Below are 42165 nucleotides of genomic sequence, written 5' to 3'. Positions count from 1 at the left end.
GCTCGCTGCTGTCGTTCACGGACGACGGAGACGCGCTCGCCCGGGCCGCGCGGGCCCTCGTGGCGCACGAGAAGCGCTCCCTCAGGCGCGCCGGAGCCGAAGGCGCCCGCAAGAAGGTGGTCGTGGAAACGCTCAACGGCCGATCGATCCTGGATTCCCCGCTTGCCGAAGTCCTGCAAGATGCGGGGTTGGTGCGCCTTCCCGACGGCATGCGCCTCTACGTCTCGCCGTTCTGACGGTTCCGACGGCTCCGGCGGCCTACGGACTGCGCCAACCTGTGCGCCTTACATGCCCCGAACAAGAAAAGGAGCCGCCCGAGGGCGGCTCCTTCCGAACGATCGCAAGCCGGGCGTGCAGTCTAGCCCAGCAGCTTCTCCACGTAGGCCAGCTTCACGCAGACGGTGAACACGTCCATAGCCTCGTCCAACTCCTCCAGCGGCGGCAGGGTGGGGGCGATGCGGATATTGCTGTCGTTCGGATCCTGCTTGTACGGGTACGTGGCGCCTGCGCCCGTCATCGTGACGCCTGCTTCCTTCGCCAGGGTCACGACGCGCTTGGCACAGCCTTGCGGTGCGTCGAACGACACGAAGTAGCCGCCGCGCGGGTTCGACCACGAGCAGCCGCCCACCTCGTCGAGTCCCTCCTGCAGCTTGGCGTTCACCAGCTCGAACTTCGGGCGCAGGATGGCGGCGTGCTTGGCCATGTGCGCCGCCAGGCCTTCGGCGTCGCGCAGGAAGCGCACGTGGCGCAGCTGGTTCAGCTTGTCGTGGCCGATGGTCTGCACGCCCACGCGTTTCTTGATCTCGGCGATGTTGGCCGGGCTCGCCGCCAAGGCGGAGATGCCCGCGCCGGGGAACGTCACCTTCGAGGTGGAGGCGAACTTGAAGCAGCGGTCCTCGGTTCCCGCTTCGCGACAGGCGGCGGCGATGTCGAGCAGCTGATCCTGCTCGGCCGCGTCGTCGAACAGATGGTGCACGCAGTACGCGTTGTCCCAGAAGATGCGGAAGTCGTCGGCGGCGCACTCCATGGCGGCCAGGCGGCGCACCGTCTCGTCGGAATACGTCGTGCCGCCGGGGTTCGAGTACTTCGGCACGCACCAGATGCCCTTCACGGAGGCGTCGGAGGCGGCGATGCGCTCGACCTCGTCCATGTCGGGCCCTTCGTCGGTCATCGGCACGGGGATCATCTCGATGCCGAACTCCTCGGTCACGCCGAAGTGGCGGTCGTAGCCGGGAGCGGGGCAGATCCACTTCACCGTGTCCAGCTTGCCCCACGGCTCAGAGCCCAGCGTGCCGAACATCCAGCAGCGCGCCACGGTGTCGTACATGATGTTGAGGCTGGCGTTGCCGAACACGATGACGTTGTCCGGCTCGTCGTCCAGCATGCAGGCCATGAACTCCTTGGCCTCGGGAAGGCCGAATCCCACGCCGTAGTTGCGGCAGTCGGTGCCGTCGGCGGCCACGCAGTCCTCCATCGTGGTCACGGTTTCCAGCAGCGGCATGCTGAGGTCGAGCTGCGCCTTGGCGGGCTTGCCGCGCGCCATGTTCAGCGCCAGACCGCGCGCCTTGATCTCGCCGTACTCGCGCTCCAGCTCCTCCTTGAGCGCTGCCAGCTGAACGTTATCCATCTCCGCGTACGTGGGCATCGTGCTTCCTTCCATTGTGAGTCGTGCGTACGATCCCCAGTATAAGGTTAAGGGGAAAGGCCGTCGATAGCGTTTTCGCCGAACGACGGTCCGGTGTCCCGCGTGCAACGGCTCCGCCGCCCTCCGCTGCGCCGGAAGCTCCGCGCGCTACGATGCGGGCATCCGACGAAAGGAGGCCCTCATGCCCATACCCGACCCGCGCGCCAACGAGAAGAAGGAAACCTACATCTCGCGCTGCATGGAGCACATCACCCGCTACGAGAAGGACAAGTTCCCCGATCAAGACCAGCGCGCCGCCATCTGCTACTCCACTTGGGATCGCTGGCAGAAGGACCACGGCCACCCCGAGAAAGCCGAAAAGTAGGCTTCGTTCCAAGTCCCTTCATCCTGCATGAGGCGGGGCGGCGGGGGCGATGACCTGCCTCCGCCGCAATTAGTCGCGCTTCGACCCGCGCCGTTGTCGTATAATTCCCTCATTTCGCATAGAGAAGAGGGGAGGAGACACCTGTGGTTTCCAACGATTTTTGGGTCGTATTCGCGATGCTCCTGTATTTCGTCGCGGTGCTCACCATCGGGTTCGTGTACGCGAAGCGCTCGAACTCGTCGACGGCCGAGTACTTCCTCGGCGGCCGCGGGGTGGGGCCGTGGCTCACGGCGCTGTCGGCGGAGGCGTCCGACATGTCGGGCTGGTTGCTCATGGGCCTGCCGGGCGTGGCCTACTTCACCGGTGCGTCCGACGCCATGTGGACCGCCATCGGCCTTGCCATCGGCACGTATCTCAACTGGAAGTTCGTGGCGAAGCGTTTGCGGAAGTATTCCGTGGTGGCGGGCGATTCCATCACGCTGCCGGAATTCTACAGCAAGCGCTTCCATGACCGTAAGAACATCGTGTCCACGGTGGCCGCGCTCATCATCATGGTGTTCTTCTGCGTGTACGTGGGCAGCTGTTTCGTCACGTGCGGAAAGCTGTTCGCCACGCTGTTCGGCCTCGACTACGCCACGATGATGGTGCTCGGCGCCATCATCGTGTTTTTGTACACGCTGGTCGGCGGCTACCTTTCGGTGGTCACCACCGACTTCGTGCAGGGCGTGCTCATGTTCTTCGCGCTGGCCACCGTGTTCGTGGGCTCGGTCGCCTGGGCGGGCGGCGTCGACAACACCGTCGCGTTCCTGCAGAACATCCCCGGCTTCCTCAGCGGCACCCAGATAGCGGTGCCCCTCGTGGACGACGCGGGCCGGCAGCTCGTGGAGAACGGGACGCCCCTGTTCGGCGACGCGGCCGAGTACCCGCTCATCACCATCGCCTCGATGCTGGCGTGGGGCCTCGGCTACTTCGGTATGCCGCAGGTGCTCGTGCGATTCATGGGCATCCGCTCGGCTGACGAGGTGAAGAAGTCGCGCGTGATCGCGGTCGTATGGTGCGTCGTGTCGCTGGCCTGCGGCATCTGCATCGGCTTGGTGGGCCGCGTCATCATTCCCGTCGACTTCGCCACGCAGGCTCAGGCCGAAAACGTGTTCATCGTGCTGTCCCAGATGATCTTGCCGCCGTTCATGTGCGGCGTAGTGGTGTCGGGCATCTTCGCGGCGTCGATGAGCTCCTCGTCCTCGTACCTGCTGATCGCCGGCTCCTCGGTGGCTGAGAACATCTTCCGCGGGGTCGTCAAGAAAGACGCCACCGACCGCCAGGTCATGATCGTGGCGCGCCTCACGCTCATCGCGGTGTTCATGTTCGGCATCATCGTGGCGTACGACGAGAACTCTTCTATCTTCGGGGTGGTGTCCTACGCTTGGGCGGGCCTCGGCGCCTCGTTCGGCCCGCTCACCCTGTGCGCCTTGTATTGGCGCCGCGCCAACATGCAGGGTGCGCTGGCCGGCATGATCACTGGTACGGTCACGGTGCTCGTCTGGCACAACTTCATCAAGCCTCTCGGCGGCGTGTTCGGCATCTACGAGCTGCTCCCCGCGTTCGTCCTGTCGTTCGCCGCCATCATCATCGTGTCGCTGCTCACGCCCGCCCCGTCGGAGGCGGTCGCGAACGAGTTCGACCATTACATGGACGAAGGGGGAGCCGCCGTCGAAAAGGTCGTGCAGTAGTCGGATCGTTCACGGTTGCACAACATCTAGAGGAGGCCACCACAACACTTGGTGGCCTCCTCTTTTTCCCGTCATGCCTGATGGAGGGCTTGTTTGTGGTTTCGTGACGTGAAGGATACGGCTGCGGCACTTCGACATCGCCCCATGTGGCGGCTTTGAACTGGGCTTATGAAACGCGTTCACAACCTTTTTTGACCATCGGCGCGAACGTGGTATCATGCGTTCAGCTTTTGCCCATACATACTACGTGCTCAATCTAGGAGGATTTCATACATGAGCGAGCATACAATCGGACTGAGCAGGCGAACATTCCTCACCGGCGCGGCCGCGCTCGGCGCCCTTTCCGTTCTGGCTCCGACGACCGCGTTCGCAGAGACGGCTGCTGAGAAGCAGGCCGAGGCCGATGCGGTGCGCAACCAGCTGATCGGCTTGCAGGCCGATCTCGAGGCTGCCGAAATCAGCTATTACTCCGCCCTCGACGAGCGCGATGCCGCGCAGAAGGCGATGGAGGATCAGCAGGCCAAAATCGACGACGCTAACAGCCAGATCAGCGATCTGCAGGACAAGCTGGGCACGCGTGCCCGCAACATGTACCGCAACGGATCCACGAGCTTCGTCGATTTCGTCCTGGGTGCCGCCTCGTTCGAAGAGTTCACCCAGAATTGGGATCTTCTCAACAAGATGAACGAGAACGACGCCGATATGGTCGACCAGACGAAGACCTTGCGCGAAGAGCTGCAGGCTGCCAAGGACGAATTCGCTCGCCAAGAGCAAATCGCCTCGGCCAAGGCTGCGGAAGCCAAACAGATCCAAAGCGATGTCCAGGCCAAGGTCGACCAGGCTACCGAGCTGGTCAGCTCCCTCGATGCCGAAGCGCAGGAGCTCCTTCAGCAGGAGCAGGCTGCGGCGGCGGCCGCTGCGGCGGCGGAGGCTGCGGCCGAGGCCGAGCGTCAGCGCCAGGCGGAGCAGGCGGTGAACTCCCGGCGGCGGCGGTGGCGGCGCTAGCGGCGGTTCAGGTTCCGGCTCCGGCGGCGGAAGCGGTTCGTCCGGCGGCGGCGGTGGTGGCGGTTCTGTAGTGTATCCGTCCCGTCCGGTCGGTTCCTACGACTCGGTCGTGGGCTACGCTATGAGCCGTATCGGCTGCCCCTACATCTGGGGTGCCGAAGGCCCCGACTCCTTTGACTGCTCCGGCTTGGTCACGTGGGCGTACCGCCAGGTGGGCATGTATCTGCCGCACCAGAGCGAGGCGCAGTACGCGGCAGCCGCGCGCGTCGTATCGGTTTCCGAGGCGCGTCCGGGCGACGTGCTGTGGCGTTACGGTCACGTCGGTATCGCGGTGAGTGCAGGCGGCTCGCACTACGTGCACGCTCCCACCTTCAACGCGTACGTGCGCGACACCGATCCGCTGTCGTGGGCGCAGTTCACGAACGCGCTGCAGTTCTAAGGCTTCATACGATCACTAAGGGAGGGCTTCGGCCCTCCCTTCTTCTATACCACGGTGCCAACCGTTGGTTCCGCGCGAAAGGAGATCGACCATGCGCATATTCGTCGAGCTCGACAACGGGCTGCTGCCCGATCGCTTCGGCAAGCACGCCCCCGAAGCGTACCAGCTGGACGGGCATCCCGTCCGCTCGTTTCCCATAGAAATCGCCGACGTGCCCGAAGGCGCGCGCTCGCTTGCGCTCACGTTTCTCGACTACGACGCCGTCCCCGTAGGCGGCTTCTGCTGGATCCATTGGCTTGCGTGCGACATCGCGCCGGACACGACGCTCGTTCCCGAGAACGCCAGCGCCTCGGGCGAGCTGGCTTGCGTACAGGGCTCGAACAGCGATTGGTCGCCTCTGGCAGGCAGCCATACCGACCCGCGCATCATCCATCGTTACGCGGGCCCGTACCCGCCTGACAAGACGCACGACTACACGCTGACCGTGTACGCGCTCGATTGCGAGCTCGGTTTGTCCGAGGGCTACTTCCTCAACGAGTTCAGGCGCGCCGTTCGCGGGCATGTGCTGGACGAGGCTTCGCTCGAGCTGCCCAGCCGCGCATAGGGGAGGGCTCGTGGAAGCCGTTCGCATCGAGCATCCGCTCGAACCTATATATGCAGTCGATTCGCGCGTGCTCGTGCTGGGAACCATGCCTTCTCCGAAATCGCGCGAGATCGGATTCTACTACGGGCATCCGCAAAACCGGTTCTGGAAGGTGATGGGCGCGCTGTTCGACGAGCCCGAGCCGCTCGGCATCGAGGGACGCACGGCGTTTCTCTATGCGCACGGCATCGCTCTTTGGGACGTTCTGTCGTCCTGCGCTATCGTCGGAGCTTCGGATGCGAGCATCGTCGACCCCGTTGCGAACAATCTTTCGCGCATTGCCGAGGCGGCGCCGCTCGAAGCCGTGTTCACCACGGGCTCGAAGGCGACGGCGCTCTATCGCCGCTTCGGCGCGCCGCAACTTCCCGGCCTTGCGCACACGGGACTTCCTTCCACCAGTCCTGCGAACGCGCGCATGCGCCTCGACGATCTTGTGAAAGCGTATTTGTCGATTCGCGAAACTTTGGAACGCCGGGACGGCGGCGGGCGATGAGCTTCTGCGAGGTCGTCGCTCGATTCGCTGGGCGGAGAGGTCGAGAAAAGGAGGAATCGTGGAGACACGCCCGGGGGCGTGTAGACAGTTGACACGCCGATGTTCCTAGCGTATTATTCTCCTGCTCGCGCGTTCGGGTTCACCGAAAAGCGCGGCAGGCAGCTTGATAAATACACATGAATTAAGCAGCGAATTATGGGCGTGTGCCCGAGTGGCTAAAGGGGACGGGCTGTAAACCCGTTGGCTATGCCTACCTAGGTTCGAATCCTAGCGCGCCCACCATTTTTCGCCTGTGTAGCTCAGTCGGTAGAGCACTTCCTTGGTAAGGAAGAGGTCGTCGGTTCAAGTCCGATCGCAGGCTCCATTTTTTGCTACCTGGCGGTGTAGCTCAGTTGGTTAGAGCACACGGTTCATACCCGTGGCGTCACTGGTTCAAATCCAGTCACCGCTACCATTGTATTATTTCGCGTCCGCTTTGTCGGACGCGTCGTTATTTTGTTTTCGTTTCGCGAAAATATCCTATAAGGAGGATGAAACATGGCTAAGGAGAAGTTCGAGCGTTCCAAGCCGCATGTTAACATCGGTACCATCGGCCACGTCGACCACGGTAAGACGACCCTGACGGCCGCCATTTCCAAGACGCTGTCCGAGAACGACGGCTCGCACGGCTCCGCTCGTGCCGACTTCACGGCGTTCGAGAACATCGACAAGGCTCCCGAGGAGCGCGAGCGCGGTATCACGATCTCCATCGCTCACATCGAGTACGAGACGGATTCCCGCCACTACGCTCACGTCGACTGCCCCGGTCACGCTGACTACGTCAAGAACATGATCACGGGTGCTGCTCAGATGGACGGCGCCATCCTCGTTATCGCCGCCACCGACGGCCCGATGGCCCAGACCCGCGAGCACATCCTGCTCGCCCGTCAGGTCGGCGTGCCCTACATCGTGGTCTTCCTGAACAAGTGCGACATGGTCGACGACGAGGAGCTCCTCGAGCTCGTCGAGATGGAAGTTCGCGAGCTGCTCGACTCTTACGAGTTCCCGGGCGACGACACCCCGATCATCCGTGGCTCCGCTCTGAAGGCTCTCGAGGGCGACAAAGAGTGGCAGGAGAAGGTCTGGGAGCTCATGGACGCCGTCGACTCCTACATCCCGACGCCGGAGCGCATGGTCGACAAGCCGTTCCTGATGGCCGTCGAGGACACGATGACCATCACCGGCCGTGGCACCGTTGCCACCGGTCGTGTGGAGCGCGGTACGCTGCATGTCAACGACCCGCTGGAGATCGTCGGTATCAAGGAGACCCAGAACACGGTCTGCACCGGTATCGAGATGTTCCGCAAGCTGCTCGACGAGGCTCAGGCCGGCGACAACATCGGCTGCCTGCTCCGCGGTGTCAAGCGCGAGGAGATCGTTCGCGGCCAGGTTCTCTGCAAGCCCGGTAGCGTGACCCCGCACACCGAGTTCGAGGGTCAGGTCTACATCCTGACGAAGGAAGAGGGCGGCCGCCACACGCCGTTCTTCGACGGCTACCGTCCGCAGTTCTACTTCCGCACGACGGACGTGACGGGTGTTGCCCACCTTCCCGAGGGCACCGAGATGGTCATGCCGGGCGACAACGTGGAGATCAAGGGCGAGCTCATTCACCCGATCGCCATGGAAGAGGGCCTGCGCTTCGCTATCCGCGAGGGTGGCCGCACGGTCGGCTCCGGTCGCGTTACGAAGATCATCAAGTAACACCGTTTTAGCGTGATTCGGCGGGGCCCGCTCCAAGCGGGCCCCGCTCATGAAAATTCATGTGTATGAGATCCAAGCTCGTTTCAGTTGAGGCATAAAGGAGAATTCATGCGTACGTTGGTCACTTTGGCGTGCACGGAGTGCAAGCGCCGTAACTACACGACCAAGAAGAACAAGCAGAACAATCCTGATCGTATCGAGTTGAAGAAGTACTGCAAGTGGTGCAAGTGCCACACGGTGCATAAAGAGACCCGATAGCGCGTCAGAGGTTTGCACGAGCATAGGCCAGTAGCTCCAATTGGTAGAGCGGCGGTCTCCAAAACCGCATGTTGGGGGTTCGAGTCCCTCCTGGCCTGCCAGCTCGAGTATATGAGCAGCTTGCATCAGGTTGCTTGGATGAGCAGCTTGTGATCAGGCTGCTTGTTTGGCGTTTACACGGATACGAATCCCCGGTTAAGGAATCAGATGGCGAAGAAATCAAAGACACAGCGAGCGAAGGCATCTGCCGCACGCGCAGCCCGCAAGGAGCAGGCGCTGAAGGAAGAGGCCGCTGCCAAGGCGAACAAGAACGCCGAGGCCGATGCTGCTGCGACCGAGGCGCCTAAGAAGCGGTTCTTCAAGAAGGCCGAGAAAAGCGACGCGGCCGTGGACGGCGGCAAGCAGGCGAAGGCCTCTGCGAAAGCCGTCGAGAAGAAGGTCGAGAAGGCTCCTGAGAAGAAGCCTGCGAAGAAGCGTCGTTTCGGGTTTCTCAAGGACGTTCGCTCGGAGCTCAAGCGCGTCACGTGGCCGACCAAGCAGGACGTCCTGCGCTGGAGCGTCGTCGTGGTAGTCGCGCTCGTGTTCTTCGGCGTGTACGTTGCCGTGCTCGACAACGTCGTCATCACGCCGCTGCTGATTGCAATTTCCGGTTTGGGGGTCTAAGCGCATGGCGAAGAAGTGGTACGTCCTGCACACGTATTCAGGATACGAGAACAAGGTCAAGAAGAACCTCGAGACGCGCATCGAAACGATGGGTCTCGAGAACAACGTCTTCGGTATCGAGATCCCGACAGAGATGGTCACCGAGATCAAAGAGGGCGGCCGTCGCGTCGAGAGCGAGAAGAAGGTGTTCCCGGGCTACGTGCTCGTCCGCATGGAGCTGGACGATCGCAGCTGGGCTGCGGTTCGCAACACCCCGGGCGTGACGGGGTTCGTGGGTGCCGACGGCAACCCTGCGCCGCTCACGCGCGACGAGTACAACAAGATCATGAAGCGCACGAGCCGCGAGGCTCCGAAGAAGACTTCGTCGAGCCTGGAAGTGGGGCAGTCGGTGAAGGTGGTCTCGGGTCCGCTCGCCGAGTTCGACGGCGTGGTGTCCGAGGTGTCGCCCGATGCCGGCAAGGTGAAGGTCATGGTCTCCATCTTCGGCCGCGAGACTCCGGTCGAGCTTTCGTTCGATCAGGTGGCCAAGATTTAAAGGTGCGAACACAAGCGGCGTCGCGTGCCCGCGTGGACCGGGGCTTCTCATTCGACCTATGCCGCTTTGTTGATAGATTTGTCTAGATGATTTTACTCAGCTGAAAGGAAGCTCTCATGGCTGAAAAGAAGCAAACCGGCTTTATCAAGCTGCAAATCCCCGCGGGCGCCGCCAACCCGGCTCCTCCGGTCGGCCCGGCCCTCGGCGCCCAGGGCGTCAACATCATGCAGTTCTGCCAGGCGTTCAACGCCCAGACGCAGGACCAGTCCGGCACCATCATCCCGGTCGAGATCACGGTGTACGAGGACAAGTCGTTCACCTTCGTGTGCAAGACCCCGCCGGCGGCCGTCCTCATCAAGGAGAAGCTGAACATCAACAGCGGTTCCGGCCTGCCGCACGTGCAGCCCGTCGGCACGCTCACGGAGGATCAGCTCCGCGAGATCGCCGAGATCAAGATGCCCGACCTCAACGCCAACACCATCGAGGCCGCCATGGAGATCATCGCCGGCACGGCTCGCAGCATGGGCGTGCGCATCGAGGGTCGCGAGATGAAGATCAAGTACGTGCCCTCCAAGAAGGTCGCGGCCATGCTTCAGGGCAAGACGCTGGAAGACTAGCCTCCAGCTGCCCGACGTAGGGAATGACCGGCCGCCGGAAAGGCGGCCGTTGTTCGATAGAACGCAGTGGAAGGGCGCCGAGGGCGCTCGCTACTCACCACGAAAGGAAGAACCATGACGAAGCTTTCCAAGAACTATCGCGCCGCTCTCGAGAAGGTCGGCGAGGAGACCCGCGCCCCCCTCGAGGCCATGGCCCTCGTGAAGGAGGTCTCGTTCGCGAAGTTCGACGAGACGGTGGAGGCGGACTTCCGCCTGGGCATCGACACCCGTCAGGCCGATCAGCAGCTCCGCGGCACCGTGAGCCTGCCGAACGGCTCGGGCAAGACCGTCCGCGTGGCCGTGTTCGCCGAGGGCGAAGCCGCTCGTGCCGCCGAAGAGGCCGGTGCCGACATCGTGGGCACCGACGAGCTGACGCAGCAGATCCAGGCCGGCGAGTTCAACTTCGATGCCGCCGTGGCCACGCCCGATCAGATGGGCAAGGTCGGTCGCCTGGGCAAGATCCTCGGTCCCCGCGGCCTCATGCCGAACCCGAAGCTGGGCACCGTCACCAACGACGTGGCGAAGGCCATCAACGAGCTCAAGGGCGGCCGCGTGGAGTACCGCGCCGACCGTTACGGCATCGCGCACGTCATCCTCGGCAAGGTGAGCTTCACCGCCGAGCAGCTGGCCGAGAACTACGGCGCCGTGTACGACGAGATCCTCCGTATGAAGCCGGCCGCCGCGAAGGGCAAGTACGTGAAGTCCATCACGGTGTCCTCCACGATGAGCCCCGGCGTGAAGGTCGATCCGTCCGTGAACCGCAACTACACGGAGCCCGCCGCTGAATAAGCGCACGAGCACGAACCATGAAAAGGAGCCGAGAGGCTCCTTTTCTTTTGCATCATGAACGAACAAATGTTTCATGTGAAACACTCTGAGACGCCTATGCTCGACGGGGAGGAAGGCGATGCGGAGCCCTTCGCCCCCACGCTTCCTATAACGATCTCAATGTGATATCATATTCGTATCACCTCGCTGAGGTGGCGGGCGAGCGCATGGGGCGCGGAGCCTGAGAGAGAAAGGGATCATCATGTCCGTCGAGAAGACCGTTCATGCAAGGAGCGGCTGGCCGATGCTGGCGCTTCTGCTCGCCGTCGTCGCGCTGTGCGTCGCGTTGATCGTGACGGGGGCGACCATGGCTCCGCCCGATGATGCGCCTATCACGACCGCGACGCAAACGCTCGGCATTGCGCTGCTGGTGGCGGGCATCGTCGCCGTATGCGTGGCGCCCGTCCTGCTGCTGATGGGCTTCTTCACCATCCAGCCGAACCAGGCGCGCGTGCTCATCCTGTTCGGCGACTACAAGGGCACCGTGCGCGACGAAGGTTTCCACTGGGCCAACCCGTTCTACTCCCGCAACGCCGGCTCCACGGTCGACGTGGCCACGGGCAAGCCCATCGCGAAGTCCACGAAGGTCTCGCTGCGCGCCCGCACGTACAACGGCGAGCACCTCAAGGTGAACGACAAGTGCGGCAACCCCATCGAGATCGCCGACGTCATCGTGTGGCGCGTCGAGAACACGGCGAAAGCGCTGTTCGACGTGGACGACTACAACACCTACGTGCATACGCAAAGCGAGACGGCGCTGCGTCATGTGGCCACCACGTACGCCTATGACCAGATGCCCGGCGAGCCCGAAGACGAGATCACGCTGCGCAGCAACATCGAGGAGGTGTCCGAGGCGCTCAAGGAAGAGTTGGCGGTGCGCCTGGAGAAGGCCGGCGTGGTCATCGACGACGCGCGCCTCACGCACCTGGCGTACGCGCCGGAGATCGCCCAGGCGATGCTGCGCCGCCAGCAGGCCGAAGCCGTCATCGCCGCCCGCGAGAAGATCGTGCAGGGCGCGGTGAGCATGGTGGACATGGCGCTGGCCGAGCTGTCGGCGAAGAACGTGGTAGACTTGGACGACGAGCGCAAGGCCGCCATGGTGTCGAACCTCATGGTGGTGCTCTGCGGCGAGTCCGACGCGCAGCCCGTGCTGAACACGGGAACGCTGTACCAGTAGGAAGGAACGCTGCGGCGCGGCGCCACGCGCCGTGCCGCAGCTTCGGTGGCAAGCTATGGCGAAGCGAAAACAGTATCCCCTGCGCATCGATTCGGAGGTGTGGGCCGGCATCGAACGGTGGGCCGCCGACGATTTGCGCAGCGTGAACGCCCAGGTGGAGTTCATCCTGCGCCGGGCGCTCAAGGACGCGGGGCGCCTCAAGGACGAAGGCGGCCGGCAGCCCGGGCATCCGGGACGCACGGGAGACGAAGAAGCGCCCGCGGAGTGATTCCGCGGGCGCTTCCGTTCGTTCGGGCAGGAAAGGGGAGGGCGGTTATGCCAGCACCTCTTCGCGCTCGACGACTTCTTCCAGCTTCTCGCGCGCCGGAGCGCGGGAGGAGTCGTGCTCGGAGCCCTGCACGCGGCCGAGCTTCGTGTTGTCCTCCTTGCGGTTGCGCAGCGCGCGCACCGGGCTGGGCTGGTCCTCGATGCGGTAGTCCTCGCCGTCCTTCTTCTGCGCCTCGCGGATGACGCGGTGGCTGGGCACGTTCTGAATGCGGCCGTTCACCTGGTCGTTCCAGCCGAAGAAGCGGTAGTCGCCGGGCAGCTCGTCCAGTTCGACGAACCCCTCTTCCTTCGCGGTGAGGGTCGCCTGCTCGTCCAGCACCTCGCGCACGTAGTCCTTCGTGGGGTGGAAGTCCAGAAGCTCGGGGAACTCGCCGTCGGGGATGAGCGACTGCCATTCCATGTTCTCGTGCTTGTACAGCAGGTCGGCGGCCTTGTGCAGGTGCCCGACTTCCTGCTCGAAGTGCTGCTCCCAGATCTTCTTCACGTACGGGTCGACCTCGGTCTCGTAGAACGAATAGTACAGGTACGTCTCCATGTACTCGCGCAGAAGCAGGTTCTGCAGCCAGGTGGCCGAAGGGTCGAGCAGCGCGCCGTAGTGCGTGACGTGCTCTTCCTCGACCATGCCGATTTCCAGGTAGAGGTCGCGCGCGACGCCTTCGGGCTGCGTGTTGCCCAGGTTCATGTAGAAGTTCATGGTCTGCTGCTCGCCGGCCGTCAGGATGAGCGCGCCGAGGATCGTGCGGATGTCGGCGGTCTTGGCGTTGCGCGGGGCGCGGACCGAGTCGAACGGATGGCGATGGTGCGCGACGGTGGGACGGCCCGGCGTGATCTCGATGGTGTCGAGCACGAGCTCGTGAGCGGGCAGGTCCTCGTCGACCTTGAGCAGGTTCGCGTAGCGGTACAGGTGGTCGAAGTCCTCGAGCAGGGCGAAGTCCATGCAGGATTTCGCGTACGCGTCGGGCTCGTGCATGGCGAGCCAGGCCGTGAGGTCGACGGCCAGCTGCTCGTAGCCGATGGTGGTCTCAAGCGGTGTCTCGTCGGAGGGCGACAGCCAGTTCACGTGCTTCTGCTGACCGGCCTCGATGCGGCGCATGAGGGCGAGGTCGCGGCGCAGGTCGTTGTCCTCGCAGTTGCGGTTGAAGTTGTGGCCGAACATCACGGCCTCCACCTCGATACCGTTCATGAGGATGATGCGCGCCTTGGTGTACGGATCGGTTTCCAGCTTCTTGTAAGGGCGGGGCGAAAGATCCTTCCAGTCCAGCATCATGTCCTCAAGGGATTTCGTCGGTTTCTGGTCAAACGGGTTCATAGAGCCTCCTGTTCGTTTGCTGACGGTTGCCCTTGCCATGCTAGAGGCGGCGCTCGCGCGCGTTGCCGCCCGCCGCGGAGGCGTTTCGGGGTCGTGGGAGGGATGTAACGGCCTCGGAAGCCGGGGCGGCAGTGCTATACTGGGCGACGGCAAACAACGGCGTACAAGGCAAGGTGCGAACGCGTATGATCATCAGGAAGTCCCCGGCCGAGATCGAGGCCATGAAGGAAGCGGGCCGCGTGTCGGCCAAGGTGCTGCGCGAAGTAGGCGCGCAGGTGCGGCCTGGCGTGTCCACGCTCGAGCTGGACGAGCTGGCCGAGGCGCTCATCCGGGCGGAAGGCGGCGTGCCCGCGTTCAAGGGCTACGGCGGGTTCCCCGGCTCCATCTGCGCATCGGTGAACGAGCAGATCGTGCACGGCATCCCTTCGCGCAGCGTGGTGCTCAAGGAGGGCGACATCATCTCCATCGACACGGGCGCCATCGTGGACGGCTGGGTGGGCGACAACGCGTGGACGTACGCGGTGGGGAAGATCTCGCCGGAGAAGAAGCGCCTGCTGGACGTGACCGAGCGGTGCATGTGGGCCGGGCTCGACGCCGCGCGACCGGGCAACCGGCTGGGCGACATCGGCCACGCCGTGCAGAGCGTGGCCGAGGAAGCGGGCTACGGCGTGGTGCGCGAGTACGTGGGGCACGGCATCGGGCGCGACATGCACGAGGATCCCAACGTGCCGAATTTCGGCCGCAAGCACACCGGCGTGAAGCTGGAGGCGGGCATGGTGCTGGCCATCGAGCCGATGATCAACCTGGGCACGTACAAGACGCGCCAGATGCCCGACGGGTGGCTCGTGTGCACGCGCGACGGCCTGCCGTCGGCGCACTTCGAGAAGACGGTGGCCATCACCGAGGACGGCCCCGTGATCCTGACCACCGAAGAGGGGCATAGGCGACCGGTGTAGGGCGCTAGCCTGCGAGGGCGCCGCGTCCGAACGAGAGCACCACCCCGATGGCGATGATGGTTTCGATCGAGCCGATCACCAGGAAGAGGATGCGTGCGCTGCGAGGGCTGTCGACGCCGTGGATGGTTCCCTTGGCGAAGAGTGCAGGCGCTTTCCAAGAGACGAGCATGAGAGCAAGGTTGGGAAGACCCAGGATGGCCGCTATGTGCAGCGTCTCGTACTTGGAGCCGTACCGGTCGATCACGCCGTGTACGCCGGCATGCAGCGCGATGGTGTCAGGCAGCGATCCGAGCGCTGCCGCCGCAGCGGCGAGCGGCGCGATGCAAAGCGCGATCCAAACCGCCCACTCCCAGGCTTTCATCTTCATCGGCGCGCCGCCTTTCCGCGTGATTCGTTACTTCAGCTGCTTGCCGTCGGTGTCCCAGTAGAAGCGCTTGAACTTGGGGATCTGGTTCACGTGCATCACCTTCGCCCAGACGTTGTGCATGAACGAGTCGGGCGCGTAGTGCAACGGGTAGGGCTCGGGGGTGCGGCGCAGCGTCTCGAGGGCCTGCTGCAGGCGCGCGCGGTTCTCCATGCTGCGATCCAGCACGTAGCGCGGCACGCAGCTGTAGACGAACGGATCGTACGCCTCCCGGTAGTCGATGGTCTCGCCCAGCAGGAACTCGCGCACGATGAGCTCGACGAAGTTCTGGCCGCCCAGGCTCATGTAGTACGTGTTGCGGCCGCAGCGCGTGTTCACCTCGAAGAAGCGGAACGAGCCGTCGCGCTCGTCCAGCTTGATGTCGAAGTTCGCGAAGCCGCGGTAGCCCGTGCGCTTGAGGAAGCGCTTGGCGCACGCGATGATCTCGGGCTCTCGCTCGCCCATGATGCACAGCGGGTTGCCGAGTGCTGTGGGGTCGTGGTCCTGCAGGCATACGACGCCGCCCGACACCACGCGCACCTCGCCCGAGGCGTCCGAGAATGTGGTGAGCGTGCGGATGGCGTCGTCGCCGCCGGGGATGAAGTCCTGCAGCACCAGCTCGTTGTCGTAATCGGAGGTGCGGATGTCGCGCCACACCTGAGCCAGCTCCTCGGCGCTTTCGATCTCGTAGATCTTGCGCTTGCGGGGGATGTCGGCGTCTTGGAACTGCGCCGAGTTCGACGGCTTCGCGATCAGCGGGTAGGGGAAGTCCTGCACCGGCAGCTCGGCTGGGCCGCTCTCGCCGCAGTCGAAGTACCAGGTGCGGGGGTAGGGGATGTCCAGTTCGTCGCACAGCTCGTAGAAGCGGCGCTTCTGCGTGATGTCGTCGAGCAGGTCGAAGTCGATGTAGGGAACCGTGTAGCCGGCCGCTTCCAAGCGCGGCTTTCCCGACGACAGCATGCGCGCGTGGCAGTCGTCGCAGCCCAGCACCAGCAGCACGCGGTCGGGGTCCTCGGCGCGCACTTGGGCGGCCACGCGCTCGAGCGCGTCGTAGAGGCCTTCCGGCTCGTGGATGAGCGGCTCCAGGCGGTAGTCGGTGAAGCGGCTCGACGACAGCATCTTGATGTCCTGCGTGGCCAGCACGATGGTGCGCTCGACGCCGTAGGCGCGGTGCAGCTCGCGGACGTAGCTGTAGGCCAGGATGTCGCCGCCTACGACGACGGGCTGCAATCGGCGCGCGACGTCGGCGGTAGATGCGATGCGGGGTGAAGCGGGCATGTCGGGTTCTCCTTATGTACGGTATACCGCAGCATTATCCCATAGCTCGCTTTCGGCGTGGCGCGGGAAGCGAATCTCCGTGAAGAGCCGAGAAACGCGGGGCGGCGATCCGTTGGCCGCGGGCTGGGGGCTGCGTCTGGATATGGGGTTTCCATCGCCGCCCTTGGGGATTGCGCGGCGGTGGCGTATCATACCGAAGGATATGAACGCACCCGCCGCGCGAGAAGCGCAGGCGCGCACGCAGGAGGAGCCGATCATATGTGCGGATTCGTGGGATTCACCGCGGTCGATTACGATACCGATACCAACAAGGCCGTTGTCAAGGACATGGCCGATCGCATCGCCCATCGCGGGCCCGACGACGAGGGCTTCTTCGTGGACGACGACATCGCCATGGGCTTCCGCCGCTTGAGCATCATCGACCTCGAGGGCTCGCGCCAGCCCATGCAGAACGCCGACGGCACGGTGACCGTCACGTTCAACGGCGAGATCTACAACTTCCAGGAGCTGCGCGCCGAGCTTGAGGCGCTGGGCTACGAGTTCGTCACGAACGGCGACACCGAGACCATCGTCCACGGCTACGAGGCGTGGGGCACCGACGTGTTCGAGAAGCTGCGCGGCATGTTCGCCATCGCCATCTGGGACGCGCCGAAGAAGCGCCTCGTGTGCGCGCGCGACCTGTTCGGCATCAAGCCGTTCTACTACCAGCACGACGGCAACCGTCTGATCTACGGCAGCGAGATCAAGGCGTTTCTGGCGCACCCGGCGTTCAAGAAGGAACTCAACCGCGAGATGCTGCCGCAGTACCTGTGCTTCGAGTACATGAACGACTCGCAGACCATGTTTAAGGACGTGCACAAGCTGTTGCCCGGCCACTTCATGGTGTTCGAGGGCGGCAAGCTGAACGTCGAGTGCTACTACCATATCACGTACAAGATCGACGAGTCGAAGGGTCTGGACGAGTGGGCCGACGAGATCAACCGCGTGTTCGACGAGTCGGTGGCGGCGCATGAGATCGCCGACGTGGAGATCGGCAGCTTCCTGTCGGGCGGCATCGACAGCTCGCTGGCCGCGTACTGCATGGGCCAGCACGCGCCCGACATCAAGACGTTCTCGGTGGGCTACGATATCGGCTGCGAGGACAAGCTGGCCGAGATCAACGCGCTGCCCGACTTCGACATCAAGCTGAACGAGCTGGACGACGCCACCGCCTTCGCCGAGTGGGCGAAGCTGCCGAACTGGCAGGTAAAGGTAGACGCGCAGGAGTTCCTTGACATCGTGCCCACCGAGCAGTACCACATGGACGAGCCGCTGGGCGCACCCAGCGCCATCCCGCTGTTCTTCGTCAGCAAGCTGGCGCGCGAACAGGTGAAGGTGGTGCAGTCGGGCGAGGGCGCCGACGAGCTGTTCGGCGGCTACTGGATCTACCACGACCAGTTCGAGTTCGACAAGTACTTCAAGGTGCCGCGCCCTTTGCGCGCCGCCGCGGGCGCGGTGGCCGAGAAGCTGCCGTCCTTCCACGGGCGCCGCTTCGCCATGCGCGGCTCGGGTGGGCCGGAGAAGAGCTACCAGCGCGCGAGCATGAACTACATGTGGGACGAGATCCCCAACGTGCTGAAAGACTACGACGGCCCCTGCAAGCCGTGGGAGTGGTGCAAGCCGCACTTCGACGAGGCCGCGAAGCAGAACCTGGACATCATCACGCAGACGCAGTACGTGGACATGGTCAGCTACATGCCGTTCGACATCTGCCTGAAGGCCGACAAGATGTCCATGTCGCAGTCGCTTGAGCTGCGCGTGCCGTTCTTGGACAAGAAGGTGCTCGACGTGGCGCTGCAGCTGCCCACGGCATGTCGCGTGGACGACGACCACGCGAAGTACGCGCTGCGCGTGGCCGCCAGCAAGCTGGGCTTCCAGAAGAAGGTGGCGAACATGCCAAAGCAGCCGTTCATCACGCCTTTGACCGTGTGGCTGCAGACCGACCTGTACTACGACCGCATCAAGCAAGCGTTCACGGGCGAGGCCGCGCACGAGTTCTTCAACGTGGACTACCTCGTGCAGATGCTCGACGACCACAAGTCGGCCGACTTCAGCACGGTCGAGGGTCGCGGCAAGCTCAAGATGATGCGCATCTGGAACATCTACTGCTTCCTGTGCTGGTACGAGGTGTTCTTCGGGAAATCGAGCGAGCAGCTGAAGCCGAAGACGCAGGTGGCGTAAAGCGACTGTGTTGGAGTGTGCGCGCCCGGCCGACCAGCCGGGCGCGTTGCGTTTCGGGGGAGGGCCGTCCGGCGCGCGCGAGGAAGATCGGTGTCCTGAGCGGGGTGCGTTCGAAATTTTGGCAAGATCACGTCCATATGCGAGCCTTTGCGCGCCTTCGGTCGGCCATGTCCGCCGGTGCGATTGTGAAACCGCAGGTCGGACGACTTCCGGACTGCTATATTCTTGAGTGAGGATAGCCATATCGGCCTGATCATACCAGGATTCCGCGGCGGCCATGTGCGCGCTGCTTGCCGTATCGGGCGGCTTGTCATCGGCCGAATTTGCACAAAAAGCGTCGACGTTCGATGTTGTGAACGCTCGCGCTTCTTCTTGCCCGCTTGTTCGTCGGCGTTTTCCCTGCACGTTGATTGCGGGGGAGGCTTTGGCTGGGGCGATGGTCGAGCAAAGCATCCAACGTCGGCGATTTTTGTTCAGGAGACGCCCTTTTCGTTGCAGTCATGATGACGGCAGGGCCTTCTTTGCGAAAAGCGGCGGCGGAGGATGCTGCAAATTCGACTGAGTGCGAATCAAAGGCGAACATGATCGATGCGGGAGGTTCGCACCCGATGCGGGATCGATTCGATCGTCGAGGTTGAGACAGTGCGGTTGGCTGCTTGCACGGAATGCAGGATATTGTGCTCGATTCCTTCTCTATGCCATGATCGTTGCGGTCGCATCCTCATGCAGGGCGCGGGGATTGAAATTCGATTGGCTCAAGGCGGCAGACCCGAAGCTTGAAGTCGCACCCCCATGCAGGGCGCGTGGATCGAAGTCTCTACGGGATCGAGCCGGTCAAGGCGTCCGGCGGTCGCACCCTCATGCAGGGCGCGTGGATTGAAATTGGTATCGAAGTCACTGCGCCACAGCCATGCCGACGGTCGCACCCTCATGAAAGGTGCGGGGATTGAAATCGGTTTCGGGCCACTCCGCTCCGCCCCTTCCGCTCTTCGTGTGCAGCAAAAACGAGGTTTTGGCAGTCTTGACCGCTTGGGACGACGTGTTTTCGAGGTCGGGTGCCGTGTTTCCGGGGCGCGGTCGAGTGTCATCTGGGGTTTTGCCGCGGTGCCGTCTCGGGTGCGAGGACTCCTCGTGCCAAAACCTCGTTTTTGCTGCACATCGCCTTGTGAAAACGTGCGGCGGGGCATTTTTCAGGCAGCTGTGGGGGCGGGTTGGGCGCGAAACGGCTCCCATGACAATCGCAAGGCGGCTTCGACCTGCTTTGACGCGCCTTATCGCCTCATGCGGTCGTATGATCCCAGGTGACGAAATCCACGTGCGACCGTCGATACCCGACTCGACCGCCGAAACTGTCATAGGAGCCGTTTCGCGTCCAACCCGCCAACCGCCCGCCAACCCGCCAACCCGTCGACGCAGCGCCTCCCCGCCATCCCTCGCGCAGCTGCGACAGCGCTCCCTTGCGACAACGAGAAGTTGCCGGGCCGTCAATGCATGCATGACGGGGGAGGCGACCGCCCCATGATACGCTTGCAGCGTTGAAACACGTGTTGAACGAAACATCGCCTCGAGGGACATCAGCGACGATGCCTGGGCCTTGCACGGCTTTGGCACCGCATACATTCGAGTGACCGGAGGGATCACGTGGATACGTCTGCAACAACCAATCATGGGGAATCGAACAACGCGAACGGCGGCTTCTCGCGCAGGACGTTCGTCAAGGGCGGCTTGGCCGCCGGCGTCGCTGCGCTGGGCGGAATGGCGCTGACGGGATGCGCCGCAGCACCGGCTTCATCGAAGCAGGCGGCTGCCGCCGACGCCGCCGCTCCGACCGACGAGATCACCGCGCGCCTGGTGGAGCGCGTGCACGACGCCAACCTGCCCGACGCGGCGCCCATCCTGCCGGTGGAGCCGCCGGCGTCGTGGGACGACGAGGCCGACGTGGTCATCGTCGGTGTGGGCGGCGGCGGTATCGTGGCCACGGCGTTTCTCGCCCAGCAGGGGCTCAAGGTCATCGGCATCGAGAAAGAGGGCCAGGTGGGCGGTGCGAGCCGCCATGCCTGCACGTTCGCCAACGTGTTCGGCGGCTCGAAGGACCAGAACGCGCTGGAGTTCAGCGTGCCCACGTTCCCGCCCGACGTGAAGGCGTTCACCCGCATGTACGAGGAGCAGAACGCCTACTCCATCGACGAGAAGTTCCTCATGAACCAGCTGCTCATGTCCGGTCCCGCGTGCGACTGGATCATGGAGCAAGACGGCATGAACATGGAATGCTTCGGGCCCATCTGGCACGACGCCGACGTCCACGCCGGCAAGCAGAGCGTGGTGCTGGGCATGAACAACCCCACGAACGCCATGGAAGCCGTTGCGCTGGCAGCGGGCGCCGACATCCGCCTGTCCACGAAGTGCGAGAAGCTCGTGGCTGACGGCGGTCGCGTGGTGGGCGTCGTGGCCAAGGGGCCGGATGGCAAGGAGCGCTACGTCAAGGCCGAGAAGGGCGTCATCCTGTGCGCGGGCGGCTTCGGCATGAACCGCGACCTGATCCGCGCCTACCTGCCGAGCGCCTACGAGGGCACCGTGCAAGGCGGTCCCATGCCGTCGCATACGGGCGAAGCCTTCCGCATGGGTCTGGGCATGGGCGCCGACTTCTCCGGCTTCGATTCGTGGAGCTGTTGGGAAGGCGCCATCGACGAGGAGACGGCCGGCGGCGACGGCCAGTTCTGGCACTATTTCTGGCACGGCGAGCGCCAGCTGTTCCACAACCCGTGGCTCATCATCGACAAGCGGGGCAACCGCCAGCCGTACTTCGCAGCCACGCAGGAGCTGTTCGCGAACCCGGGCGGGCAGATGGGCGACCTGAGCAACTGCGCGGCCTGGATGTCGGCGGTGGGCCACCATGTGTACTCCATATGCGACTCCGACTTCCCGACCACCGTGTTCGAGAAGAACGTGCTCACCGACGAGGGCACCGACCGCAACCGCATTCCCATCACCGACCCGAGCACGCTGATCGACACGAAGGGCCTCGTGTCGGCAGACTGGCTGGCCGAGGTCGACGAGGCGGTGGAGCGCGGCGCCGTGAAGAAGGCCGACACCATCGAGGAGCTGGCCGATATGCTGCTGCTCGACCGCGACGTGCTGGTGCGCGCGGTGAAAGAGTACAACGAGCTGTGCGAGAAGGGCGTGGATGACGAGATGTCCACGCCGTACGACCCCTCGTGGCTGCATCCCGTGGTGAAGCCGCCGTTCTACGGGGCCATCATCGGCAGCCAGATGGCGAAGACGATGTGCGGCCTGCGCACCGACGAGCATCTGCAGGTCATGCGCGAGGACGGCTCGCTCATCGAGGGTTTGTACGCCAACGCCACCACGGCAGGCGGCCTGTCGGGCGAGGCGAACTACGGTTGCTTCTGGAATTCGACGGTGTTCGGCGGCGTGGGCACCAGCTGGATCACCGGGTGGATCGCGGCGAAGTCGCTGTTGGACGCCCAGTAGGGTTGCGTCGGCGCGTCGGATCGGCTTCCGGCGCGCCGCGCTCAGCGCCGCATGCCGTTGCGGATGAAGCCGACCAGCTTGAGCGCCAGCGGCTTCGCAAGCGTCTCGCGATAGGCGAGGCACAGGGGCAGCTCGATCCGGTCGCTCGGATGGAACGGCAGGAAGACCGACTGCGGGTAGGCCTTCTCCATGCGCGGATCGAAAGGCTGCAGATGCACCCCGCCTCCGCTGCAGAACGCGTCGATGGCCTCGTCGTTCAACGGCACTTCGCGAAAGCTCGGATCGAAGCCGTGCTCGTGGCAGGCGGTAATGAAGGCGTTGGTGAACAGATCGAAGTCGAAGGGGCTTCTGATGGGAACCCCTTCGAGGTCGGCGATGCGGACGGACGCCCGCCTGCCGAAGGGGTTGGACCTCAGCGTGATCACGCGCGTCTCCACGGGGCCGAGCGGCACGAGCCTGATGCCGGGGCGCTTGTAGGTTCCGTGCACGAAGCCGAGGTCGATGGCTTCTTCCTCCAGGGCGTTCAGGATGGCGGTATCGGACATCTTGAACGTGGAGACGGAGCACCCAGGCGTGCGGTAGACGAACTCGTCGATGAGCGCCACCGCTTCGTGACCCTTGTTGAAAAACAGGTAATCGAGCGGGAACGACTTGAACGCGATGGCCAGCGATTCCGTCTGCCGCGCGCCCGCGCCCTGCGCTTGCACGTACAAGTCGATCTCGTCCAGCTCGCGCAGCACCGCTTCGGCGTGAACGAGGATCTCGCGGCCGTTTTCGGTGAGGCGCATCCCGTCGTCACGGTCGAACAGCTCGAACCCCATCTCGTGCTCGAACGAGCGGATGGCCTTGGAGACGGCCTGCTTGGAGACGTACAACTCCTCGGCGGCCTTCGCCGCGCTTCCGCAATGCGCCACGGCCGACAGGTATCTCAACTGATGAAGCTCCACGCAGCACCTCCCCTGTGCTCGCTTGCGCCCGCGCAGGCGCTATCCGCGTCCCAGCTTGCCCTTCACCTTGCCCACGATGGAGCCGACGAAGGCGGCTTCGGGCACGCGCAGCTTGATGGACAGGCCGAACGTCACCACAAGCGCCACGATGCCACCGGCCAGCACGTAGGCGAGGGCCTGCGGGATGGAACCGGACAGCGGCGCGACGAACATCTGCAGCGCGAACAGCACGCCGCTGCCCGCAGCGGCGCCCAGGCCGCCGAACAGAAGGCCGCGCGCGCACGCTTTCGCCACCGACCGCAGGCCGAACGGCCCGAGGCGGCGGCGCAGGTAGGCGAACAGGCACACGTCGGCAACCACGTAGAACAGCACCTCGGCCGCCGCGATGATCTCGATGGGGAAGCGCTCGACGTTGGCCGCGCCGAACATCGTGAGCGCGATCTGCGCCGCACCGGCCACGAAGTTGAACGCCGCGAACACGCCCATCTTCCGCAAGCTGGAGAAGATCTTCTGCAAATACGTGTTCACGCCGTACACGGGCAGGGCGAAGGCCAACACGGTCATGTACGTGGCGATGGAGTTGACGTTGTCCATGGTGAACGCGCCTGCATGGTACAGGGTGACCAGCGGCAGCGCGAACACCATGAGGTACAGCGCGAAGGGGATCATGAAGAACAGGATCTGGTTCGTGCCGCCGATGATGCCGCGCTTCACTCCTTCGGCGTCGCCTTCGGCCTGCATGTCGGCAAGTTCGGTGAACATGGCGGTGGTGATGGGCACCGCGAGAAACGCGTAAGGGAGCGTGAACCATTGGCGCGCGTACAGCAGGATGGAGGGGCCGTTGTCGGAGAACCCGTAAGCCGCCGCCGTCTGCACCGAAACCACGATGGTGGAGCACAGCATGACGAACAGCGCGGGGATGCCCAGCCCCAGCGTCTCGCGTAGCGCGGGGTCTCGGAAATCAACGCGGGGACGTATGCGGATGCCGTTCTTCTTGAGCGCCGGCAGCTGGATGGCCAGCTGCACGAACACGCCCAGCGGGTTGCCGATGGCGATGATATACAGCGCCATCTCCTGGTTCTGCGGCGCCACGACGGCGTACAGGATGAACGTGGCGATGACGATGACGTTGTTCGCCACGGGCGCGATGGACGACCACAGATAGTCGCGATTCGCGTTGAGCAGGCCCGACACGATAGCGCACGCTCCATAGAACACGATCTGAATGGCGAAGAACTGGAAGAAGAACACCGACTGGGCCATCTCGGTTTGATCGGAGTAGAAGCTTTGCGTGTAGATGGCCACCGACGGGAACGCGATGCACAGCGCGGAGATGATGCCGAGGAACAGCACCACGAGCGTGAGCAGGTTCGACGCGTACTGGTTGCCGGCCTGCTGCCCCAGTTTCTTCTTCACCGACAGGTACACGGGCAGAAACGCCGTCACGAGGATGCCGCCCACCACCATCTCGTACAGCATGTTCGGCAGCCCGTTCGCCACCTGGTACGAGCTGGACAGCAGCGTCGATCCCAGCGCGAACGCCATGATCCACGTGCGAGCGAAGCCGGTGATGCGCGAGATCATCACGCACACGCTGATGAGCGCCGCCGACGACCCGACAGCGGCGGCGGTGTCTTCCGGTTCGTGTTCTGGCTGCGGGACGCGGGTCAGCGTGCGATCGGCGCCCGCGTGCTTGCTGATGATGGGAAGCTCCGAGGTCGATCCGGGAAACGCCGCCCGCTCGGCGCGTGAGCTGGGCACCGAGCGGCGTGCGGCTTCGCGCGGATCGGGGGTCGAGGGCTCGAAGGGGTCTCGAGGCGGCGTGGTGCGGTCGAGGCCGGCGTGGCGGCCGCCGATGCGGATCTCCGAGGTTTCTCCGGGAGCGGCCGCGCGCAGACGCGCTTTCGCGCTCGTCGGATCGAGGCGAGGCTGCGGCTTGGGAACGACCTGCTGGGCCACGGCCGCCGCGATGACGGTGCGGTCGAGCCCGGCGTGGCGGCCGCCCACCCTGATCTCCGACGTCGAACCGGGGTCGGCAGCGCGCACGTGCGTGCGCTGGGGGCGTCGAGGCGCTTCGGCGGGCTGCTCGAGTGCCGGTTCGGCAACGCGCGTGTGTTGAGCTCGTGCGAGCTTGTCGGACATGGACGAACGCTTCCTCATGCTTCGGATATAATGACCCCATCATAGCAAACCCGGAAAGAAGACCCTCATGCACATCCTCATCGTACGCAATAATTCCAACTCGCAAGCCGTGGACGCATCGCTGCTGCTCGCAACGTATTTGGCCACGCAGGGCCTGGACTACACGCTGGTCGATTCGTCCGATCTGTCGTGCCGCTGCGACCATGAGGAGCTGAACGGAGCGCTGGCGTCGGGCGTCGAGATGGCGGTTGTGCTGGGAGGCGACGGCACCATCCTGCGCACGGCTCGCCAGATCGGGACCTCGGGCGTGCCCGTTCTCGGCATCAATTTCGGACGGCTGGGCTTTCTGGCGAACACGGGCGATGAGGGCGTGATCGCCGTGGTTGCGTCGGCGCTGGCGGGCGACGTGGTGGCCGAGCAGCGCACGAACCTGCGCATCGACGTGGTGTGCGAGGGCGAGCCCGACCCGTGGGGCGACGACGATGAGGCGGCGGCGCACGACGTGGACGATCCGGCGCGCACGTTCTTCGCGCTCAACGAGCTGGCCGTGACGCGCGGCGCCAACGGGCGCATCATCGACTTCTCGCTGGGTATCTCGGGCGCGCACATCGCCGACATGCGCGGCGACGGGCTGGTGGTGGCAACGGCCACCGGATCGACGGCTTACGCGCTGTCGGCGGGCGGGCCGCTGGTGGCTCCCGGCTTCAACGGCCTGGTGGCCGTGCCGCTGGCGCCGCACACCCTGCATTCGCGCGCTATCGTGACGGCGGCCAACGACGTGGTGGAGATGGACCTGTCGCTCAACCGAGATCCCCGCGAGGCCGCGCTGTTCGCAGACGGCGAGCTGCTCTCGTTCGACGCGCCGGTGAAGCGCGTCTACGTCAGCCGCGGAGCCGTTCCCACCACGCTGCTGCGCTACCGGCATGACGGATTCTACGAGCACGCCGCCAAGGTGTTCTTCTAAGAGGTTGGCAATGCCCCTGCGGCAGTCGCAACCCATCATCGCCCGAAAAACGCGCTCCAGCCGCTGAGGCGTGTTTTTCGGGCGATGATGGGTTGCGGCCCGGGAGGGGGGCGCTTACAGCCAAAGGCGGTAGGCGGTACTGCTTGAGAAATCGACCATCTGGATGCAGAAGTCGGAGGGATCGAGCTCGTCGAACGAGTTTTGGTCTTTCAAGGCGTTCTTGTTGACTTTGAACGGCAGGATCAGCGTCTGTGACTCTCCTGGCTCGATTCGGAGCAATTCGTCACGATTGTAGTTTTCGTTCGCGAACACGAATGCGTCGTCAAGCACCACTCCGGCTCCTAAGCTGTCGTCTATATAGTCGAGGTTTTCGCTCCACAACGTAACATGCTCAAGGGGCAGCTTGTACCATTGCTGTATAAGGTTGTCGGAGGCGTTGGTTATGGTTACGGTGACCGCTATAAGCTCGCTGCCGTCGTATACCGGGCGGTACGTCCCTGCGTATTCGGGATACCATTCAGCGAAGCCCTTGGTCGTGATGGTTTTGATTTCGGACACGGATAGGTCGATGTCGGGGCATTCGTACTCCCATTCGCCGTTCTCTTTGTAGAAGTCTACCAATTCGGAAGGGGTGCGTTCCACCTCGTCCGGATGTCTGACGTAACGTTGGCCTTGCGTGATGTTCCTTAGCTTCATCGTTGATCCCGGATCGAAATCGACGATCTTAGATAACCCGTATCCGGTTTCAGAATAGAGCCCGTCGCCGATGCGGGGCTCGGGCTCGCGGGGATCCCCTGGGATGTAGCGTCCCACGAACCAGCCCATCACGAGGGCTACGACGATCAAGCAGACGGTTCCTGCGGCTATGCGGACGGTTCGCGTGTTCTTCATGACGGCCTCCTCCGGTCGGCGGCGATCGGGTCGGTTCCCGATTCGATTCGAGCCGAACCTACCATTGCGCAAGGCGAAGCTGCAACGGTGATTTAATTCACCCCTGCTTTGATCTGGGTCGCATGCTATTGTAGGATCCAAGTTGGGGACGGCGGAACGCGCATGGCTTCGAGAAGGAAATCGGTATGACGGACATAATAGCAACGGCGGTGATCCTTGTCTGCGTCGGCGCGACGTTTTGCGCCACGTGCTATGCCATCGCGCGTTTCGCTTACTTCGATCGGCGTGCGCGAGCGGATTTGCTTCTCGCGTTCTACTGCGTTGTCGTGTTCGCCGGTGCGGTGGTCGGGTGCCTCGCGTTCACCGAAGCGTACGGAAACGTCGTGTCTGCCGCCTTCGCAGCCCTTCTGTGCGGATGCTCGGCAGCGGTAGGCGCGCTTCTGCGGAAAACGTGGGCTCAGACCGATGAGCTGGAGCGGCGGCGCGTTGAGGATTTGCGGGGGCTCGTCGATCGCTACCGCACGGAGGAGGGCTCGATCGAGTCACGGTGCGCGCATGCGGCGCGGACGTTCGATCTGACGCGGCGCGAGGAGGAGGTTCTGGCGCTGCTGCTCAAGGGCTGCACCCGTTCCGAGATCGCGCGAGAGTTGTTCGTATCGGGCGATACGGTGAAGACTCACATCCGCAACCTGTACCGCAAAACGGGCGTAACGGGAAAGGACGAGCTTGTTCAGGCGATAGGGGGAAGCGGCCTTGTTTAGGGCTTCCTCGCCCTTGGCACCTCATTGCAGAATAATTCATACCGCCTGATCGTATAGGCAAAATTGTCATCGTTTGAATAATTTTTTAGTGGCTCCAAATATTCCTTCAAACGCCATTGACTTGCCATCGCCCGTGGCGTATCTTAGCTAACTAAGTTTTCGTGTTTACGACAGGGGGACTGTCGAATAAGGGGTACAGTACGTATGAGCGAGCAAGACACGACGAGCACGCAGAGCCTTCCAGTAGATGATGCCGAACCAAATGCCACTCAACGCCAGACGGGCGGCGACAACGCTGCCGACGATGTCGCGCAGGGCAATGGTTTCGGCGCGACTTCTGATCCGGCATCTGTCGACAACGCTTCCGATGCCGGGGCTTCAAACGCTTCGCATCCCATTTCCAACATAGCTGCCGACGCCGCCAAGAATACCGGCAAGATCCTCGGCATGTCCAAGCATGTATTCGCCGCGCTGGTGGCCGTTGTCGCCGTGGGCGCTGCCGTAGGGGTTGGCGTCGTGCTGACGCAGCAGCCTGCGCTGGAAGACTGGTACGACTCGAACGCCGCGCAAGGCCAGTTCGAGGGCAAGTCGAAGGAAGAGATCCAGGCGGCGCTTAACGAGGAAGTGGCGAAGGGCATGATGAACATCTCCATCGCGGCGTCCATCACGTTCGCCGACGGCTCGTCCGAGGGCGAGGCGCGCATCGAGAACATCGCCGCGAACCCGATGGATCAGAAAGTGGTCATCACGCTGAAAGATTCGGGCGAGACGGTGTACGAGTCGGCTGCCATAGCGCCCGACCAGCATATTCAAACGATCAAGCTGACGAAGGATCTTGATCCCGGACAGTACGCCGCCGTGGCCACGTTCACCGGCTACGATCGCGAGACGCACAAGCAAACCGGCCAAGCGGCCGCTGAAATTGTTTTGAACGTCGAAGGCTAAGGGGCTTTCGACGCGGAAGATACGTAGAGCGCATCCGACAACGTAAGGGCACGTTAGAAAGGGAACTATCATGAGCAAGCTTACGAATTTGAAAAAGGGCATCGTTGGTGTTTGCGCGGCAACAATGCTAACGGGGCTATGCGCAGCTCCGGCGTTCGCGGTAACTGACAAAACGATACAGGGCTCAAATAATACTGCGGCCACGGGTACTAGCTCGGTCGATGTGACGGCGACAATAAATATTTCGGCAACAGTGCCTACGACCCTCCCCATCTCGATTACCAACGACACCATAACGGGACCTGGCGATTTTTCCATAGGCAATACCACCAAGGGCTTCGATGTTGCGTTGACGGATGTCAAGGTGACGAACAAAACTGATAATAATTTTACCTTAGCCTCTTCCGACACGACATTGGCTCCTAACGCATTGTGCGTGACCATATCGCAAAAGAATGATGTTACAAAGAAAACAGTGCTTACTGAGTCGAGCGCAACTGGTTTGAACTGGACTATAGGAAAAAGCACTGATGGGACGACGGCAACGCCTTTGGCTTTGACGATGGATATAAAATCAGGCACTCTGGATAAGACTTTTCTTTCCAGCTATTTTACCAAGGCTTCAGCATTCGACGTCGCTTGGACTATTGGGCTAGCGTAGAACTTACCCGACTGCAATAGAAATGGTTTCGATTTATGACGAAGCCGACAGCATATAGTATGCCCCCATGGAAAGCCGCGCTGAGGATCAGCGCGGCTTTCGCGCTTTGCGCGCTGTTGGTGTTCGGGTTGTTATGGCCGGTGCCGTTTTCGTTTGCGGCCGAGAAGGACGCGGGCGGTTCCGAAGCGGTCGAGGAGCCTGCGGCTCCGAAGACGCCGGTTGACGATATCGACAACGTTGTGGTCGAAGCGCCTTCGCACGCTCCCGCTCCAAGCGAGCCGAAGCCCCAATCCCGGCCTCTGCCCGACGCCGAGCCGGTTGCCCCCGATGCTCCCATCGTTCCCGAATACGAGCGTGCATGGCCTATCGGTGCGGACGATGCCTCGGCGGTGTTGGCTGAGCTGTGGCCCGACGGGACGTTCGTGGTCGACGGGTCGGGGGAAACGGTCGCGTTCGACGACGTCAAGGATGTCCCCTGGCTGGCGGCAGGCGTGGCCGACGACATCAAGCGCGTGATCTTCGCCGACAAGGTGGAAGCGACGAGCTTGGCTCATTGGTTCGAGGGATGCTCGAACCTGAGCGAGATCGCGAACGTGCCCGCCAGCGTCGAAGATCTGACGCGCGCGTTCTACGATTGCCCGAAGCTCGTCGAGCTTCCCGACGAATTCGCATTCGCCGACGAGGCGGTCGCGGATGAATGCTTCGGCTTCGAGGAGCCGGCCGAAACGCTGCTGGCCACGGTGTATCGCGGCGCGGACGAGAACGTGCTGAGGTACGCATGGAATCTCGACGGGCGCGAGCTTGTGAATCCCGATGCGCCGGAGCTGCCGACGGTTGAAGAGCCGGATGATTCCGCGGAGCCCAAGGATCCCGTCGAGTCTGAAACGCCCGAAGACTCCGAGGGCGTCGAGGATCCCGACGATTCGAAGGACCTCGATGCTTCCGCGGACGAATCTGTAGAGCAGCCGGCGGACGAGCTTACCGACAAGCTCGCGAACGCGCCCGCCGAAGAGGCGCCCGTCCCCGAACCGCCTGCCGAGCCGGAATCCGAACCTGCGCTCGCACCCCAAGAGGAAGCCCAGGTCAACATCACCGTCCCTTCGTCGGTTTCCATGGTTCTGAACGCCGAAGGCGACAACACCGCTCTCATCCCCGTTGCGGCGGCGAACCGCTCGGAACGCAACGTGGCCATCGTGGGCGTTCGTCTCAAGCGCGCCGACCAGGACTTGCCGGGGGGCTCGTGGTCGCTCACCACCGAAAGCGGCTCCACGACATTCGTGCAGGACGCGCGCTTCACACCGCTGGGACTTGAAGCGACGTTCGACCGGCCGGTGCTGCTAGCTGCAGGCGATGAGAACACGATGCTCGTGTGGCACGGAACGTTCACCGACTACGGTATGAAGACGCTGCTCAACGCCACGATCGACGCGGACGGCAACAGCTTCGCCTACGGCTCGATGATCTGGATCGTCGCCGCCGCGTAACGACGACGGGAGCATCTTCGCCCGAAAAACACGCCTCAGACGTTGGAGCGTGTTTTTCGGGCGAAGATGAGCCGCTGCGGGGGCAATCGTCTCGGGCTACATCGAATCGCGGCGCAAGCGCTCCGCTTCGGCGAGCAGCTCGGCAGGAACGCTGGCTGAGCTGCGAATCTCGTCAGATGAGCGCATAAGGCGCCCTTGCTCGTTGTCGTCGCCCACAAGCAGCCCGTTCGCGAAGAATACGCTCGATCCATCCAGAACCAGGTTGTATACCTCGAAATCGTGCGAAACGCACCCGATGGCTTTTCCGAGCGTCAGATTGCTCGTCGCGGGCTCGTGCGGAGCGAGCTCGATGCTTTCGATGGCGACGCAGCCGCCCTCCGTGCGAAGCCGATCGTCCACGACGACCTCGCTGCATCGCTTGACGCCCTTGTCGGTGAACAGGGGGTGGTTCCCCGTCGCGACGAGGTTGCCGCCTTGCGCGAGCCCGATGCGAACCAGCTCGGGCTCGCGCCCTTTGATGATGTCGCGTATATGCGCGGTTCCTGTTTCGGTTCTTACCAAATCGCCGATACGCAGGTCGCGAATGGGGCGCTGGCTGCCATCGGCCATGAGCACGAGGGTTGACGCTTCGACGCAACAACAACCGTTCATCTTGCACCGCCTTACTTGTGATTACTATTTGTGATAGTACCTATGCTGCTCGTACTTCGGCTCGCAGCAGACGTTGATGCCGAGGGTGCGGTACAGCTTCTCGTCGGTGGCCGACAGGATCACGCTGAAGAACGCGTCGCAGCCGTATAGGTCGTTCACGTGGTCGATCAGCTTCTTCGCCAGCGGATCGGTGGCCGAGCTGATGGACAGCGCGATGAGCGTCTCATCGGAGTGTAGGCGGGGGTTGCGGCTGTTCAGCTGCTCGGTTTTCAGGCGGCAGATGGGCGTGATGGCCTCGTCGCTGATCACGTCGATGTCGTCGTCCACGCCGGCCAGGCCCTTGAGCGCGTTCATCAGCAGCGACGATGCCGCGCCCAGCAGCGACGACGTCTTGCCCGTCACCACCGAGCCGTCGGGCAGTACCATCGCTCCAGCCGGGCCGCCGGTGGTCTCCTCCTTCAGCAGCGCCGCCGAGCGCGCGGGAGACAAGCTCGCGTTCACGCCTGCCTGGTTCATCAGCAGCTCCAGGCGTTCCATGCGCTCCTGGCCCACGCCCGAGCGCTTCACTTCCACCGCGGTTTGGAAGTAGCGGCGCACGATCTCCATCTTCGCGGCGTCGCGCACGGCCTCGTCGTCCACGATGGCGTTGCCGGCCATGTTCACGCCCATGTCGGTGGGCGACTGGTACGGGCTGGTGCCCGAGATACGCTCCATCATGGCCTTCAGCACGGGGAATATCTCCACGTCGCGGTTGTAGTTGACCGTGGTGATGCCGTAGGCTTCCAGATGGAAGGGATCGATGGTGTTCGCGTCGTCGAGGTCCACCGTGGCCGCCTCGTAGGCGATGTTCACCGGGTGCTTCAGCGGCAGGTTCCACACGGGGAACGTCTCGTACTTGGCGTAGCCGGCCGCGATGCCGCGCTCATGCTCGTGGTACAGCTGCGACAGGCACGTGGCCATCTTGCCCGAGCCGGGGCCGGGCGCCGTCACCACCACGAGGGGGCGCGTCGTTTCCACGTATTCGTTCTTGCCGTAGCCCTCTTCGCTGACGATGCGGTCGATGTCGTACGGATAGCCGGCGATAGGGTAGTGCAGGTAGCTTTTGATGCCCAGGCTTTCCAGGCGGCGGCGGAACGCGCCGGCCGAGGGTTGGTTCGCGTAGTGGGTGATCACCACACCGCTGGTGGCGAAGCCCATGGAGCGGAAGATGTCCATGAGGCGCAGCACGTCCTCGTCGTAGGTGATGCCCAAGTCTCCGCGGACCTTGCTCTTCTCGATGTCGTTGGCGTTGATGGCGATGATGATCTCCACCTCGTCGGCCAGGCTCTTGAGCATGCGGATCTTGGAGTCGGGCTCGAACCCGGGCAGCACGCGCGCGGCATGGTAGTCGTCGAACAGCTTTCCGCCGAATTCCAGATAGAGCTTGCCGCCGAACTGATTGATGCGGTTGCGGATATGCTCGGCCTGAAGCGCGATGTACTTGTCGTTGTCGAACCCGATGCGCATGGAATCCCTCTTCTTCTTCGAACCGTTCTGCTCTTGCACTAATGTAACAGCATACCACGATAGCGGGCGAACCCGCGTCAAACCATCAGCTGTACAGAGCCGCGTAGGGGTGCGAGGCGCGGGCTGTCATTTCATGCCGTTGACCAGCGACAGCAGCTCTTCTCGCGAGCTGACGTCCAGTTTGCGGTAAATATTGCGGATGTGGGTGCGCGCGGTGTTGTCGGAGATGAACAGCGTTTTGGAGATGTATACCGACCCGTATCCCAGGCTCAGGTACTGCAGTATCTCGCGTTCGCGCTTCGTGAGGGCGTACCCGTTCGCTAGCGTCACGATGCGTTCGTGCTGCAATGCATGCAGCGTATCGGTTTCACCTTCGTTCCGCATGCCTGCATCCTGCAAAGCGTCGGGATCGTCCGTCGAGCAAGCCTGCTGCCATGCGACGAAGCCGAGGTGCACCACCACGATGCAGAAGTATGAGGAAAGCACGACCCACAGGTACGGCCCTAAATTCACATCCGGCGGCACGTTCGCCTGCACCGTCATGCCCAAAAGCGATGCCGCACAGCTGAGCAGGAAGGCCGCCGAGAACACGAAGGGCAGAGGGAATTCTCCCGCCTCGGCCATGGCGACCAGCGATGAGAGCGCGAAGAGCGATAGCAGGGCGAGAGGCGCGTATACGAGCATCGCTCCCGCCACGAACAGCGTCGTCCCCGTCGGGAAGCTGCCCAGCACGATGCTCACCGCGACGCACGCCGGAACAGCCAAGCGGTCGATCAGCATAACGAACGGGCTTTTCAACCGCATTGCGCAAAGCGCCACGACGACGGCCGATGCAACGATGGCGCCCGTGTACTCGCTTCGTCCCGCTCCCACGTCGGCGTCGAACGAATAAGCGGCCATCATGAACGAGCAGACGAGAAAGCCCAGCAGCGGCACCCATATGATCGATAGGAATGTCCTGAGAGAAGATGCAAGCCCTGTCAGCGTGTTCGACGGGCTTTCCGCGTCAGGGGAGCCGGTGAAGCCGCCCCCGCCGTTTTCGATGCCGGAGACGCTCTGTGCGTCCTCATCCGTCTCGTGCGTGCATTTCTCGATTCCGAACAACAGGGGGAGAACCGATCCCGTTATGGCGAGAACGCCTTCCGCGGCTACCGCGAACGGGTCGGACAAAAGCGAAACGATCCAGGCGACAGCCGACGAGCTGGCGCACGCGATGGCACCGTAGAACATCACGCTGCGAAAATCCATTAGATACAGACGCACCCACCGCATGATCACCGGCGCCATGCATGCCCCGGCCGTGACGCCGAGCGCTGCGAACAAGACGACGTTACGGTATCCGGCTGCGAGCAGAATCCAGATCGCCACCAAGACTGCGGCGTACGTCCAAGCGCAGCCTGTGGCGATCGGGCGCCCTTTGCGCGTTTCGAAGCCAGGCCAGCTGGGGCGTTGCGCCGAGAAGAGCAGGATGGCGAGGGCTGTCGCAAAGCAAGAGAGCAGCATGGCGAAAAGAAAGTCGCCAGCGGGCGAGACGTTCGGTGCGAAACGCAGCATAAGGTAGGAGTTGGGCGGATAGAGGGGCGCCGAGGCAAGGAAAGCCGCTAACAGCAAAAGGCGGGGGCGGAAACGGATGGGAGGTTGGGCGGCTAGCCTGTTCAAGTACGTGCCGTTTGCCATGCGAAAGCCCCCCTTTGGCTTCTCCGATGTTTCCTGCCCATTGTACTCCAGCCGAGTCGTCCTTCGGACTCGCGTTCTCCGAAAGCCGGTCGCCTCGATGTCTTTTCAGTCCGATCATCTGGTAAAACGAAAAAATACTGCAACGCGGTGATGCGCTTCACGCACTGCGGTTATTCTCCCTGTTCCACGTGCGTCCTATGGTTGCGTCGTTGCAAGGGCGGCGCATGGAGCGCTGCTCGATTCACCCTGAAGGAGGGAGATCATGAACAACGAAAAGCAAAAGAAAGAGCTGGCCGACGGCCTCACGCGTCGCGGGTTCCTCACGCTAGGAGGCGTGGCGGCGCTGGGAGCGGGAGCAGCGTTGGCGGGATGTTCGCCGCAGGCGTCTTCGGCAAGCTCGGCGGGCGATGCTGCGACGGCTGCGAGCGCGGCCGACGCCGCCGAAGGACTTGCCCCGTCGCCGTGGGGAGACTATTATCCTTGGCCCGCCAATCCTCCTGAGATCACCGACGATATGGTGGAGGAAGAGCTTGACTGCGACGTGGCGGTCGTGGGTCTGGGCGTCTCGGGCGTCGCGGCGTTCCGTGCGGCGTCCGAGGGCGGCGCCAAGGTCGTCGGCATCGAGAAGGGTTCCATGCCGCAGCAGCGCTCCAGCCAGTACTGCTACTTGAACGGCAAGCTGACCGACACCTTCGGCCTGCCCCACCTCGACCTTGAGGCCATCATCAAGGAAGAGTTCCAGGAGTGCGCCAGCATCACGAATTACAATATCGTCCGCAAGTTCGTCTTGGGCGACGCGGAGGCTATGGACTGGTGGATCGAGGGCGCGGATTGCGAGATCCTCGAGAATTACGAGATGTCGATGGATCCCAGCGCGGACGTTCCCAACGGCGTCAGCTGCATGAGCGATCCGACCATCGACTGGGAGAGCGAGCCGCAGGCCGCTTTCCCCGAATGCCTGAACTTCACCGACCATCAGGCCGTGCTCGACAACAATTTCCAGAAGGGCCTCGATGCCGGCACGGGCTCCGAAGCGTATTTCGGCCATTTCGCCGAAGCGCTCATCCAAAACGATGAAGGTCGCGTGGTGGGCGTGTACGCGCGCAACGCCGATACCGGCAAGTACAAGAAGATCAACGCTGAAAACGGCGTGTGCCTGGCATCGGGCTGCTGTCGATCCAACGAGGACATGGTGCGCTACTTCGCACCGAACCTCATCTGGAACGGCAACGGCAACCCATGGCCGAACATGGACGTCGAGGGCAACCGCACCAATACGGGCGACGGCTACAAGCTGGGGTACTGGGCGGGTGCTTCCATCCAGCAGTACCAGTGCTCGCAGATGCACGTGATGGGGGGTCCGGGCGACACCGATTCGCAGAACGATTCCATGGGCTTCACCGGACCGCTGTTGCGCATCAACTACAACGGCGAGCGGTTCATGAACGAGGACACCTGCGCCGCCGATGCCGAGTATCCCATCGAGCTGCAGCCCAAGCACAAGTGCTTCATGATCACCGACAGCCACTTCGAAGAGAATGCTGCGAAGTGCGTGAACACGTTCGCGGCCACGCTCGCCGAGTGGGACGAGCGGGTGGGCGACGGCACCATCTTCAAGGGCCAGACGCTGCGCGAGTTGTTCGAGAGCATCGACGGCATGGACGTCGATGCAGCGCTGGCCACGGTCGAGCGCTACAACGAGCTGTGCGAGAAGGGCGTCGACGAGGACTACGCCAAGCAGGCGAAGTACCTGATGCCCGTGACCGACGACGGCCCGTACTACGCGCAGCGCATGGGCGTGGGCCTGTGCCTGGTCATGATGGGCGGCTTGGAATCCAACCAGAACGCCCAGGTGCTCGACCTCGAGCGCCAGGTGATCCCCGGCTTGTATGCGTCCGGCAACATCCAGGGCAGCCGCTTCGCTATCAAGTACCCCTTCCGTCTGAGCGGCCACAGCCACGCGATGGCCATGTTCTACGGCAAGGTGGCCGGCGAGAACGCCGCAGCCGGTTTGTAGACAACTAACCTGATCATTCGACGGTGCCGTCCTTTGCCGGATGTGCGCACCCCTCCCTCTCCGGTGCAAGGGCCGGGCACGCGCTCTCGATGCGCGGCGCCCGGCCCTTGCGCTGTCTGCGCCTCTTGCATCTGGCTCGCGCATCGGCTGCCGTGCCGTGGGTGTTACGGCTTTGTTAATTGCGCCGGGCAATGCGGCTCCGACCTCGTGCATGCCGTAGAATGAAAAGACGTTTGGAGGCAGGATCCGCTGTGCTCTTCGGGCGTATTTCGTGCGCGGCCAGGCGCCGTCTCCGAATCATATGAAGCACGCATAGCATGATAGGAGAATCATGGCCAAGCACATCTTCGTTACCGGGGGCGTCGTCTCGTCGCTGGGCAAGGGCATTACGGCCGCGTCGCTGGGGCACTTGCTCAAGGCGCGCGGGTACCAAGTGACCATGCAGAAGATGGATCCGTACCTCAACGTGGATCCGGGAACCATGTCGCCGTTCCAGCACGGCGAAGTGTTCGTCACCGAGGACGGGCACGAAGGCGATCTCGACCTGGGGCACTACGAGCGCTTCATCGACGAGAACCTCACGCGCGAGTCCAACTTCACGCAGGGATCCATCTACCAGAGCCTCATCGCGCGCGAGCGGCGCGGCGACTACCTGGGCGGCACCGTGCAGGTGATTCCGCACGTCACCGAGGCCATCAAGGCGCGCCTGCGGCGCATCGCCGACCAAACCGGCGCCGACATCGTCATATCCGAGATCGGCGGCACCGTCGGCGACATCGAGTCGCTGCCGTTCATCGAGGCCGCGCGCCAGTTCAAGAAGGAGCTGCCGTACGGCGACGTGCTGTTCGTTCACGTGACGCTGGTGCCTTATATAGCCGCAGCGCACGAGGTGAAGACGAAGCCCACGCAGCATTCGGTGAAGGAGCTGCGCTCCATCGGCGTGCAGCCCGACTTCATCGTGTGCCGCTCGGACCACGAGATCGAGGACGGCGTGCGCGAGAAGATCGCGCTGTTCTGCGACGTGCGGCCCGAGGAGGTGCTGGCCTGCACCGACGCGCCGTCCATCTACGAGGTGCCGCTGGGCTTGCACGAGCAGCGCTTCGACGAGATGGTGCTCGACCGGTTGTGCCTCGAGCGGCGTTCGGCCGACTTGGCGCCCCTGCGCTCGTTCTTGGCCGCGGCGGACGCTTGCGATGAGGAGGTGGACGTGGCCGTGGTGGGCAAGTACGTGAGCCTGCCCGACGCGTATCTGTCGGTGATCGAGGCGCTCGGGCATGCGGGGGTGCGCTGCGGATGCCGCGTGAACGTGCACCTCGTGGACGGCGAGGAGCTGTCGGACGCGAACGCGGGGGCGGTGCTGGGCGGCATGGACGGCATCCTCGTGCCGGGCGGTTTCGGCCAGCGCGCCTTCGAGGGCAAGATCGCCGCGGCTCGCTACGCGCGCAAGCAGGGCATTCCCTACTTGGGCATCTGCCTGGGGCTGCAGGCTGCCGTATGCATGTTCGCGCGCGACGCGGCCGGCATGTCCGGGGCCACGTCGGCCGAGTTCGATGCCGAGGCGGCCTTTCCCGTGGTGGACCTCATGCCCGAGCAGGAGGATGTGGAGGGCAAGGGCGGAACCATGCGCCTGGGAGCTTATCCGTGCAAGGTGGAGCCGGGCACGAAGGCGTTCGAGGCTTACGGCGAATCTATTATATATGAGCGTCACCGTCATCGTTATGAGGTGAACAACGCCTTCCGCGAGCGCTTGGTCGAAGCGGGGCTTTCGGTGTCGGGCGCGTCGCCGGACGGGCGGCTCGTGGAGATGGTGGAGCTGCCCGGCCATCCGTGGTTCGTCGCCAGCCAGGGCCATCCCGAGTTCAAGAGCCGCCCCACGCGGCCCCATCCGCTGTTCTGCGGTTTCGTGAGCGCCGCCGCCGTGCGTCGCGCCTAGGGAGGACGGTGGCGCGCTTCCTGCGGACGCGCAGCGTCCTCATCGCCGCGAAGGCGTGCTATCCTGTGAACTATATCATGCAGAGGGTTCGACGGGCGGAGCGCGGATGTTTCACGTGAAACATCCGTTCGAAGTTTTGCGGTGGCGCGGCGACGACGAAGGTGGCGGATGGACGAGCTGTATCGAGAGTACCTGGCGTATCTGCGCGTCGAGCGAGGAAGCTCTCCGTTGACCGTGTCCGCGTACGCCGCCGACCTCAAGGACTACGCGCAGTTTCTCGAGAAACGCGGGGTCGAGTCGCTGGACGACGTCGATCGCGAGGTCATCGTAGCTTACGAGTCGGATCTGTTCGGCCGCGGGTATGCGGCCTCGACGGTGGACCGCCATGTGTCCGTGCTCAAGGGGTTCCACCGCTTCCTCGTGCGAGAAGGCTACGCGCGCCGCAACCCGGCCGACACTATCCAGCTTCCCAAGGCGCCCGACCGTCTTCCCGACGTGCTTTCGGTGGCGCAGGTGGACGCCATGCTGTCGCGCCCGCTGGACGAAGGCCCTCTGGCCCTTCGCAACCAGGCCATCCTCGAGGTCCTGTACGGTTGCGGGTTGCGCGTGAGCGAGTGCACGGGGCTCGATTTGGGCGACGCCATCTTGGAGGAAGGTTATCTTCATATCCTGGGCAAGGGGAATAAGGAACGCATCGCCCCCATCTCGGGCGCCGCGCTGCGCGCGCTGCGCGACTACCTCGAGCGCGGACGCCCCGAGCTCGTCCGCTCGTACGCGAAATCAACCTCGGCCGTGTTCCTCAATGCGCGCGGCGGGCGGCTGACGCGCCAGAGCGTGCACTCCCTCGTCGCCGAGGCCGGCCGCTTCATCGGCGTGGCGAACCTTCATCCGCACACGCTGCGCCATTCCTTCGCCACCCACATGCTCGCCGGCGGCGCCGATCTGCGCGTCATCCAAGAGATCCTGGGGCATTCGGACATCTCCACCACCCAGATCTACACCCACGTGAACCGCACCCATATCCGCGAGGAGTATCTGAGCGCCCACCCCCGGGCGAAGTAGGAAGGCGCTCTTCGTCTCCCACTTTGCCCCCTGCTGACTCAATTTCAAACATCCGTTCGCTGTTTTGTGCCTGATGGGAGGGGGCGGCGAACTGAAATTCAGGTTGAAGATCCATCCTGCCACAGATTCCGCATAACTCCCCACTTCGTCCCACCGCGGGGGCGGGCGGCCTACATGTTGTGCCCGCCCAAGCGCGTCCGTTCTACATGTGGTCGTGTCGTTTTTCGGTTGGCAGGGGAGCGGTTAACGGGAAAGAGTCCGGTGGGTTTCAGGATGGGCAAAAAGGGGGTCAAGTCGCATATTTTGTTGCGAAGTGGGGCGAAGTGGGATAGAATTCCATACATCGAAAGAGCCGTGGGACGGCGGCGGAAAGGAAGGCATGGCGGAAGAGGGCAACAAGGTTGTCGATCTCAACAGCGCGTACCGCCATAAGGTGGACGCCAAAGGCCGCATGTCGCTTCCCGCATCGTTTCGCAAGGTTCTCTCGACGGATCTGGTGGTAACCCGCAACCCGAAGGACGAGTGCCTCTACGTGTTCGAGCCCGATGCGTTCAATGCATGGGTGGCCGGCGTGTTCGAGGACAAGTTCGAGAAGTTCGACCGCACCAACGATCTCCATGTTCGCCTGCGCCGCAAGCTGAAGTCGCGTGCAGCCGATGTGTCCATCGACGCAGCCGGCCGCATCATGATCTCGGCCGAGCAGCGCGAAGCCGTGGGAATCGACAAGGAGGTCGTCGTCGTGGGCAACACGGGCTACTTCGAGATCTGGGACGCAAAGCGCTACGACGCGGTGGACGACGAGACCGATCTCGGTCTGTTGTTCGACTGATCGAAAGGCGTGAGCGATATGACAAGCGAATATCGGCATACACCCGTTCTGCTCGCCGAGTGCCTCGAATACTCGAACCTCAAACCACAGCATACATTCGTGGACGCAACACTCGGCGGTGCAGGGCATTCCTTCGAAGCGGCCAAGCTCATCGGGAGCGGGGGCACGCTCATCGGCATCGATCAAGACGAGGTGGCGCTGGCCGCTGCCCGTCTCAAACTCGGGACGTTGCCTGACGACGTGCGCCCGCGCCTGGAACTCGTGCGCGGCAACTTCGGAAATATGGATGAAGCGCTCCTCAGCACGGAGGTGCCCGGCGTCGATGCGGTTCTGTTCGACCTCGGAGTGTCTTCGGTGCAGATCGACACGCCGTCTCGAGGCTTCTCCTTCAAGGAGAACGGCCCTCTTGATATGCGGATGGATCCGGGTAAACAAACCCTTACCGCAGCAGAGATCATCAACACCTACACCGCAGCAGATCTCACTCGGATCATCCGTACCTACTCGGACGAGAAGTGGGCCAGCCGTATCGCGGATTTCGCGGTGCGCGCGCGCCAGAACGCTCCCATCGAGACGAGCGAGCAGCTGGTCGACATCATCAAGGCCGCCATCCCCGCCTCGGCTCGCCGAGCAGGGGGACACCCGGCGAAGCGCACGTTCCAAGCGCTGCGCATCGAGGTGAACGGCGAGCTCGATGTGCTGAGAAGCGGCCTCGACGCGGCCATCCGCTGGCTCAACCCCGGCGGCCGCCTGGTGGTCATCAGCTACCACTCGCTTGAGGACCGCATCGTCAAGGAAACGTTCGCCAAGTTCGCGAACCGATGCACGTGCCCTCCGGATCTGCCGGCGTGCATGTGCGGGAAGCAGCCGATACTCGACATCGTCACCAGGAAGCCGGTTCTGCCGACGGCCGAAGAAATCGAGCGCAACGCTCGCGCACGCAGCGCCAAGCTTCGCGTAGCGCAGAAACGATAAGCAAAAACGTCCCGCTGACGCAAGCGGGAGCCATATGCACCGCACGCGACCTTTACATGCAGTCGAAACACAGAAAGGGGGTCGGACATGGGCGCAGCACCAGCGTATTCGTACTATCCCGAGCGCGCACCCGAACGCAGCCCGCGCGAGCGCATCAGCGTCGTTCCGGGCCGCGGCACCCGCACGCAGACCCCCACGCTTCCGTCGAACGTCGTGTTCTTGGCGAAGGCGGCGGCGGTCGTGCTGCTGGTGGTGTCGCTTGTGGGATTCGCGCGCATCGGGCTCATGTCCGCGACGATCTCCACGACGATGCAGTCGAGCCAGCTGACCAGCCAGATCAGCGACGCCCGCTCTTCGGGCGCCGCGCTGGAAGTGTCCCAGAGCACGCTGTCCAATCCGACGAAGGTGAAGCAGCAGGCGGGCAAGCTGGGCATGGCCGCCCCCGAGACCACGGGGGTCATCACTCTGGATAAGGACGTCGTCGCAACCGACGAGTCCGGCGCCCTGTCCCTTTCGAAGAGCGTTGCCATAGCGGCTGGCTCCGAGGCGTAAAGCCGAT

Annotated in this window: 39 protein-coding genes and 4 tRNA genes; 33 read left to right on the top strand and 10 right to left on the bottom strand. The window is 63.3% G+C overall.

Annotated elements, in window-relative coordinates; genetic code table 11:
• Window positions 1–236, top strand: a 236-nt coding sequence (locus HMPREF1023_RS15750) for a hypothetical protein (RefSeq protein ID WP_035578952.1), incomplete at its 5' end; no start/stop codon positions are given.
• Window positions 237–358: 122 nt separating this feature from the next.
• Here HMPREF1023_RS15750 and HMPREF1023_RS10620 read toward each other — a convergent pair.
• Window positions 359–1645, bottom strand: a complete 1287-nt coding sequence (locus HMPREF1023_RS10620; RefSeq protein ID WP_009306310.1) for an aminotransferase — start codon at window positions 1643–1645, stop codon at window positions 359–361.
• 181 nt (window positions 1646–1826) lie between these two features.
• On the opposite strand from HMPREF1023_RS10620, the gene HMPREF1023_RS10615 reads away from it, so the two are divergent.
• The 18 genes from HMPREF1023_RS10615 to HMPREF1023_RS10535 all read left to right on the top strand — a co-directional run bounded on the left by HMPREF1023_RS10615 (window position 1827) and on the right by HMPREF1023_RS10535 (window position 12444).
• On the top strand, window positions 1827–2009 hold the full coding sequence (locus HMPREF1023_RS10615; protein ID WP_009306308.1) for a hypothetical protein: 183 nt from the start codon (window positions 1827–1829) through the stop codon (window positions 2007–2009).
• Window positions 2010–2152: 143 nt separating this feature from the next.
• On the top strand, window positions 2153–3739 hold the full coding sequence (locus HMPREF1023_RS10610) for a sodium/proline symporter (RefSeq protein ID WP_009306305.1): 1587 nt from the start codon (window positions 2153–2155) through the stop codon (window positions 3737–3739).
• Between the two features lie 273 nt (window positions 3740–4012).
• Complete coding sequence (locus HMPREF1023_RS16005) at window positions 4013–4744, top strand: hypothetical protein (RefSeq protein WP_009306303.1); 732 nt, start codon at window positions 4013–4015, stop codon at window positions 4742–4744.
• Between the two features lie 70 nt (window positions 4745–4814).
• Complete coding sequence (locus HMPREF1023_RS16000; protein ID WP_009306301.1) at window positions 4815–5183, top strand: C40 family peptidase; 369 nt, start codon at window positions 4815–4817, stop codon at window positions 5181–5183.
• A gap of 91 nt (window positions 5184–5274) precedes the next feature.
• A complete protein-coding gene (locus HMPREF1023_RS10600; protein WP_009306299.1) occupies window positions 5275–5787 on the top strand; it encodes a YbhB/YbcL family Raf kinase inhibitor-like protein in 513 nt (170 codons plus the stop codon).
• Window positions 5788–5797: 10 nt separating this feature from the next.
• Window positions 5798–6319, top strand: coding sequence for a DNA-deoxyinosine glycosylase (locus HMPREF1023_RS10595; protein WP_009306297.1), 522 nt, complete (start codon window positions 5798–5800; stop codon window positions 6317–6319).
• A gap of 197 nt (window positions 6320–6516) precedes the next feature.
• Window positions 6517–6601: transfer RNA gene (locus HMPREF1023_RS10590), tRNA-Tyr, on the top strand.
• A 6-nt stretch (window positions 6602–6607) separates the two neighbouring features.
• Window positions 6608–6683 (top strand) — tRNA-Thr (locus HMPREF1023_RS10585).
• A gap of 13 nt (window positions 6684–6696) precedes the next feature.
• Window positions 6697–6773: transfer RNA gene (locus HMPREF1023_RS10580), tRNA-Met, on the top strand.
• 83 nt (window positions 6774–6856) lie between these two features.
• Window positions 6857–8059 carry an elongation factor Tu gene (gene tuf / locus HMPREF1023_RS10575; RefSeq protein WP_009306296.1) on the top strand — a complete coding sequence of 401 codons (1203 nt, stop codon included), beginning with the start codon at window positions 6857–6859 and terminating at the stop codon, window positions 8057–8059.
• Window positions 8060–8167: 108 nt separating this feature from the next.
• The gene (gene rpmG / locus HMPREF1023_RS10570) at window positions 8168–8317 is read left to right on the top strand and encodes a 50S ribosomal protein L33 (RefSeq protein ID WP_009306293.1); all 150 of its coding nucleotides are present in this window, start codon (window positions 8168–8170) and stop codon (window positions 8315–8317) included.
• 24 nt (window positions 8318–8341) lie between these two features.
• Window positions 8342–8418 (top strand) — tRNA-Trp (locus tag HMPREF1023_RS10565).
• 106 nt (window positions 8419–8524) lie between these two features.
• Window positions 8525–8980: a preprotein translocase subunit SecE gene (gene secE / locus HMPREF1023_RS10560; protein ID WP_009306292.1), complete on the top strand. Its 456-nt coding sequence runs from the start codon at window positions 8525–8527 to the stop codon at window positions 8978–8980.
• 4 nt (window positions 8981–8984) lie between these two features.
• Window positions 8985–9515 (top strand): transcription termination/antitermination protein NusG, encoded by a 531-nt coding sequence (nusG, locus tag HMPREF1023_RS10555; RefSeq protein ID WP_009306289.1) that lies wholly within the window; start codon window positions 8985–8987, stop codon window positions 9513–9515.
• Window positions 9516–9631: 116 nt separating this feature from the next.
• Entirely contained in the window at window positions 9632–10132 is a 501-nt protein-coding gene (gene rplK, locus HMPREF1023_RS10550; RefSeq protein WP_009306288.1) for a 50S ribosomal protein L11, read from the top strand.
• A 114-nt stretch (window positions 10133–10246) separates the two neighbouring features.
• Window positions 10247–10960: a 50S ribosomal protein L1 gene (gene rplA, locus HMPREF1023_RS10545; RefSeq protein ID WP_009306286.1), complete on the top strand. Its 714-nt coding sequence runs from the start codon at window positions 10247–10249 to the stop codon at window positions 10958–10960.
• A 241-nt stretch (window positions 10961–11201) separates the two neighbouring features.
• Entirely contained in the window at window positions 11202–12176 is a 975-nt protein-coding gene (locus HMPREF1023_RS10540) for an SPFH domain-containing protein (RefSeq protein WP_009306284.1), read from the top strand.
• Between the two features lie 55 nt (window positions 12177–12231).
• A complete protein-coding gene (locus HMPREF1023_RS10535) occupies window positions 12232–12444 on the top strand; it encodes a hypothetical protein (RefSeq protein ID WP_009306281.1) in 213 nt (70 codons plus the stop codon).
• A 45-nt stretch (window positions 12445–12489) separates the two neighbouring features.
• Here HMPREF1023_RS10535 and HMPREF1023_RS10530 read toward each other — a convergent pair whose 3' ends face one another.
• Complete coding sequence (locus HMPREF1023_RS10530; RefSeq protein ID WP_009306279.1) at window positions 12490–13812, bottom strand: hypothetical protein; 1323 nt, start codon at window positions 13810–13812, stop codon at window positions 12490–12492.
• 185 nt (window positions 13813–13997) lie between these two features.
• Here HMPREF1023_RS10530 and map point away from each other — a divergent pair, with 185 nt between their 5' ends.
• Entirely contained in the window at window positions 13998–14768 is a 771-nt protein-coding gene (gene map / locus HMPREF1023_RS10525; protein ID WP_009306278.1) for a type I methionyl aminopeptidase, read from the top strand.
• 4 nt (window positions 14769–14772) lie between these two features.
• Here the strand turns inward: map and HMPREF1023_RS10520 are convergent, their stop codons facing one another.
• A complete protein-coding gene (locus HMPREF1023_RS10520) occupies window positions 14773–15135 on the bottom strand; it encodes a DUF1648 domain-containing protein (RefSeq protein ID WP_009306277.1) in 363 nt (120 codons plus the stop codon).
• 27 nt (window positions 15136–15162) lie between these two features.
• Window positions 15163–16449: a carboxylate--amine ligase gene (locus HMPREF1023_RS10515; RefSeq protein ID WP_009306276.1), complete on the bottom strand. Its 1287-nt coding sequence runs from the start codon at window positions 16447–16449 to the stop codon at window positions 15163–15165.
• A 258-nt stretch (window positions 16450–16707) separates the two neighbouring features.
• Here HMPREF1023_RS10515 and asnB point away from each other — a divergent pair, with 258 nt between their 5' ends.
• Window positions 16708–18669: an asparagine synthase (glutamine-hydrolyzing) gene (gene asnB / locus HMPREF1023_RS10510; RefSeq protein ID WP_009306275.1), complete on the top strand. Its 1962-nt coding sequence runs from the start codon at window positions 16708–16710 to the stop codon at window positions 18667–18669.
• Window positions 18670–20310: 1641 nt separating this feature from the next.
• A complete protein-coding gene (locus HMPREF1023_RS10505; RefSeq protein WP_009306274.1) occupies window positions 20311–22161 on the top strand; it encodes an FAD-binding protein in 1851 nt (616 codons plus the stop codon).
• Window positions 22162–22202: 41 nt separating this feature from the next.
• On the opposite strand, the gene HMPREF1023_RS10500 is transcribed toward HMPREF1023_RS10505, so the two are convergent.
• Together HMPREF1023_RS10500 and HMPREF1023_RS10495 are read right to left on the bottom strand one after the other, a co-directional pair.
• Window positions 22203–23108, bottom strand: coding sequence for a LysR family transcriptional regulator (locus tag HMPREF1023_RS10500; protein WP_009306273.1), 906 nt, complete (start codon window positions 23106–23108; stop codon window positions 22203–22205).
• 39 nt (window positions 23109–23147) lie between these two features.
• Entirely contained in the window at window positions 23148–25250 is a 2103-nt protein-coding gene (locus tag HMPREF1023_RS10495) for a murein biosynthesis integral membrane protein MurJ (RefSeq protein WP_009306272.1), read from the bottom strand.
• 67 nt (window positions 25251–25317) lie between these two features.
• On the opposite strand from HMPREF1023_RS10495, the gene HMPREF1023_RS10490 reads away from it, so the two are divergent.
• Entirely contained in the window at window positions 25318–26214 is an 897-nt protein-coding gene (locus HMPREF1023_RS10490) for an NAD(+)/NADH kinase (RefSeq protein WP_009306271.1), read from the top strand.
• A gap of 114 nt (window positions 26215–26328) precedes the next feature.
• On the opposite strand, the gene HMPREF1023_RS10485 is transcribed toward HMPREF1023_RS10490, so the two are convergent.
• Window positions 26329–27105 carry a hypothetical protein gene (locus HMPREF1023_RS10485; protein WP_009607901.1) on the bottom strand — a complete coding sequence of 259 codons (777 nt, stop codon included), beginning with the start codon at window positions 27103–27105 and terminating at the stop codon, window positions 26329–26331.
• A gap of 185 nt (window positions 27106–27290) precedes the next feature.
• On the opposite strand from HMPREF1023_RS10485, the gene HMPREF1023_RS15995 reads away from it, so the two are divergent.
• From HMPREF1023_RS15995 to HMPREF1023_RS10470, 4 genes are all read left to right on the top strand, one after another.
• Window positions 27291–27866 (top strand): helix-turn-helix transcriptional regulator, encoded by a 576-nt coding sequence (locus HMPREF1023_RS15995; RefSeq protein ID WP_009306269.1) that lies wholly within the window; start codon window positions 27291–27293, stop codon window positions 27864–27866.
• A gap of 204 nt (window positions 27867–28070) precedes the next feature.
• The gene (locus HMPREF1023_RS10475) at window positions 28071–28811 is read left to right on the top strand and encodes a hypothetical protein (RefSeq protein WP_009306268.1); all 741 of its coding nucleotides are present in this window, start codon (window positions 28071–28073) and stop codon (window positions 28809–28811) included.
• 70 nt (window positions 28812–28881) lie between these two features.
• Entirely contained in the window at window positions 28882–29472 is a 591-nt protein-coding gene (locus HMPREF1023_RS15490) for a hypothetical protein (RefSeq protein WP_139019511.1), read from the top strand.
• A 59-nt stretch (window positions 29473–29531) separates the two neighbouring features.
• Window positions 29532–30956 (top strand): hypothetical protein, encoded by a 1425-nt coding sequence (locus HMPREF1023_RS10470; RefSeq protein WP_009306267.1) that lies wholly within the window; start codon window positions 29532–29534, stop codon window positions 30954–30956.
• A gap of 96 nt (window positions 30957–31052) precedes the next feature.
• On the opposite strand, the gene HMPREF1023_RS10465 is transcribed toward HMPREF1023_RS10470, so the two are convergent.
• The 3 genes from HMPREF1023_RS10465 to HMPREF1023_RS10455 form a co-directional block, all read right to left on the bottom strand.
• Window positions 31053–31607, bottom strand: coding sequence for a Hint domain-containing protein (locus tag HMPREF1023_RS10465; RefSeq protein WP_009306266.1), 555 nt, complete (start codon window positions 31605–31607; stop codon window positions 31053–31055).
• A 24-nt stretch (window positions 31608–31631) separates the two neighbouring features.
• Complete coding sequence (locus HMPREF1023_RS10460; protein WP_009306265.1) at window positions 31632–33113, bottom strand: DUF1846 domain-containing protein; 1482 nt, start codon at window positions 33111–33113, stop codon at window positions 31632–31634.
• Window positions 33114–33239: 126 nt separating this feature from the next.
• Window positions 33240–34343: a helix-turn-helix transcriptional regulator gene (locus HMPREF1023_RS10455; RefSeq protein WP_231566132.1), complete on the bottom strand. Its 1104-nt coding sequence runs from the start codon at window positions 34341–34343 to the stop codon at window positions 33240–33242.
• Between the two features lie 709 nt (window positions 34344–35052).
• Between HMPREF1023_RS10455 and HMPREF1023_RS10450 the strand changes: the two genes are divergently transcribed.
• The 6 genes from HMPREF1023_RS10450 to HMPREF1023_RS10425 all read left to right on the top strand — a co-directional run bounded on the left by HMPREF1023_RS10450 (window position 35053) and on the right by HMPREF1023_RS10425 (window position 42158).
• Window positions 35053–36807 carry an FAD-binding protein gene (locus tag HMPREF1023_RS10450; protein WP_009306263.1) on the top strand — a complete coding sequence of 585 codons (1755 nt, stop codon included), beginning with the start codon at window positions 35053–35055 and terminating at the stop codon, window positions 36805–36807.
• Window positions 36808–37138: 331 nt separating this feature from the next.
• Complete coding sequence (locus tag HMPREF1023_RS10445) at window positions 37139–38740, top strand: CTP synthase (RefSeq protein ID WP_009306262.1); 1602 nt, start codon at window positions 37139–37141, stop codon at window positions 38738–38740.
• A 168-nt stretch (window positions 38741–38908) separates the two neighbouring features.
• Complete coding sequence (locus HMPREF1023_RS10440) at window positions 38909–39802, top strand: site-specific tyrosine recombinase (protein ID WP_009306261.1); 894 nt, start codon at window positions 38909–38911, stop codon at window positions 39800–39802.
• Window positions 39803–40181: 379 nt separating this feature from the next.
• A complete protein-coding gene (locus tag HMPREF1023_RS10435) occupies window positions 40182–40631 on the top strand; it encodes a division/cell wall cluster transcriptional repressor MraZ (RefSeq protein WP_009306260.1) in 450 nt (149 codons plus the stop codon).
• An 18-nt stretch (window positions 40632–40649) separates the two neighbouring features.
• Window positions 40650–41606 carry a 16S rRNA (cytosine(1402)-N(4))-methyltransferase RsmH gene (rsmH, locus tag HMPREF1023_RS10430; protein ID WP_009306259.1) on the top strand — a complete coding sequence of 319 codons (957 nt, stop codon included), beginning with the start codon at window positions 40650–40652 and terminating at the stop codon, window positions 41604–41606.
• A gap of 87 nt (window positions 41607–41693) precedes the next feature.
• Window positions 41694–42158: a cell division protein FtsL gene (locus HMPREF1023_RS10425; protein ID WP_009306258.1), complete on the top strand. Its 465-nt coding sequence runs from the start codon at window positions 41694–41696 to the stop codon at window positions 42156–42158.
• The last annotated feature ends 7 nt before the right edge of the window (window positions 42159–42165 follow it).

Origin of the sequence: Eggerthella sp. 1_3_56FAA, from assembly GCF_000185625.1 — a bacterium.
In the GTDB taxonomy this organism is placed as follows: Bacteria; Actinomycetota; Coriobacteriia; order Coriobacteriales; family Eggerthellaceae; genus Eggerthella; species Eggerthella lenta.
The sequence above is the reverse complement of the archived record's forward strand: the minus strand, read 5'-3'. Positions and strand labels throughout refer to the sequence as shown.

What these genes read in the sequence shown, in the direction of transcription:
- rsmH (WP_009306259.1), top strand. Translation starts at nt 40,650, where the DNA reads ATGACAAGCGAATATCGGCATACACCCGTTCTGCTCGCCGAGTGCCTC.
- HMPREF1023_RS10540 (WP_009306284.1), top strand. Translation starts at nt 11,202, where the DNA reads ATGTCCGTCGAGAAGACCGTTCATGCAAGGAGCGGCTGGCCGATGCTG.
- nusG (WP_009306289.1), top strand. Translation starts at nt 8,985, where the DNA reads ATGGCGAAGAAGTGGTACGTCCTGCACACGTATTCAGGATACGAGAAC.
- rplK (WP_009306288.1), top strand. Translation starts at nt 9,632, where the DNA reads ATGGCTGAAAAGAAGCAAACCGGCTTTATCAAGCTGCAAATCCCCGCG.
- tuf (WP_009306296.1), top strand. Translation starts at nt 6,857, where the DNA reads ATGGCTAAGGAGAAGTTCGAGCGTTCCAAGCCGCATGTTAACATCGGT.
- HMPREF1023_RS10615 (WP_009306308.1), top strand. Translation starts at nt 1,827, where the DNA reads ATGCCCATACCCGACCCGCGCGCCAACGAGAAGAAGGAAACCTACATC.
- HMPREF1023_RS10455 (WP_231566132.1), bottom strand. Translation starts at nt 34,343, where the DNA reads ATGTTCTACGGTGCCATCGCGTGCGCCAGCTCGTCGGCTGTCGCCTGG.
- HMPREF1023_RS10520 (WP_009306277.1), bottom strand. Translation starts at nt 15,135, where the DNA reads ATGAAGATGAAAGCCTGGGAGTGGGCGGTTTGGATCGCGCTTTGCATC.
- map (WP_009306278.1), top strand. Translation starts at nt 13,998, where the DNA reads ATGATCATCAGGAAGTCCCCGGCCGAGATCGAGGCCATGAAGGAAGCG.
- HMPREF1023_RS10475 (WP_009306268.1), top strand. Translation starts at nt 28,071, where the DNA reads ATGAGCGAGCAAGACACGACGAGCACGCAGAGCCTTCCAGTAGATGAT.
- HMPREF1023_RS10425 (WP_009306258.1), top strand. Translation starts at nt 41,694, where the DNA reads ATGGGCGCAGCACCAGCGTATTCGTACTATCCCGAGCGCGCACCCGAA.
- HMPREF1023_RS10435 (WP_009306260.1), top strand. Translation starts at nt 40,182, where the DNA reads ATGGCGGAAGAGGGCAACAAGGTTGTCGATCTCAACAGCGCGTACCGC.
- HMPREF1023_RS10460 (WP_009306265.1), bottom strand. Translation starts at nt 33,113, where the DNA reads ATGCGCATCGGGTTCGACAACGACAAGTACATCGCGCTTCAGGCCGAG.
- HMPREF1023_RS10535 (WP_009306281.1), top strand. Translation starts at nt 12,232, where the DNA reads ATGGCGAAGCGAAAACAGTATCCCCTGCGCATCGATTCGGAGGTGTGG.
- HMPREF1023_RS10490 (WP_009306271.1), top strand. Translation starts at nt 25,318, where the DNA reads ATGCACATCCTCATCGTACGCAATAATTCCAACTCGCAAGCCGTGGAC.
- HMPREF1023_RS15995 (WP_009306269.1), top strand. Translation starts at nt 27,291, where the DNA reads ATGACGGACATAATAGCAACGGCGGTGATCCTTGTCTGCGTCGGCGCG.
- HMPREF1023_RS15490 (WP_139019511.1), top strand. Translation starts at nt 28,882, where the DNA reads ATGAGCAAGCTTACGAATTTGAAAAAGGGCATCGTTGGTGTTTGCGCG.
- HMPREF1023_RS16005 (WP_009306303.1), top strand. Translation starts at nt 4,013, where the DNA reads ATGAGCGAGCATACAATCGGACTGAGCAGGCGAACATTCCTCACCGGC.
- rplA (WP_009306286.1), top strand. Translation starts at nt 10,247, where the DNA reads ATGACGAAGCTTTCCAAGAACTATCGCGCCGCTCTCGAGAAGGTCGGC.
- HMPREF1023_RS10495 (WP_009306272.1), bottom strand. Translation starts at nt 25,250, where the DNA reads ATGTCCGACAAGCTCGCACGAGCTCAACACACGCGCGTTGCCGAACCG.
- HMPREF1023_RS10445 (WP_009306262.1), top strand. Translation starts at nt 37,139, where the DNA reads ATGGCCAAGCACATCTTCGTTACCGGGGGCGTCGTCTCGTCGCTGGGC.
- asnB (WP_009306275.1), top strand. Translation starts at nt 16,708, where the DNA reads ATGTGCGGATTCGTGGGATTCACCGCGGTCGATTACGATACCGATACC.
- secE (WP_009306292.1), top strand. Translation starts at nt 8,525, where the DNA reads ATGGCGAAGAAATCAAAGACACAGCGAGCGAAGGCATCTGCCGCACGC.
- HMPREF1023_RS10440 (WP_009306261.1), top strand. Translation starts at nt 38,909, where the DNA reads ATGGACGAGCTGTATCGAGAGTACCTGGCGTATCTGCGCGTCGAGCGA.
- HMPREF1023_RS10485 (WP_009607901.1), bottom strand. Translation starts at nt 27,105, where the DNA reads ATGAAGAACACGCGAACCGTCCGCATAGCCGCAGGAACCGTCTGCTTG.
- HMPREF1023_RS10465 (WP_009306266.1), bottom strand. Translation starts at nt 31,607, where the DNA reads ATGAACGGTTGTTGTTGCGTCGAAGCGTCAACCCTCGTGCTCATGGCC.
- rpmG (WP_009306293.1), top strand. Translation starts at nt 8,168, where the DNA reads ATGCGTACGTTGGTCACTTTGGCGTGCACGGAGTGCAAGCGCCGTAAC.
- HMPREF1023_RS10515 (WP_009306276.1), bottom strand. Translation starts at nt 16,449, where the DNA reads ATGCCCGCTTCACCCCGCATCGCATCTACCGCCGACGTCGCGCGCCGA.
- HMPREF1023_RS10450 (WP_009306263.1), top strand. Translation starts at nt 35,053, where the DNA reads ATGAACAACGAAAAGCAAAAGAAAGAGCTGGCCGACGGCCTCACGCGT.
- HMPREF1023_RS10530 (WP_009306279.1), bottom strand. Translation starts at nt 13,812, where the DNA reads ATGAACCCGTTTGACCAGAAACCGACGAAATCCCTTGAGGACATGATG.
- HMPREF1023_RS10470 (WP_009306267.1), top strand. Translation starts at nt 29,532, where the DNA reads ATGCCCCCATGGAAAGCCGCGCTGAGGATCAGCGCGGCTTTCGCGCTT.
- HMPREF1023_RS10620 (WP_009306310.1), bottom strand. Translation starts at nt 1,645, where the DNA reads ATGCCCACGTACGCGGAGATGGATAACGTTCAGCTGGCAGCGCTCAAG.
- HMPREF1023_RS10600 (WP_009306299.1), top strand. Translation starts at nt 5,275, where the DNA reads ATGCGCATATTCGTCGAGCTCGACAACGGGCTGCTGCCCGATCGCTTC.